Here is a 56,583-nt window from a genome sequence, read left to right as displayed (position 1 = left end):
GGCGATCTCGTTGCGGATGCAAACGAACAGCGACAAGAAGCGGCTCAAGCTGGAACACAAGGGATTCGTGACGTTCGGATCTTCGGACTGGCCGATGAGTTGTACAAGGACTTCACCAACGCCGTCGAGAAGTACACCGACGCACGGATCACCCTTCGACGAAACGAAGCGGCAATTGACAACTTCTACAACCTCGGTGTCGCAGTTTCGGTGTTCGTGTTGATTTACCTCGCACTCACGTTTGCGAACCTCTCAATCGGCGCGCTCGGAGTGTTCCTCTTCGCGATGTTCCAGCTTGGCCCGAAAGTGAGCAGCCTCAACCAGCGGTTCTACAAGATTGAAAACGATCTACCGCACCTGGTACGGACGCAGCAGTTTATTCGGGAGCTCAAGGAACGTGAGGAACCCAACGATGCAACACGAGATGTTCCAGCAACGGTCGACCATGTCGAATTCGATGATGTGCATTTCTCATATGATGATGAGGAGCAAATTTTACGCGGAATCAACTTCGAAGTCGAAAAAGGTGAGTTCGTCGCATTTGTCGGTCAATCTGGTGCTGGAAAATCAACGATCGTGTCGTTGCTTACTCGGTTCTACGACCTTGACAAGGGCAAAATCAGGGCAAACGGAATCCCAACCGACGAGATAGATATCGATGAATGGCGTGAACGTATTGCGGTCGTTCGACAAAGCCCATTCATTTTCAACGATACGCTTCGATACAACCTGACCATCGGGAATCGAAATGTAGCACTTACAGAACTAGATCACGTCTGTGAGATTGCAAAAGTTGACGAGTTTTTTGACGAGTTGCCGAATGGCTACGACACTGTATTAGGGGACGACGGAATGAAACTATCTGGCGGGCAGAAACAGCGAGTTGCGCTGGCGCGAGCCTTGCTTAAGGATTCTGATCTTCTAGTACTAGATGAGGCAACCAGTGATCTAGATTCCAATCTAGAACAAGAAGTTCAGTCAGCAATCGAGGATATGGATCGTGACTATGCAATCCTTGGGATTGCTCACCGATTATCAACGGTAGAGAACGCCGATCGGATATACACTATGGGAGATGGAGAGATAATAGAAGTTGGATCGCATCAGGAACTTGTAGAGGAGTCAGGAAAGTACGCAGAGTTATATGCCGTTCAATCCGAATGATATTTCGGATGTTATCATCTCCTGAGGTCCATTTATACTAGTACCCTTAATCGGAACATCTTTTTTGTTGAAGAACGATTTTGTTGTGTGAAACTCCGAAATAAAAGCGTACTGGTGACTGGTGGAGGTGGATTCATTGGCTCTCATCTAGTAGAACATCTTCTAAAATTAGGCAACGACGTACATATTGTCGATGACTTTTCAAATTCAAATGCTAACTGGGTTCCAAGTGATGCGAAATTAACCATGGGCGATCTGACAAATTGTGAGATTATTGAACAGGTTGTGGGTCCCGAGATAGACATTGTTATTCACCTTGCTGCTCGAAAAGATCCAAATGACGACGATCCAGATGGTCAATTCGTAGAAAATACAACGATGACACGCTTGTTGCTAAAGGAATGCCAAATCGAAAATGTGAATGAATTTGTATTTGCATCATCGTCGACGATCTATGGTGAGGCACCACGTCCAACACCCGAAAATTATGCACCACTTGAACCAATAAGTGTATATGGGGCCAGCAAACTCGGAGAAGAGGGTTTAGTATCCTCATATGCTCATAGTCATGGGATAAATTCATACATTTTCAGATTTGCAAATATCGTAGGGCCACGGCTTCGCGGAGCTGTAATCCCAGACTTTATTGAAAAAGTTCGGAGTGATCCAAAAAGTTTGACAATCCTTGGAGATGGTCGACAAGAAAAATCATATATGCATATTACCGACTGTGTAGAGGCCATGTGCCATGTTATAAACAGTCAAACAAGTGTTCCAGTCAGTACTTTCAATTTAGGAACTAAAACAACAACTTCTGTGGACCAAATTGCGAATATTGTGTGTAATACCTTAGATGAGTCCCCTGACTATCAATACACAGGGGGAGATCGAGGCTGGAAAGGTGATGTTCCAAAAATGCGACTATCTACCGAAAAATTGACTAGTACAGGATGGGAGCCAAAATATGAGAGTGATATGGCAGTTCGTTTAGCGGTTAAGGAACTGGCAACCGAACTTTCGAAAGGTAATTATAGTGATTCACTCAAATGAGTAAAGATGACTTGTTGAACAAACTTAGGGTTTTAACAGACATTCCAATTGTGGGAGGGGGGATAAAAAGCGCATGGGAGAGATCAAAGTATTACTGGACTATATCGTGTTGGAAAAAGAATGAGAAATTCGCACCAGGTGACATTCCGACAGAACCCTTCCGAGTAATTCAGATATCCCCCTCTTGTATCAACTATCGAGTGTCACCTGAACCTTTTAATCGAAGCGACTGTGGTCGTGTCATAGGAGGAAATTGGGATCAAAACAAGAAACACCTGACTAAAAATGATCCACTCTATGAGGCATTGAAGGTTCGGTACAAACAAGGAGTTCCTTGGGAAGATATTGGTTTTTATACCTCTCAAAAAAAGCGGATACATAATGGAAAAAGCGCCTGGGGTTGCACTACACTCCATGGTCTCGAAAAACGATACAAAAATTTGGATGAAGTGTATATGTCTATGAAAAATAATGGGTATGTGAGGGAAAATAAGATTGGGGAAGAGAAGACAATTGCTGCATTAGACGATGTTTTTGTCCACATATCTAGACGTGGTGAATTATTGTTTGCAGGGTATGGTAACCACCGTATTCGCTTAGCGAAATTACTAAATCTCAATGAAATCTCAATCAGAATTATAGTACGACATAGTAGCTGGCAATCAATACGAAATAAAATTTATAAAGAGAGAATTCACCCAAAGAAATTTAGTCTTGAAAGATCACACCCTGATCTAAAATACATTGTGTAAAAATTATAAATTTAGTGAGTGTTAGGAAATTACTCACTCATGGAACAGAGAGTTGGTCAAGTGCGGTACCGGTGTAATTCGCTGATTGTGTGACTTCTTTCCTTTCATTAACGTGGATGCTTGTAGTTCCTTGACAGAAACTTCGTCAAAATGATTTTCTATTCTAAACAACATTATCCGTGTGAAAGAGTAAAATCGAACGGGTACTATATATTTACAAAGGACCTTCATTTTTGGCCTCTGCTAACACCATTGCGATTGAAAACCAAAGAAGCCCCATAGCGGACCGTTCATGGAATAGTCCCGTGATCCCCCATACTAATATAATCATAATCCACATCAGGTTTCGCTCGGTTAAATTATATACGCACATTCGAATCGATTGAACTATTATGATCATATAGAGTAAGAGCCCAAGTATGCCAGTTTCAACAACAAGTGCCATATATGTGTTATGCGTCGTCTCTTCAGAAACATCTGTCAAAAAGAAGCTTTGAGTTCCAATCCCATGTCCAGTCAATGGACGTTCAATTATAGCACTAACGATGCGCTCCCAGACACCCATTCTTCCCCCAAATGAACCTGGATCAAATCTTATAACACGTTCAACAGCGACAGCTGGTGCAACGAATATAAATGAAACTAAAACGGGCAGAGAGACATAACCTATTTTTTTAGCAGTATCCTTCAAACCAGCTTTCCTCTCCACTATAACTGTAAGGACTATGTATAAGCAGACAATTGAGAAAGCAGCAAATCCTTGTCTTGAGGCAACCAAAACTAGTGCAAATGGAGATAAAGCCAAATGAGATATTGAGGTATATTTTACTACACTTGACGGTGGGTTATTATATAAATACCAAGCACAAATCATGCCAATTGAAATCGTAACTCCCGTTGTTTCTGGAGTCACAGATGGGAAATGCCAACTTATTGGTGTGCTAGGGTCGTTAACCATCCACCATGACTGGTCAAATCCTATAAATGTGTGCAAAAAGTATCCAATAAGAACGGTCCAAACCATTACAAGTGAGGATATAGTTACGGAAAAAACACCGTATAGTATTTTCCCTTCATTGTCATACACGTCATAAATAACAAGGAAAACTAGAAATAGGTATGAGAATACGATTATCTGAAATATGCTAGACTCTATAGAAACAGACCAAAGTATTGTCGATATATAATATGTTAATAATATCAGAAATACTATATGGATCTTAGACATATAAATATAGCTTCTCTCAACATACATCCCGATTACCCAGAATAAAACTAACAATAGAGCAAACAAATTATTGATGTCGATTTCGAAGAAGAGGGTGATATTACTAAACAATATATCAGATATTATAAACATATAGGAAAAAAGCAATATTGTCCCATTTATGAAATTATGATTTTTATTTTCCTTTTGCATCTATCTCACACACTATACTTCATTAGTTGACTTCCGTTTTGTGGTTTCCTATAAACAAGGGCCGGAAGAGTTTGAATCATATCTCCATCGGCAATTAGTATATAAATAAAATATTGAAATTCCAGGCTGTGACCAAGAATACTATATATTAGGCGACTGATCTTCTATAGAAAGATGGTTGAAAGCGCTAATCAGGGAATGGTGTATCTAGCTGTAGGTGAAGAATTCATTAAAGAAGCAAAAGTATCTGCTTCTCAGACAAAAGCAGTTATGCCAGAAACTTCAATTACGTTAATAAGTAATTCAGATTCAGCATATGATGAATTTGATAATCATATCCAGATAGATAACCCAAGATATGATGGAGGAGATAGAGTATTTCATGCAAATAAAACGCCTTACGATAAAACAATCTTCCTCGATACAGACATATACCTAACCGAACCAATATATGATGTCTTCGATTTACTCAACAATTTTGATGTGGCTGCTTGTATAGACCAAAGGAAATTTGCTAGTGACCGCATAGACATCTCGAAAATGGGGAGTGTTCCAGAAAGCTTTCCAGAATATAACGGAGGAATGATTGCTTTTCAACAAAATAACAGAGTAAATGATTTTTTAGAAAGATGGAGACAAGCATATCAGGAGGTCACTAAACAAGGTCAAATACATAATCAAGCAGCTTTGCGAATAGCACTATATCAAAGTGACGTACGAATTGCAACGATGAGAAATGAGTATAATTGTGTCTTCCGTCGTCCAGGTTGCGTGAATGGTCCAGTAAAGGTATTTCATGGAAGACTAATTGATCTTAGTAGTTATGGAGCAGAGAAACGTGTCCAAGTTAAACAAGCCGTCTCAGAATTGAACCGTCAGGATGACCTTCGTATTTACTATAGGGTCGGCGACAGGGTACAACTAAAGGAGCCAAGTATTATTGAACGTTTCCGATATTCCATCAAAGACAGAGGTGTGAAAAAGACCATAAAACGTGGAATGAATGGTTTGTTTAAAAGTGTCTAATCATCCATCATTCATGGATGTAAAGACATGTCATGCAATTGATCCTCAATATTCATGACTGTTGTCTCGATCTCACCTATGTTTTCCACATTAATTGTCTTCACACCTTGATCAACCAGTTCTGATTCAATTTCAGAACACTGATCACGCATTTTATTAATTTCTTTGATTGGGTTTCCAAAATCACTACGAACATTCCCACGTTGAACTTGTCGGTACAAGCATAGTTCAGCAGGTGCATCCACATGTATCACTATACCTGGAGAGGGGATTAGGTCAATAAAATTGCTTATTTCGAATTCATTTGAAGGTTGCCTGCAGAGTACTCCAAGACAGCGCTGACTAAACCCTTCATCAATGCAAACTATTTCATCTTTATACTTTGTAGACCTGCCATATTCAAATGAAGCTATTAATTTTATTAGATAATCTAGAATGGTATCTCGGTCAGTTTTAACTGATTCTCCAACATAATGGAGTAAACTAGCTGTCAAGGGCCTATTTTTCAGATGCTTTGTGAAATACTTATGTTTCAATGAGGTATCCCAATACCTTTTCAATATTTTTTGGAGAGGATACTCGAGAATGTTAATGTTATTCGGGATCAATTTACTATACCTTAATATATTGGGGCCGTACATCTTGTTTCTTGAACTGACTCTATTATATATTGACGACTTCCCAGCTCCAGGAGGACCCAGTAATTCAATATGACATTGGTCAAATATAGGTGTATCTTCCTCATTCATCTGTAGGGCCACCACTAATACTGTTGTAACTACGTCCTCTTTAATATTTTTTCATCTAGTAACTCGGAAACAATCTCAGTTGAATAATTATCAACAATATGTTCTCTTGCTTTTGTTCCATATTGACTTCTTACCTCATCATCTCGCATATATCCTATCGCGTTTTCCCAATCACTAATGTCCTCACAAAGTATTCCAGTCTCTCTGGGGATCAATTGGGGGTTTTCTCCTACATGAGAACCTATAACTGGTACTCCACATGCCATATATTCTCTCACCTTCTCGCAAGACCTTCCTCGATTATATTCTGTGTCCTTTAACGGAACCAATCCAACGTCGAAGGAGTTTATTATAACTGGTACCTCCTCCCAAGGAACAAAATCGATTATCTCAATATTAAGATTGAGGTCTTCGAGTTTGGATGAGATCTTGTCTGGTATGTCTCCACCACCTAATAATCGAAGCGTCACATTCTGATTGAACTCAATCCTATTAAATATTGATACCATATATTCTAAATCTATCGAATGAGAGTTTGCATTCCCAACCCATCCAAGGACGTATTCATTCTTTGCACCACCTTCCCCATTATCTATCGGGGAGAAAAATTCTGTATCTATACTTGGAGGAACTAAATGTACTTTTTCATCAGAGGTTTTTCCTTCATATACATCTAATATCCTTGAACTTGTAGCAAGAACTTTATTTGAATGCTCTGAGAGAACGTTTGTACAATAAGGCTTTTCTATGTATTCTGCATCATATGTGCTAAATACAGTCCTTTCACAGGACATGAATAGATATTCAAGAAGTGGAAGGTCGACAGGAGTAAGACATTTATGTACTATTATAATATCATATTTCCTTATCCGTTTGTAGTACAATATAGATTTTAAAATTGAATTTACACTTTTCGCATATTTATTATTTCTAAGAATACTTGTTGAATCACCTCTCAACGGAAACACATCAATATCGTATGTGTCCCTAAGCTCACCGAGTGTTTGAGATAAATTTTTGACCGAAGGCGATTCTGGTTTTAAGTTATGGACAATTCCTATTTTAGTACACATAATTACGTCTATTACACCTTATTAAATTTGGATGGTGATTGAGTCGGTAAGTCACTGAAAATATATGTCCTCTCAGGCATCTATATCTATCGGTTAGACTTTTATTTGACTCTGTGCATATTGTTTATAGGGTTTCGTAGATCCGAAGAACAGAAGAGTTCTTATGGGATTAAGCCACGACAATTACTCATGAAACTTCTACGGAAAGCTATTGACACGTATCGAAATGAGGGTTTGGTTGAGTTGATATACAAATCTATCCGATTTTCCAAGAATGAATTAAGATATGCGGCGCAGAAAATAACCAATTTGGTTTATTCAATAACAGACAAATACAGATTCACGGGGCCTGAAAACATTTATAGTAACGAATATTACGAAAAAAGACGGAAAAACCCTCGTCGATCGGATGCCCACCAAGTTGCAAAGGCACTGAATGATAGATATGAACCTAACAGTGTAATTGATTTAGGATGTGCGATTGGCCATTACCTTGAGTATTTTCATAACCGGGATAAAATTATTCAAGGTGTTGAGGGGAATGATGCTGCATTAGAATATGCAGTTGTACCAAAAGAAAATATAGAAATTCATGATTTACGAGACATATATGCCCCAAATGGAAAGTATGATTTAGTTATTTGTTTTGAGGTCGCCGAACATCTTTCAGAACCTCATGTGAATAAATTACTGCAATCGATATCAAAGTCAGGAGATATCGTGGCATTCACTGCAGCACCACCAGGTCAAGGTGGAAAACACCATGTCAATGAGAAGGACAGAAGATATTGGAAATGTAAATTTAACAATTATGGATATACCTATGAGGAAGACGATGTTCAAAACATCCGTTCAAAAGTATCTGTTGAAAAAGTCACCGAAATACCTGAAAACTTATTTATATTCAAGAAAGATGGCTCTTGAGGCCTGTTACACCTTATCAAGTAATTAGTCCATTATTTATAGTACTTGGATTGGTATTCTCTAGACATATGGGTTGCGCTTAAAAAATTAGTTGCCACAGCACGTGGTTCCTCGCTATCAATAGTTTTAATCGATTTGAGCGCCGATGCAAGTCCTGAAACACTCCCTAACTCGAACTCAGCACCGACATTACCGTACTGCATTATTTCATTGTGTGGTTGAATATCTGACAGGGTAACTAGAAGCCCAGATGCGAGCGCTTCCATGACCGAATTCGGTAGACCCTCTGACTTAGACGCCGACACAAAGTAGTCACTGGCCTGTAGATAGTCATCGACATCATCAACCCATCCTTCAAAGAAAACTCGAGAGTCATCCTGAACGAGACGTTCACACTCGTCTCGAAGTGGACCATCACCAAGCATCACCAGATATCCATCATCACTTAGTTCGCTTTCAAAAAATCCACGAATGACGGTTTGTGGGTCTTTCCGCTCGATGAGCGAGCCAACCGAAATAACGATTGGACCTGACTCTGGCAACCCCAATTCCTCACGACGAGCCTGCTGTTCCGAGTCACTGGCGGGAGTATACGCAGTCGTGTCCACCCCGTTCTGGATTGGCACGGCGTCAATCCCGTGTGGAGCGACCTTTTTCGCAATCGTCTCTGAGCAGGCTACTGGATACGGAATGCGTTTCAACGCGTTCAGGTGGACGAACGCCATTACAGTCCCTTTCTTCCCGCCGTACTTCGCTGGATAGTCATCGTACGCGTAGTTTCGAATGGTTGTGACGTGAGGATAGCCGGAGAGAAACACCGCTGCGAGCGTATCTGCTCGAATACCTTGCGTGTGGATCACGTCTGGTTCATACGCACGCACAGCCTTCCGAAGCTGATACGGACCGACAATCCCTCCCTTCACTCGAGACAGTCCGAGCGTTTCGTACTCGACACCGAGCTCGAGAAAGCGATTTAACTCCGAATCGGCTGGTTCGGGTGAGAGCGTCAGGATCTTCGCGTTGAACTCGTCGTCCAGATTGTCCAGCAAGTAGTACAACTGATTCGTCGGACCGCTTTGGCGAAGCGTCGAGACGATGTAGAGGAGGTCGATGGCCATACGGACATTCCATGGTGTTATGGCTAATAGGTGGTGAAAGGCGACTGTGCGAGCCGATTGGAAAACAGCTAATTGGGGCGACAGAATGCATAGCCCACGGACTTGAATGAGCTATAATCCACTCGAGCGCAGAGTTGCCGAACTTCTCAATCGGTTTCCGGCACTCAAGCGGACGACGAAGGCAGCCTATCAGCGAACGAATTATCTGCTCTTCGGCGACCGAAAATTCACGCACACACTCCATCCGGCTGTCGAGATCGAAACGCCTGCCGAATGCATGGACACACAATCACTCGAGGGAGCAGAGTTGTTCGGCTATTTCGATACCTCGCCGTGGAACCAATCGATGGACGCGATGGTGTATCACCGACCACTGGATGACTCGCAGGCAGCAATTCAGTGCTATCAGGAGCAGACGACAGACACAATCGCAACCACAACGGCGTGGAACTACCAGCAGGGAGCTCGAACACAGTGGCACCCAACGAATGACGATCACATTCTCTACAATGACTGTCGTGAAGCGACCCTAGTCACGGCTGTCGTCGATACATCTGGGTCCGAAGTCAAACACTTCGAGTATCCACTACAGGCAATGTCTCCCACCGGAGACGCGTTCATCTCGTTGAACTATCACCGACTCGATTACAACCGTCCTGATTACGGCTACGGCCTCGACACGCCCTCGAAAATTCACGACCCATCCGAAGACGGACTCTGGCGCGTCGAGACGGACACTGGCTCGAGCGAGCTATGCATTCAGTTAGCCGAACTCATTGACAACGACGTTGCACAACAGAATCACTACCTGAATCACGTCTTGTACAATCCAAGTGGTGACCGATTCGTCTTCTTACACCGCTGGAACGGACCCGAAGGACGGGTTTCCAGACTCTACGTGGCCGATCAGGAAGGCGAGTACCAACTCATCATGGACGACGGCCTCGTCTCTCACTACTGCTGGATAGACGAAACCAGACTATTCGTCTGGGGACGAACGGAAGCGTTCGGCGACGGCTACCACATCGTCGACGTAGAAACAGGAGACACAGAGTACGTTGACGCACTGGATGGATACAGTGACGGACATCCCTCGCTCTCGCCGAATGGGCAGTGGATCGTCACGGACACCTATCCAGACCGTGGTCGGCGGCGACATCTCCTCCTCTACAATCTCGAGCAAGAGACGGTCGTCGAAATCGGGCAATTTCTCGCCCCATTCGAGTACGAGGGCCAACACCGGTGTGACCTCCACCCGAGATGGAGTCCTGATGGGACTGCAATCTCGATTGATTCGGCCCACGAAGGCGTTCGTCGAAGTTATATTCTCGACGTATCTGCGCTCGGTTCGGACTCCTCGCGAAGCAATGCCTGATAAATCGCCGTTCGAACTCGATTTGGAACCAGACGGATTGGAACTCGAGTAGCCAGGTTACGTATAAACTCGACAGGCGAAATCGCACCCATTCGAAGAAACTCTCGTTGTAGCCATACCTCGAGACGCGCATACTCGAGTCCACCACGTCGGCCGTACAGATCAGACCCGGCGCGGCACTTGACGAGGACAGCCGGAATATTCTCGATCGTATACCCCTGCGAGAGCATTCGCACCCACAGTTCGTAGTCCTGCATTGATCGCAGTGAGCGATAGTTCCCGGCCTCGAGAACAGATGAGCGTCGAAACATCACGCTCGGATGGTTCGCGGGAGAGCGAAACGTAGCCATAGATTCGACATCCGACGCAGTAGCGGGGACGGACCGAACACTGTGGATATCATCTGGATTACCGTGAAACTCACCGACGTGAGCCCCAACGACATCGATACCGGGATTCGCAGCGAGATACTCGAGTTGGGTCTCAAACCGATCAGACACGGAGATATCATCCGAGTCCATCCGCGCAACAAGCTCGTGCGAGCAGTGTTCGACACCGACACGAAGCGCGGTTCCGAGGCCGTGATTTTCTTGCAGCCGAACGACGGTTAGTTGCTCTCGATTCGACTCTTTGAACTCGTCAATCACAGTGTCCAACGAGTCAGTAAGCGGGCCGTCGGCAACGAGAACAACCTCTGCTGGCTCGACCGTTTGATCGAACACACTCTCGAGTGCGAGCCGGAAGTGCTCCGGATCGTCATTTTGGTAGACGCTGATAAGTACGGAAAAGGAATCCTCAGTCATCGTTCCTCGAGAAGACTACTAGTGTCGGTCACGACTTGGAGATGGAAATTCGAACGGCTACGCCTGGCTGAACGCTGGGACTGCACGTGTCGTCGACTCCGCATTACCGCATGTGACTTGTGGAAGACGGATATGTCGTTCGGTCCAACTCACAACGCCAGAACTCACGAGTTCCGAACAAGTGGATCGTACCACTCCTCATTCGCCCGATACCAGTCGATAAACTTCGAGACGCCCGTTCGAATATCCACGGTTGACTCATAGCCCAACAGGTCGTTCGCTTTCGAGACATCCGCGTGGGTGTGTTCGGCGTCACCGTCGTATCGATCACCGAACTCGAGGTCCAACCCCGGATCAATTGTATCCCGAACCACTTCAGCGAGCGTCTTGATATCGATGTTGTCGGTCGACCCAACGTTCAGAATCTCACCGTCGGCACTGTCATCGGTCAACAGCTGCGCGTTGACGCGTTGAATATCATCGACGTAGGTGAAGTCTCGAGTCTGGGTGCCATCGCCGTAGATCACGGGTGACTCGCCGTGCAGACACCGCGAGACGAAATTCGTCATGGCCATGTTGGGGCGCATTCGCGGGCCGTAGACGGTAAAGTACCGCAACCCAACAGTCGGCAACCCATAGACCTCGTTGTACACACGGGCGTACTGCTCGGCGGCTAACTTCGATACCCCGTAGGGAGAGACCGGCGTGGTGGGATGGGCCTCATCATACGGAAGATACTCCGGCTTCCCGTACACGGAGGACGACGACGCCAACACCACACGGTCCAGATCATGCGTACGCGCGGCTTCCAGCAGCGTCATCGTGCCGTCGACGTTGAACTGATTGACCTTCTGTGGCTGTTCGACACTCGTGCGAACGCCGGCCTGGGCGGCCTGGTGGTAGACGATATCCACTCGAGAGACGACCTCGGAAACGAGCTCTGAGTCGGTGATCGTCCCCTCGACGAGTTCGTAACTGCCGTCGCTACTGGCGGCAGCCTCCCGTCCAGCCTCGACGTTGTGCTCTTTGATGCCGAGATCGTAGTACGGCTCGAAGTTATCGAGCACGACGACATCGTGTCCGGTCGCCGCAAAGTGTTCCGCGAGGTGGCCGCCGATAAAGCCGGCACCCCCGGTGACGAGAACGCGCATTGGCGATATATCTGCTACCCACCGTCAAAAAGAGCATGGCTTAGAACGAACAACGTCAAGACGCGATCCTCGAGTGCAGTAAGAATACCCCGTGAGTGAACGACGCAATCTGTGTAACTCGTTGCAGTTGGTACTGTGACGCACCCAAACCGTGATTCTCGGAGAGCGTCAACGATGTCACCACGGATGTCACACCAGATCCGCCTCGAGGACGATGGTTACGAACGCAGCAAAGCAAACACGCGTGCTGACGAGTCGTTCAGTGACACCGTGGACCGACTCATCGCTGGGCGGTCGCTTCGTGATCTCCGCGATGTCTTCGGTGACAATCATTCCGTCGTTGATTGTCCTGGAGCGAGCTCTTGACGTGGAAAACTCATATCCTTGTGTTCATATAGGACAACGCATCCCAGATGTTGACTACGGTGATTCGACCGTCGTAGTACGTGTTGTGAGCACAGATTCGATAGACTCCTCTGCGTGGTTGTCATCGATGAGAATACCAACTCGGTCGAATGTCCGGGATCCTAGCAACATGACTGAAATCGCAGGAAGTGATGCGTCTGTCTTTCGTAATTCATCAGGATTCTTCTGTTCCCGTTCGGCGATGTTGGCGTGTGTCCTATCGAAAATCTCTCCAGCACGTGGCCCATCGTGAATACGAACTCCTGGTTGGAGTTCTCGAGTCATTTCAATCCATTCTGCAGTTTGGGCTTTGTCAACCCAGTCGATACTCATGTATGCCCGCTGTTCGGTAAGCTCGGTAATCACTCGGCGTGTCAAAAATAGCGTTGCGTCTTCCTGTTTCACGTACTCTATAAATGTCTGGTATTTTTCTGTTTGAGTCCCGCCGAGTGTTCGGAGGAAACTCGTGTCCAAGACCAACGCAGATGGAAACGGCGTTAAATCTCCGTCACTCATTCGTCGGTATACGGGGCTTCTTCGAGTGCTCTGTCAGGAAGCGAAACCTCAAATTCATCAGCCGGAATCGACGGGTCAAGGTCCTTCAGTAGGTAGACAATCTTTTCAATCGCTTGCGTAATTGCAATTCCTTCGACAGCAGGAACGCCAAGTGCGTCTGCTGCACCACGGCGACTCGTGTTCCCACGTAGGTATTCGATGGTTTGTGCGATAGCGGAGCTGAGTTTCGACTTCCCATGGCGATCAACAAAGAGTTGGATGTCTTCGTTCAATTCGATCGCGCCATACACGGCAATCATGGCTGGTCCAATGGGCTCTACCCCGTTCCACATGCCAGATACGGACTTTGCTTCCCAGAGGTGAGCTCGCTCTCTTTTTTCATCCAGTTGCTCCGCCGCACCTAGCTGCTGCAGACTCTTCGCATAGTTGTGGGCAGCGCTACTAGAGAGGGGGACGCGTTCTACGCTCTCGCCGACTGTGGTGGGAGAGTGTAAGAGCATATCTGTATAGAAGACGGCTAGTTCTGGCCGATGAAGTAATTCGTGGATTGTGAAGAACTCTTGTCTCTCCCGTTCGGCTTCAACCGAGGTGTTGGGGGAAGCATAGGCCATTTCAGTCCACAGTACGTGGACTATGTCCTAAAGTCTACCGGTGATTGAGCAGGTGAATATCTCGGTGCAAAGTGGTTCGAAAAACGCTGTCTCTCGTTATCACGGGAGATTCCGTCTTCCGCACGACTCCGCATTCTTGTTCCAATGACGTTGTCAGACGATGTTTGACAGTTCGCAAGATGTAATCTCACGAACGCGCTTTGCAGACATCTGAGTACTGTCCGTAGGGAGCACATTCTCCTCGTTGTTAACAGAGATTCACATCAGATCCGCCTCGAGGACGATGTCTCCGAACGCATCAAAGCGAACACGCGCCGTTGACGCTTCTGAAGAGAGACGATACTGTCTATATTATCGAGAGGTAGGCAAACTATTTGAGACCTGACCACGTATGTGCTCTAATGACCTCACAACCTGGATCGTGGAAGGAAAAAACGAGTGGACGTGAGCGCGTCCGCATGGTAGTTGAGACACTTGACGAACCAACGACGATCAATACTATCGCAGAACAAGCGGAGGTTGCGTGGGAGACTGCCAATAGCGAGGTCAAACGGCTGAAGACGGAAAACAAAGTCCGCGAACGGGACGATGGACGCTATGAACCGAATCCGGTCCAACAGTTCCTCGACCAGATTCTCCAACTCATCGAAGACCACTCGAAGTCGGAGCTTGAATCACAGCTCCAAGAGTATCAAGAGCAAGTAGAGGATCTCTCGGCGGAATACGGCGCACCCTCTGCGAAAGAGTTGCGAGAGCAGTTGACCAACGATGATGTCTCTGCCGAAGAGATACGAGAGATACGGAACGTCAGCGAGACATGGGCGGCACTCGAGTTAGAGATTCGACACCTGAAAAACGCCTTACAGCTCTATGATGATCTCTTTCAGCTGTCTCAATCAAATTGAGAAACGCCACTCACTGTCTGATTGCTATTCACTACCAATCCAATAGGTAATCTCTCTGCCACTATTTCTCGTAAATTGGATGCGTCCGGGGATGCGAACACTTCACCGGGTCCACCTTGTCCGTGAATTACAGAATGATGATCGGTTTGATACCGTTGAGTTTCGGCTGGCCGAGCCACGGGAATCGGGGAGTTATCGTGTAGTCGGATCGACGAAGACACAATGGATTCTCGATGATCCAACCTACCCGTCGGCCGATGCACGTCTTGAAATCGGATTCACAGATCAGGACAGCGAGTATTGGTACTGGTTCAACTGGATCGAGCCGGAGCGGTCGTTCATGCTTGGCTGGCATCGAGATGGCGACCACCCAGACCTCGGACCAACGCACGTACAAATCAATCACAAGGATTCTGTCGTTGCTCGAAAATCAGCGGAAACGATTGATAGCCATCCGGGAGAAATCTTCCACAGGAGACTGGATCAACTCCCACGTGTACTGAAACGGATTAGGTGGGATGATGACCAAGCTATCGGTTTTAACGAGAAGTAGGCGCTAAGTCCCCTCCGCAAGGAGCGAATGGCGTCTGTCCTGAGCAAATAAGTGAGGAGTTCACTTGAGATACTCCTCCACCTCTAACGAGGACTCTCGAGTTGAGCGGAGAGGTTCGTATCGAGCACAAGTCGGCGGTTTGCGCAGCCCTGCAAGACTTCTGTCCGCTTCCACGGGCAACAACACGATTGCGGTACAAATATCGCCTCGAGATCGGGCACCATGAGGGTGCAGCGAGGTGGTCGCTACGCTGTAGAAGCCAACAATACAAAGAGCGTGACGTGAATCAGACGGCGTTACTCGATCCCAAACCATCAAATTTCACTCATCATTTCACCCAATCCAAGTCAAAACCGCGTTCAGCCAGGACAAAACACCTATACCTCTCCGCCAGACTTACCACAACTATGAACACTTCGGGTGAGCCATGGAACTGATCGATGAGGATGGAAACCTCTTCGGCGCGGTCAATGTCGTCGACGCGCTGGTCGTCTTGCTCGTTCTCGCGGTCGTCGTGGCTGGGGTCGCCGCTGTTGGCGTTCTTGGGACGGCAGACGACGATGAGGACGAAGAGGAGACCGAAGATGCGGACTCGATCGAGACGTACTATACGACCCTCGAGATCGGAACCGAATCCATCTCAACCGCGGAAGCCATCGCGGCGGGCGACGAGATGACGGCGGGTGATGAACGCCTCAAGATTACCGACACGTACGCGGTGCCCATCTCGAGTGACACTGCAGACGTAACAGTGCAGGCCGAACTCGAGGCGACGGAACACGAGAACGGGACGCTCTCGTTTGCCGAGACGGAACTCGCGACCGGCCAGAACGTCTCCATCGAAACTGATGCGTACGATGTGACTGGCTCCGTCGATGCGCTCGAGAACGACACTACGGACTTCCAGACGGCCGAAACGGAGGTCGTCTTCGAACAAACAGTCAATCAGGAGACAGCAGCGCAGGTCCGGGCTGGCAACGAGTCCCAGTTGGGCAATGAGACACTCGCAAGTCTCGAGGACGTTTCTGTCTACCCGATCGCGAACAACGAATACCGCGTCGTCGCCGGAGCAACGCTGATAACCCTCGACACCGACGACGAAAACGACGAGATCCGATACGGACCATCACCCGTCGAATCGGAGTCGACACTCACGTTCGCGACCGAGGAGTACACCCTCGAGCCGACGATCCTCGAGACCGGAACAGCGGCCCACCCAGGTGAGGCGACGACGACCACCGTCGAGATCGACCTCGAGGGCCTCACGGATCGCGAGGCCGCCCAGTTCGAACCGGGACTGGCCGAAACGATGGGCGGTGACACGTGGGCGACGATCACTGGCGTCGACCGCGAACCCGCCTCGATCGTCGTCGAGACCGATGACGGAGATCTCCACGAGCGTGAGCATCCAACCGAGAACGACCTCACCCTGACTGTCGACCTCGAGACGCGCGAAACGGCATTGGGAACGCAGTTCCAGGGCTCGGAGTTCCGTAACGGCGATAGCGTCTACCTCGACTTCGGGATCACGACCGTCGAGGAACGCGCCTGGATCGTCGACTGACAGCCTATGACAGATTCGAACACCGACACCCCGACAGACCGCGACTCCGTCGAACAGCGACTCCGAGCGGGCGCTGACCAGTCCAAAATCACGGCTGCGGGCCGAACCCTCACCCGATACGTTCGCCACTCGTGGTGCTATCGCTGGCTCACGAAAGAGCCCGATCCGGACGTCATCGTTATTGACCTCCGGGAAACGTACACCGTTGGTCCATTCATCCGGATCCTCGATGCGATCATCGCGCAGTTCGCCCGCGCCGCACATACCTCGCGTGCGGTCGATAGTGGCCGCGACGTGGCTGACCGATTCCGGGAACGTCCGCTCGGCGTGCTCGGGGCTGGGACCCTTGTGGCGGTCTCTGTGTCGATTCTCTTCTCGCTTGCACTCGGACGCACAGGGACGGTCTGGCTCAGTGCACACATCGTGCTCGCGGCAGTTGCAGTCGGTGGCCTGCGCTCGGAGCGAACGCTCGAGGAGTTGACTGAGACGCGGACATGGGAACTACTTAGCGAGGCATTCGAACCACCGGAGCCACCCGAATCGACGAACACAACAGCGGCCGAGTCACACACAGATGAGTCTCAGGCAACAGTCGACAATGATGATCGATGAGTGACCCCTGTACTCGCCGCCGGTGGCGGCTCCGTAGGGGAGGGCTAGCGCCTGTAATCAACTAAAAATTATTCCGGAACTGATTCCGAGACGAAATCGTCCGGAGTGCTGAGACAGATGCGGTCTGACCGGACCTCGACGGTGGTATTCTCGCATCTGAAGCGGATAGTAACCTCGCCATGGTGGCTGACGAGGGAGTTGAGTGCGTCCGGCTCGATGGAATCGTACAGCGGGCCAATCTCTTCAGGGGGCTGGTCCGTGTAGGTCGCCAGCGCACCGACTACGGCGGCACTTGCGGACTCACCGCTTTGAATGTGGTACTCCATAGGAGTGGGCGGATCGTGTTGATCCGTGCCTTACAGTAAGGGCGAGAGTACAAATAAGACTGACTGATTAGTTAGTCATTCACTGAATCGAATATATTGGGGCGCATACCGGAACTAAGTATGCGTAATTTACGTCAGCTACTACTGATGACAATGCGCGAGCAGTTAAAGCCAATACTAGTAGACAAACGACTATCAGCGCCGATTCCACAGAGACACCCAGAGATCCGCGAGCACGCCCCAAATTTGGCGAATCACAATCTTCAGATCGAACCAGAACGACTGGCGACGAATGTACTCGAGGTCGTAGCGCAGTTTCTCCGTCGGGTTCGTACTTTTCGCGCCGTTGACCTGTGCGAGTCCGGTTAGTCCGGGTTTGACGAACCAGCGCTTGCGCCAGGCTGGAGCATCCGCCTCGAGTAAGACTTCCTCTTCGGTCCAGGCGGCTCGCGGGCCGACGACGCTCATCTTGCCGACCAGAATCGACCACAACTGTGGCAACTCATCCATATGCGTCCGCCGCAACAGCCGCCCAACACGTGTAATGCGGTCGTTTTCATCGTCTGCTGCGGGTGTTGCAGATTCTCCCTCAGGGACCATCGTTCGGAACTTGTAGACAGGAAACGTCTCGCCAAAACCGGCAGTTCGGTCCTGCGTGTACAGGATCGGCCCGGGGCTATCGAGTGTAATTGCAATGGCGATCACCACCATGAGCGGGGCAAACACGAGCAAGCCGACCGCTGCAAAAACGACATCGAACAACCGCTTGCCGATGTGATCGAGTGGGTCCCAGGGCTCGACATCGACCTCGACGAATTCGTCGACATCGCCTTCGGAGACGAGCACGCTGTCGGCGTACTCGCGATGGACGCGCACGTCAACCCCGTGTTCGTGACAGGCATCGAGCGCGCCAAAGAACTCCGCGCGGTCGGCGTGACGAAACGCCAGAACGACGGTGTCGACATCGTGCTCGAGCAAGACGTTCTCGAGGCGCGAGAGGCCGCCCAGACGCGCGAGGCCGTCGACGTTGCCGTAGCCATTCGCAGCAAGACGGTCGGCATCTGCCGGCGCGATGCCGCCATCAGGTGCCGGACGAACCGACTCGAGGTCGTTGCGAGCGCGGACGACGGACGGGCAGAGATAGCCGTGGACAGGGGCTGACAGCTGTGGGGCGATCTGATCGATCTGATCGAGGTCGTCACCGACGACGAGCGTCCGTTCGTCGCCGTTCCCGGGCCGGTTTCGGATCCAGACGAACCACGCAGGCACGACGATGAACAGGATCCCAAACGTCATCACAAGCGTCGCACGCGGGAGTCGATAGGAGTAATTAAAATATCCAAGTGTCGCGAGCGCCAGCCCGGCGACGAGTACGCGCTTCTGGGCGAAAAACACAGTATCAAGCACGCGCCGTGGATGTGGCCGATACAGCGGTGTGAGACTCCCGACAACGGCACCGACGCTCAACAGGAGCGCCCAGTACAGCCCACGGCCGGAAAGAAGGGTTATCTCGAGGCGATCAAAGACCGGCACATGCGTCGTAAACAGCCGCTGTGCGAGCGGGTGGTTTGCCACGACGACGGCACCCGCGGTCAGCACAATCACGCCGACGACGCTTACCAGCCGGTACTTCCATCCGTTCAACATTCGTTCCGTCGCACACCAGCGGCTCATATAACATATTTTATATTTTATCCTGACCGTTTCCCCTCTGAAGATATGATGTCTGAATGAGGTTACTCTCGGTATTCGTGCTATTTCAGTATCACTACTCAGTCAGTTTGACGAGGACGACGATGGCACCCGCAACGAAACTTACTCGAGTTCGACTGTCTCACCGGTTTCGACGGCGGATTCAGAGACCTCGACAGTCTCGTCGCCAACGGTGTACTCGCCGGAGTACGGTACCGTAACCGCAAGGTTGCCGTCGTCATCAACGGTCACCGATCGCTCGTACTCGATTGTCTCTCCTGATACCGTCTGTTCGGTGGCGACAGTGATCGTCTCGCCAGACTCACCAGTCGTGGTAATGTTTGCTCCGGGGACGACGGCAAACGCTAAGGCCTCATCGTCGATGGAGATTGTCTGATAGTGCTCGAGCGGGTCGTCAGCGCCCCCGATTCCATGCTCTTGGTGGAGTTGGACATAGGCGTTCGTTCCGGGGGCCTCGCCGCGGTCGGTGACGACGACGTACCCAACCCGCCCGTCGAACTCGTCGTCGTACCAGGCGTCGGGGTCGTCGTCAGCGATAAAATCGTCGTAGGTGTTTGCCGCGTAGCTGTAACTCTGGGAGTCCCCGCTGACGAAGTAGTTGTACATGCGGTTGTCGCCCCACTGACTGAGGACGAACTCGCCGTTGTCCGCCCGATCAACCGCGTCTGCATGGTCGTCAATCGCCATCGCGGCGTCGAACTCACCGTCGCTGTAGGTCGTCTGCGCACTCAGCGACGGGACGAAAAACAGGTTCAATCCACAGATCAACAACACGACCCAGACCAGTGCAATGAGCTTTGTGCGGTCTGCTGGTAGGCGAATACTGTGTTCGCGCTCGCCGCCGTCGGCAACGGGGCTGCGAGCACGCTGCTCTCGCTTCGAATCCGAATCACGCGTTCGGAACAGTTGTGGCGTGCGAGCCAGATCGACCCAGGACAGCAGATAGACCAGTCCGAGGCCACCAAGAACTGACAGCACGATCGACAACTGCGCGGCAAACCGTACTTGAAACGCCGCCAACGCGAGCCAGAAGATGCCGTACGTCCCAAGCAACAACCATCCCGGCTCGTAGCGCTTGGTTGCGACCCAGCACGCCCAGCACAGCACACCAATTGCGATATAGAAGCCAATCCCGATCTGAGCCATCGGCTCGAGGATGATCGCGTTCTCGGCTGCAAAGAGGGACCCAATCTCCGTGGCACCGTGATGTTCTCGGAAAAAGACATCGTCAGCCCGCTCGCGCAGTTGCGCCCACTCGTCCGGACGCAGTGAGTGAAATGCAACGAGGCCGACAACCGCAGTGACGGCCTCGAGTCCAACCAATCCACTCGTTGGCCACTCGAGGAGTGCCCAGAGTTCGCCCAGACCGGCGACGACGACAGCACCGACGACGACGAGGACGGGAACGATGGCAGTAAAGGGCTCGTGCCAGCCCCAGCGAAGGTGCAAGAAGCCGGCGACAGCGGCGGAGACCACTAATCCAACGAGAACCGGAAGATTCGCCAGCAGTGGTGAAATACCGTTTCGCGCGTCGAGAGCGACTTTCAGTCCGACGTAGCCGGCGACGGGGATAAACATCAGCGCCGAGCCACCCCAGGCGTGTGCCGACAGTGCGAGCGCAATCCCGAACGCACCAGCTGCAAGCCACGTCCCTGGGCGCTCGAGGTGTGCCCGGACGGCTGCTCGAGCACTGTCAGTGTGCGCTCGACGGCGTTGCAGGTCGACAGCGATCCAGCACAATCCCAACAGTGTGACGCCGAGCCAGAAGTACTGATACGGCCGGTGCTCGAGGAAACCGACGGACGTATAGACGGCGTGGACGGGGGTCAACGCCAGCAAGAAGACGGATGCGAGGCCGACGCGAACGTCATCAGTGAGGATGATGGCGAGCCAGTAGACGACGATCCCCAATAGAACCGTCATGATGATGGGCACCCACGCGGCGACCATTGCAGCGGCCCACTGATCGCCACCAAGCAGGGATGCGAACAGCCAGTTTGCGGCGTGGGTAAAGGGACGCGTTCCGGCTGCACCGTCTGGCATCGCCGTCACGACACTCCAGTCGGTCAGTCCATCCGACTCAGCAAGTAACTCCTCTGTCCAGTAGCGATAGTAGTACGGATCGTTCGCCGGCGAGACGACGTGATCACCCTGAAAGACGGACCGAAAATTCAGCAGGCGCATCGCGACCACCACGGCAAGAGCGCCGATGAGCCCTGCCAGTGCCCGCCCGTCGAAGTCAATCGACATGCGCTCAGCAAGCGTCGGGCCGGGTGCTGATTCCTCAGTGGAAAGTGACTCACCCTCGAGTGTGGCCCGAACGCCGTCACGGCTCGCGACACGATACTCGTCGCCAGCGCGCACGACGATATCGCGCGAGACGAGTTCGCCGAACGTCCCCGAATCTAGCGGAAGGTCATCGAACGTCCACGTCTCGTGGTCGCCGTCGACGGCGAGCACCGTCTCGAGGATAGCCTCGCCGTCGTCGGTATCCGCACAGAAGTCGGCCGCCGCGTCGGCGACCGTGGCGGGGTCCGGTTCCTCAGCCATTAGCGCGTACGTCGCGCCGTGATTTGATAAAGCCTGCGAGCACGGCGTCGCGTGGCGCAGCAGCAGGATCTCACAAACGCGAGAGCAACGACCCACAGCGAGCCAGGGCCGACACTCTACTCGAGCGTTCTGACTCTCTCGTTTCACTCAGTCCGTCTCGGCTTCGGGCGTCGTCCGTGTACTCGCAGTCGCCTCTGGAGTTGCTTCCTCGAGTCGCTGTGTCGCGCGCCCTCGGTCCTCGGGATAGCCGACGTCGATACGCCAGCCTTCCATCCGGAGGGCATCGATCGTCCGCCCGGAGTGGATCAACAGATCGATCGCATCGGAGAGTTCGTACTCGCCGCGGTCGCTCGGCTGGACGAGGTGACAGGCGTGGAAGATCGCCGGCGTGAACGTGTAGAAGCCAGTCATCACGAGATTCGACGGCGGGTCGTCGGGTTTCTCGACGACTTCGATGATCTCGCCGTACTCGTTCGTATCGAGGACACCGTAGCGACTTGCCTCCTCGTATGGGACTTCCTCGACGAGGAAGGCAGCGTCGGCGCGCTCTTCGCCCTGGCGATTGACCACGTCGGCGAGATTCGAGCGGAAGACGTTGTCGCCAAGCATCAGCATGAAGTCGTCCTCGATGTGGGATTCGACCTGCAAGATGGCGTGGGCGAGTCCGCGCTGTTCGGCCTGGTGGGCGTAGGTGATGGGAACGCCTCGGTAGTCGTCGCCGTAGCGCTCCATGAGCTGTTCTTTCAGGTAGCCAACGACGACGAGCAACTCCGACGCACCGACCGCGAGGAGGTTGTCGAAGACGTCTTCGATGATCGGCCGGCCATCGACTTCGACCAGCGCCTTCGGTTTATCTTCCGTCAGCGGTCGCAGGCGGGTCCCCTTTCCTGCAGCTAAGACGACAGCTTGCATGTCCAACGCCCACGCCAATCCTCGGTAAAAAGGTAGTGGCGGTCCATGCCTGCACTCCCGAGTGAAACAGCGTGCCGTTGGCCGATTTCACCTCAGTCACAGAGTAGAACACTCCGGCCCCTGCGCGGCGAGCGACGACTCAGAGTATTCTCCGAGCCTAGCCTAGAGCGTCACAAGTGGACACTGTACGCCCTAGTACTAGGAGAGGTGACTGCAATCACTCACACCCAGCCCCTCTAGTCGAGAGTACCAAACACTAGGACGAGTCCCGAACAGTCACTCGAGCGAGCACAATAAAACGATAGCGAGAGTGCGCAGATCCAGAGCGACTCACACCAAGGACTAGCTGCGTCTTTGACTTCTCGAGGAGATTGATTCTCTCCGTCGAACAAATGTTCACTCGGAGTGATCAAACGCTACGCGGTCTGTCTGTATCCGTCGATGAACATCAGGACGGCAAAGACCGCGATTGCGATGAAGAGGATGACGCCGCCGTTGTACGCAGAACCGAAGAGAACCCAGACGACAAAGGCCGTGAGGGCCGAAAGCAGACACATCGCAAACAGACGGCTGTCTGGCGGACTGTCCATACATGCTCAGAGACGTGGCTAGAATATATCTTTTTACGAACACTCACAAACAGCAAAACTGCGCCGTAGTGAGCGAGCGGGTAGACCTCACTCGGACTCTGTCCCCGAAGCTGTGAGCAACTTCAACAGTCGAAGCTCCTCTTCTTCAGAGATGGTATCGGCCCGCAAACAGGCGTGTAAGACCTTATGCGTCAGTTCGGGCTCAGAGAGCAAGCCAGACTCAGTGGCTACATGCGAGTCAGTCGATTCTGATTGTGACTCGAGTGCCAGACACCGCTCCTCGAGTCGCTCGAGGTGATCTTCCAGGGCCTCGAGTTGCTCCGTGAGTTCGGTGAGTGCCTCGAGTGAGTGCGGTGGGTGCTGGTGGTGTTCGTCAGCTGATGTGTACTGTTCACGGTCTGTCACAGATTGTGGTTCCTCGTCGCTGTCGTCCGCTTGCATCGGTTGTGCAGTTTCAGTTGACGGTTCTGGGTGCTCGTGTGTATGTGCCTCCGTACGCGTCTCATCAGAGTTTGTCTCGTCCTGGCTACCGGCGGCTGGTGTCTCCTCGAGGTCGTCGTCATCGAACAGCCCGTCGACAAACGCGCGGCGATCCGACCAGTCGAACCCCTCGATGGAGTTCACGCGCTGGCTAATCGTCGCACTCGTTACCCCGAGTTTATCGGCCAGCGTTGCTTGCGTCGCCGTCGGTTGGCGGGCGATTTCGCGCAGCGTCTCGCGTTGTTTCGCAGTCAACGCAGCGGGCTGTATCGCAGTGTCTGTTGTCGGCGCTGGCTCGTCGTCGACCGATTCACCGGCTTTGCTCGAGGCGTCTGTCTCGCCAGGTTTCGATTCATCCACATCGACGGATGCGGGTTCGACTGTGGCGTCAGTATCGGCTCCGCCTACCGACTCGTCGCCAGCAGTTGTCTCGTTCGAATCCGCAGCCGCGTGCTCGTCTGCGTCTGTACTCGTCTCCCGCGGCTCACTCGAGGGCTGTTCGTCGTCAGGTTCGTCTATCGGTGCTCCCGGTTCCATGTTGTCAACCCCATCTGTCACGGCAGTATCGTCTGCCACAGCGTGTGCTCCCGGATCACCGTACTCCTCGAGGACCTGCTCGACGATGGAAAGGGTGGCACCGTTGACGGCCTCTGCGATGCCCTCCATTGAGGCCTCCGGGCGCGCCTCTGCCGTGTCGAGGATTTTCTTGTGTAAGACAGCGCGTGGGACGGTCCCCCCGTGGTCCCTGACGGCACTAGACGGCGTCGACGTACTCGATTTCGACTCCATAACCACTGGTTCACACCAGCAGATTCCGGCTGGCCCGTTATATGTTTCTCAAGTATACTGTACAGACGCTCGGTGTGTCCTGTTACAGCATTGATTTTACACGACCACGTTTGATTCGAACCTGTCAAACGGTTCAATGTACTCGAGCGAGGGGAACCGATACGAACTCCGACACATAGATTAGCCAGCGCGGAAAAGACGCAGGAAACCAGGCCGCAGACGGCGATCTGTGGAAGCATATCAAAACGATGGACCGAAGCCTCGGCGTCACCGAATTTGTCCGCACGCACCTCCCGGAGTGGCTCGTCTCGGTCGCCGAACTCACGGCGCTACTGGGTGATGAACTCCTCATCGTTGGCGTCCTGTTCGCACTCGCTGGGGTCGATGCCTATCGGTCCGCCCGCCGTGGAGCACCACAACTCATCACCGACCGGACGGCGTTCGTCCTGGCGATCGTCCTCGGCGGCCTCGCATTTACGCTCATCCTGAAAACGACGTTTGGCCTCCCCCGACCGCCATCCTCGTTGCAGGCCGTCCCGCGCGAGGGCGATGGCTTCCCGAGCGGGCACACCATGGCCGCAACACTGCTCTGGACCGCCCTTGCACTCTGGGGGCTGCGCGGCCGACTCACGCGCCGACTCCGCCTCAGCCTTGCCGCGGCGATTATCACCGTTGTCGCCGCCTCGAGACTCGCACTCGGCGTTCACTACCTCGTCGATGTCGTGGCCTCAGTTATCTTCGCCACCGCGTTCTTGCTTGTCGGCGCACGACTCGCCGATGACGACCCGACAAAAGCGTTCGCCGGTGCCGCCATACTGGGCGCGCTCGCACTCGTCGCCGACGGTGGCTCAACTGATGGCATCCTCGCGTTCGCCGGCTGTTTTGGCGGCGCAGTCACCTGGTGGATCATCTCGAGGCCGGCCGTAAAGAAGCGCTGGGCAACGGTTGTCCAGTAAGCAGCCGTCTCAGTTCGTGGTGGTGTCGTCAGCACCGTCCGTTTCGTCAGCACTGTCAGCACCGTCAGTGTCGTCACCGTCACCTGCCGCAGCACCCTGACTGGCTGCTCGATGTTCGGCCAGCGCTTCCTCGACAGTCAACTCACCCGCAGCGACCCGCCGTGCAAGCATCTCGTCGATCGCGCGATTGTGTTCGCTCTGCTCGCGCGAGCGATCCTTGATCACCTGTAGCTCTCCGGCCGTCGGCTCGATGTCGCGACGGTCGACGAGTTCACCCTCGAGGCGGGCGATATTCACTGCGGCGAGAACGTCTTCCATGCCGCGGGCACCCGTCCCGAGGTAGGGCGTCGTCCCCGTTTCGTCGACGAGTTCGACCTGGACGTCCTCGAGATCGTTGACGAGTGTAGCCCCCTGAAGCCGGGAGCCGTCGCCGATCCGGACGAGTGGGTTGGTGGCTTCGCTGACCTCACGCTGAATCGCGTCGACGGCGTCGGCCAGTGGCACCTGGAACGCGGCGACGACCATCTCGCCGGCCAGAACAGCAATACCGGGTTTTCGTCCGGGATCAACGCCAATAATCGTCCGTCCGCCGTCGCCACGAACCGCCGTCAGTGCCTGATCGACGGCGCGGCGTGGCTCGTCTGGTTCTGCGACAATTGTCGTGACGTCTGCAAACTCCCCCGCATGGTCTGTGTCAGTAACGACGACTGCGGTTTGCTCGGGCAACGGCTCGTCCGGCTCGAGCGTCGTGAACTGCGAGCCCCGGTCTCGAAGCTCGTTGACGACGCCGTGGTACACCTCGAAGTCCGACGTTGCGACGACGATCACAGGAGGTACTTTGTGATGGCCCGGAATAAACGTATTCAGCACAGCTATCGATAATTGGACGCACGCTCGATCGATATTCAAGGAGAGTGGCCAGTTACGGAATGAGAGAAATTAGTGACTTTTTCACCAGTCTTCGCCCATCTTCTGTAAGTTCACCGTTGGCTTTTCCGTTCATGATTGATGCTGGTGGAATCGTGTATAGTGCCCATGGCATCAGGTACGACGTGTCGTTGAACGAAATGCCGTGGAGGTGCTCGTTTTTGAGTTCAGGAGTCGTTTGCTGATATTTTCCAGCGCTTGTCCCGACACACATCACAGTACAATCAGTGGCACTGAACGGGTGTGTCTCATGAGATAAAACGATAATTGGTCTCTGTGGATGGGCATCTGTTGGATCTCGTGCCCAACAAACATCACCTGCTGACAGTTTACTCATGCAACTCTTCCAAACCCGATTCAAGCTCTACGAGTTCTGCATCGAGTTCCGCGTCAGTGCGGTCCTCTCCAATTTGTTTTTCGGGACCTTCGGGTGTGGCGTCCACATCACGGTGATGGCCAAATAATCGGTGTACTTGGTCAAGATTAGAGACGTACCGTCGAATGTCTTCTCGTTCGCTCAGAGCATGATAGTACCCGTCGTCGGTTTTTCCGATGTAACCGTTGTCGTAGAGGCGTTTGAGTGTGGTTGTCGCAGTCCCCCGGGGAATATCGAGGGTTTCCTTTAGCTCCTGTGGGGAATATCCCCACTCGGGATTTTGGTATAGATACGCTACAATGTCCGACTTTGTCGTTCCCGGCCGAAGAGTAAGTTCGGAGTCGTGGTCTTTGAGGAGCACCGGCATAATGTACCCGAATGTAGTCGAATGTACCATAAAGATGTTTCGGTCAATTTTCACGTAGAGTGAGCGAGTTCCCACAGGTGGACTCCTGAATGAAATAGTACTAGTTGAGTGTGATAGGTAGAACACAGTGCTCTGGGCTCGCCATCACCATCAGTGAAAAACGTCCCGAGGTTAGGTATCACTGTTACGCTGTTTACGTCGCCTGTCGAATGCATCATCGAGTTCTTCGTGTGTGCGACCAGCGGCCGAAGCGAACCCGTCGTCGTCAGCGAGCACACCGAATCCGTCAGTATCGGGTTCCGTCAACCGGAGAATAGTGTCTGTAACGCTCTCATCACCCCGTTTGTGAGACTGGAGTCGTTCGTACGCCTCCTCAGTGATTCTCAGAGTTTTCATTGCCATATACAAAGACGGGTATACAACTACAAGATAATACAGCTACATATTACTGGTTCTCGAGTGGACACGCTTTCTCCACTCCACACTCACTCGAGCGCGTCAGCAGGGTCAACGACCTCACCACTCGCGGGATAGACACCGATCTGGTCACAGAGATCACCCATCGGACAGGCGTCGGGGTCTTCGAGACAGGCCGGCCTACGCGCCGTGCAAAACTCGCGGCCGAACTGGATGGATGCCGTATGCCCAAAGCCACACTTCTCGGCAGGGACCTCGCGCTCGAGGGCGGCCCGAACTGTTTCGTGATCGGCGTCGGGCGACGCGATGCCGAGGCGACGGTAGATACGATGAACGTGCGTATCAACCGGAAAGGTTGTCGTTTTTGAGTATGACTAAATTTGGCCGTCGTAGAGCGTTTTTCTACGCAACTGGCCGAAGATATTTGTTGAATTGAACGAATATCTGGGTATGAACCTCCAAAGAATTGGCCGAGCTGAAGAGGAATATACTACTGAAAGATACTGTGATGGCTGTCCAACATCTTTAGAAGATGGAGATTACGTTGCTACTTATTTTTGTGATACGAAATGGGGGGGATATGTTGAAGGGAAGCTACCAACTATGGCTCAGCAGGAATCGTATTGTTTGACTTGCTATAATGATAGAATTCCACTTCCTCGAAAAGGAACTAAAGAAGGATTCTCATTTGAAGTATTACACCACGACAAAGAAAATGGAGTTTATAGATTTGAGGAAAAAGGTGTAATGCGATTCAGTAAGGAGGATGAGGGCATAGAATGGCACCCCCCAGATGTGATAGAAACGATATTTCCCTTTACAGTAAATGAACTAGAGTACGAAACAACTCCGATGAGTGCTTACTTGGCGGCTCTCAAACACGGAATCGATCTCCGAGGATACGTGAAAGATGGTGAATTACAAATTCCTGACTCAGCAGTTCCTACGGCCCGTGAAATCGCTAAACAAAATTCAGAATATTCGTCTAGATATTCCTTTGATTCAGATATGCTATAAATATACTGTATCAATATCATCGTCGACATCGAAAAATTCGGTACATGTGATTACATGATGCTTTTTGGCTTTTTCTGGGTCTACCCGAGAATCACCATAAAGTTCCTCTTTTAAAGACTCATAGAGATTAGCACTATGTTTCTGTATTGAATCAGCCAACTCTTCTAGATTGATTATACGGTCATTGATGTCTCCGTAGAAGTATTCAAGTGGAGAATGTGGGTCACCACCTGCATCATAATATGTCACGCCATCATATAAGTCGTCATTATGCACTTGGGCCAGTGGAACACCAATTGAGAATTCGTATCTATCCATCGAATGTGAGTATTGAGCTATCCAATTTATTCGAATTGATAACGTGTGTTGAATGCAATGCCGTAATCCAGTTGCTGTCGAAATTTCATCTTCATATTTTTGTAGATAGTGCTTGTGTTCGTCAGAAACTTCGAGCTTTTTCAGGCTGGCGTCAACCGTTTCTTGGAATGTCCATACTGAGCTAAGAAGATTATGTAACTCCCTTTCAACTCGTGGAGCCTGCTTCTCATAGATTTCGTCTCGATTCTTCTTGGGAGTATGGAGAAACTGTTTCAACTCCATACATTCCTGAAGGAAGGAATTCACATTTCCTATGATGAAATCACGTGATTGTTTGATTGAACGAAGGGCCTCTGATTTTGATTTCGACTGCAATAATTCTGCTGTAGTCACCTCTGCTTTCTCGTATAATTCATTAAGAGCACTTGACACTTGGTCGCCATTTAGTGGCCCTCCCTGCGTCATACCGATAGATAGTGGTTTGAACACCTCATCATCTACGTCAAAGAATAATGTTGCCCGTGTAGTATTAATCACAGAAATTCGTCCAGTGTATTCTAGAGGACGTGTTTCTTCGGTGAACGCGCTGAGTATAATATCTCTATTGTTGCCGTCTTCAAGAGATTCCTCTAATGATTCTATAGCTTCCCAGTAAATCTCAGGAGCATCTTCTGCAAGTTTCCATTTTTCTCCCCTCGTCTCCTCAAATAAATCAGTGAACGTCTCGCTTGGCATCCTGGAGCTAGTAACTACTATGTAATAATAATTGGATGGGTGATAGAATCAGAACAATACCTATTATTGTACTGTCATAGTTCCAGATTGTGACCAGATGTCCTGCGTTTAGTTTGGAAAGACGCCGTCGCGACCGCCAGCGAAGAGCAACACGCAGTCGGCGGTTTTCGGGCCGACGCCCCGAACCGAAAGCAGTGTGTCGCGGACCACAGCTGGATCCTCGTCTTTGACGAATGCGTCGAAGGCCGCCCCGGAACCGAACTCCTCAAGCACCCAGTCGGCCGCCTCACGGATCATCTCGGACTTTTGGTTGTAGAGGCCGGCTGGCTGAATCGTCTCTGCGAGTGTTGAGTGCTCGGCGGTGGCGAGTGCGTCGGCGAGGTCTGACTCGCGGCCGTCAGATACGTCCGGACGATACCGGTCGACCAGCGCGTCGTAGGCGGGCTGGCTCGCTTTGTCACTCGTGTTCTGACTCAAAATTGTGCGAACAAGGCAGGAAAACGCGTCCCGTCCGCCGTAGGTTTTCTGCCAGTAGCGTTCACCAAGACGGTCGATGACGCGCTCAGCGCGGGTTTCGGCCGTTTCCGGATCGAACTCGGCGGGAACGCCACCACCGGAGGCACCGCCGCTGATGTTGACCGATGGCTCGCGGTCCTCGTCCATGCCCGCAGTATGCACTCGAGGCGTATCGATATTCCGCTCGGCTGTCTGGCGTCCTACCGCCGTCGCCGCATCGGATCTTTGAGTTTGCACGCGAATTTCTCGTCACACTTCGAACACACAGACGATCGGTCGAAGTCATCGCGCAGCGTGCCCGGCTTTGCTCGCGTCTGGAGCACTTTTCGATTGAAATCAACAGGAATCTTCTCCGAGCAATGCGGACAGATTACACGCTGTGTCATACTGGCTGTACCTATGCAGGTTGGTTTATCTTTATGGCCGAATAGGTACTCGCCTCTGTCTCTGAGCGGGCCGGAGATATTTCAACACCGGCGTCGTCAAGCGTTCTATGGAAGCTGTCCACGTCGTTGGCGTCTGTGGAAGCCTGCGCGATGAAAGTACGACCAGATTGGCACTCGAGCACGCCCTCGAGGCTGCATCGGCTGCCGGTGCGAGCACCACCTTACTTGATCTCCGGGAGTACGACCTGCCCGCGTTCGATGCAGACCGCGACCGCGAGACGGCCGGTGATGCAGCACAACTCGCGAACGAACTGCAAGCGGCAGATGCAATCCTCCTCGGCTCGCCGATGTATCACGGCTCGTACGCCTCGCCGCTGAAGACTGCGATCGATTACTGTGGGTTCGACGAGTTCGAAGACACGACTGTCGGGTTGCTTGCCGTCTCGGGTGGTGCGTTCCCCGTCACCGCACTCGAGCACCTCAGATCCGTCTGCCGGTCGCTGAAAGCGTGGGTGTTGCCTCATCAGGCAGCGATACCGAACGCACACTCGGCACTCGAGGACGGCGAGTTCGTCGACGAGAAGTTAGCAGATCGAGTCGCGACGCTCGGCCAGCGAGCGGTCCAGTACGCGACAATCGAGCCAGATCCGGGTTCGCTCGAGAGCGACCAGAACGTTGGCGCCGAAGGGAAGTAAGTCAGCAGTGCGAAAGCAGGCGCTGGAATCGGCGCTGATGGGCAATGAACGCGAACAGGCCGAAGACGACGCCACCGAGTTGGACCGCTTCGATCCGGATCACGACCGTCGTTATCTCGAGTGCGATCGGCGGAGACGTGAGCGTCCAGTCGATGAACCAGGCCGATCCAAGCAGCGCCGATGCGCCGACTGCGAGCAACACGGCGGGAACGATCGGCGTGAACGAGGTGTCACGAATCGAGCGGTGGCCAAATACTCGCCGTTCGTACTCGAACTGGGCAGTCAAGACGATCGCAAGCGCGAGCGTGGCAAGCACAACGCCTTCCTGCCCGCCGATTTGCTCTGCGAGCAACAGCCAGACGATCCAGCCGCCGGTCAGAATCGTCGCCGCACCGAGGCGTCGCGGCTCGAGGAGTTCGCCAAGTTCGTTAACCGTGGCACCGAAAACGCCCGCCCTGAGCAGTGCACCACAGAACAGGATTCCAAGCCCGGCAAGCGCCGTCGACGTTGTCCGCGAGCCAACGACAAGGCCGAACCAGATGGCAACGGCAAGCGTCTCGAGCGCCGCAGCAGAGAGTGCGGCGGTCAGCCCAACGACTCGCTGTCGCGTCGTCCGGCCGAGGACGCCAGGCTGACGAATGACACTCATACATCGCCGTTCACAGTAGGCCACTTTCGTTATGCAAGACATTACCACTGATTTGAGCCGCTGATACAGACCTTATAGGAGGGTAACAGGATGTTTACGCGGACAGTGTTTCCGGTTGATACATTCGATTAGTCTCAAGCAGTGACTAGTCGGTGCTCGAGAGAGTTCAGCGACGAACTGAATCTAGTCTCGAACAGTTTCGGCTGGGACACGCTACGGAGTTGGGAGGCCACAGCGTGCAAAACCGCTCGCATGTTCTTCCGATAAGCCAACCTGTGTCGTGATTGTGCTCCAATGGCCTGCAGCAATACGGAACTACAGACAGCCGGTGCGCGAGTAAGGACAGCTTACCACTCGAGCGCTCACACGAATCGATTGAAACGGTGAATACAGTTATGTACAGCCATGTAGACGGATGCGATTATGCCCGAGAGCGAACAACAGGACAAAACCCTGTCGGAGATTGTGGTCAAAGAAGCAGTCGGTAAAGGACTCGACAGCCCGATGCGAGAGTCAATTCTCGAGGCTGTCGAAGAGTCCGACACAAGCGCCCAGCAGCGTCGTCTTCCATTGGTGGGTGCCGTGTTTGGACTCGGTGCCGCGCTTGGTTTCCTCGTCGGTCAGCAATCGAGCGATCTCGAGGGATCACCGCTCGAGAGTCTTGACGAGCCGGAAATTATCGACGACGTTACCGAACAGGTCGAAGAAGCGACTGGCGCAGAATCTGAGGTGCTCGACGAAGAGACTGCGGAAGACGACGCTGCTGGCGAGACTGATATCGATGTTGACGCCGAAAGCGACGGGTCGAGTCGGCTACCAAAGCTGTTGCTCGCAGTTGGACTCGTCGCTGGCGCGATTGCGCTTCGCAAACGGCTGGGAGCAAGTGGCGAGGACGAAGAGTGGGAGCCGATCGAAGAGTTCGAGCCGGCGACGACCGCTGATTTGGATGAAGACGGCGACGACGGCGAAGACGAGATGGAACTCGAGGATGACGCTGAAGAGGCAGAAGCGAGCACGGACGAGAGCGACGACGAGTAACTGCGTTTCGCGGCGATCGTCTTCGATTTCTCACTGATCGCCCCTACATCGAATTCGCCACGCCTGACAGCGGTGACGAAGGAGCTAAGGTGGCGACGCCGACAGTGTGACCCAATGGAGACGAGCCACCGCGTCGTCGTCGATGATGCTCGGTCGCTGTCGGCCCTCGAGGACGATTCCATCGACCTCGTCGTCACCTCACCGCCGTATCCCATGATCGAGATGTGGGACGACCTGTTTGCGACCCTCGATCCGGAAATCGGCGATGCACTCGAGGCCGCAGACGGGCAAGCGGCGTTCGAGGCGATGCACGCCCAACTCGAGGCAGTCTGGGACGAACTCGAGCGTGTGGTCGTCGACGGCGGGATCGTCTGTCTCAACATCGGTGATGCGACGCGCTCGCTCGATGATAGTTTCCGCGTCTATCCGAACCACGCTCGCATCCTCGAGGCGTTCGAGACGCGGGGATTCGACCCGCTGCCGGATGTGCTCTGGCGCAAGCCGACAAACAGCGCGGCCAAGTTCATGGGTAGTGGCATGATCCCGCCGAATGCCTACGTCACCTTAGAACACGAGTACATCCTGATCTTCCGAAACGGGGGCGACAGCCGTGGGTTCGAGCCCGGCGCGGATCGGCGCTACGAAGCCGCCTACTTCTGGGAGGAACGCAACCGCTGGTTCTCCGATGTCTGGACCGAAGTCCAGGGCGAACTGCAAGAACTCGATTTCGACCTCGACGGCGAGGCTGGAGCCGACCTGCGCGAGCGATCTGCGGCGTACCCACTCGAGATCCCCTATCGGCTGTGTTGTATGTACTCAGCCTACGGCGACACCGTCCTCGATCCGTTCTGGGGGACCGGAACCACGACACTTGCCGCGATGTGTGCCGGTCGCAATTCGGTTGGCTACGAACTCGAGTCGGCGTTTCTCGAGGCCTTCGATGCGGGCGTGGCCGAGGTACCGGCGCTGTCGCGGTCGGTCGGTCGGGCACGGCTAGCTCGCCACGAGGAGTTCGTCTCACAGCGTCGGGATGATGGCTCCACGCTCGAGTACGAGGCCGAACACTACGAGACGCCAGTCATGACGAAGATGGAACGACGAATCCAGTTTCGCGAAGCCACAGCCGTCGACTCGCTCGAGGAAGACCGTGACGGCGAACGTGGCTATCGCGTGAGTCACAGGCCATTGTCACTCGAGTGATGGGCACGTTTTTGCCCGTTGCACACCCTGACAGCGTATGGGCGAGACTGATTTCGATGCGATTCTCGATCGATTCGAGTCACGACGATCGACTGTCTATGCGAACCGCGGGCTGGTTGCGACGAGTCAGCCGCTTGCCGCACAGGCGGGTGTCTCGATACTGGAAGACGGCGGGAATGCGTTCGACGCAGCAGTGGCGACAGCTGCCGCACTGAACGTCGTCGAGCCGACCTCGACTGGACTCGGCGGCGACGTGTTCGCGCTCTACCGGACTGCAGACGGCGAGGTTGGTGCGATGCGTTCCTGCGGTCCCGCACCCGCTGACGCCTCAATCGAGCGCGTGACGAACGCACTTGAGAACACCGACGCTGAGACACTCTCACAGTACTACCCGGACTCTCGAGGGTACGCTGTCGACGGCGAGACGAACACCGATGACCTCGAGATGCCCTTCCTCGGACCCCACGCAGTAACGGTCCCGGGAACGGCTCGAGGCTGGGAAGCAACTGTCGATCGATTCGGCCGGAAGTCCCTGGGTGATGTCCTCGAGCCGGCGATTCACTACGCGACGGACGGCTATCCCGTCTCGCCGGTTATCGCGTACTACTGGCAGGGGGCCGAGGACCTATTTACAGACGATCACGCGCGTGAGGCGTATCTGTTCGACGGCGAGAGTCCAGAGCCCGGCCAGACAGTCACGCTGCCCCGACTCGGTGAGTCACTGCAACTGATAGCCGAGGAGGGCGCAGACGCCGTCTACGAGGGCGAAATCGCGGACGCAATCGTCGAGGAAGTACAGTCCGCAGGCGGCTTCCTGAGCCACAACGATCTGGCTGACTTCGAACCCGAGTTCGTCGACCCGGTGAGCACGACCTACAACGGCGCTGAAATCTACGAACTCCCACCGAACAATCAGGGACTGATCGCACTCGAGGCACTGAACATCGCCGAAGCAATCGGCGCGGGCGACCACGACTACGAGTCTCCCGAGCGCGTCCACGCCTTCGCTGAGGCCATGAAACTCGCGTTCGTCGATGGCCATCACTACATTACAGATCCCGAATTCGAGGAGATTCCCCCACTGGCCTCGAAGTCCTACGCCCGCGAGCGAGCGTCGGCGATCAGCGAAACGCCAATCCAAGACCCTGCAGTCGGCGTGCCGAACGCGAATGCTGAGGACGCAGATACCGTCCTCTTGACTGTCGGCGACGACGAAGGCAACCTCGTCTCCTATATCAACTCCCGATTCGCCGGCTTCGGCAGCGGCCTCGTCGCCGGAGACACCGGGATTGCACTCCAGAACCGCGGCGCATCCTTCTCACTTGAGGCCGACCATCCGAACAGTCTCGAGCCAGCAAAGCGCCCGTTCCATACGCTCGTTCCCGCGATTGCGAAACTCGATACCGACGACTGGGCTGCGTTTGGCGTCATGGGCGGGTATATGCAGCCACAGGGCCACGTGCAGGTTCTGTCGAATCTGATCGACTACGACATGACGCCACAAGCCGCGCTGGATGCACCTCGCTGGCGCTACCGCGAAGATGGAACACTCGGCGTTGAAGAGCGACTCCCGGCACAGACCGCGCTTGTACGGAGGGGACACAATGTGAGCGTCCTGCCGCCAGTGCTGTTCGGCGGTGCGCAACTCGTCCGTAAACGTGGCGAGACACTTTCGGGGGCAACTGAACCTCGGAAAGACGGTGACGTGATCGGCTACTAACTCGAGCGAACCCGCCGACCGGACCTGGCTCGAGCAATTGTCCCCCAAACAGTATCGACACGATGCTTTTGTTCGTGCCGCTCGCAGAGTAACTATGGTTCACAGTCTCATCTCAACCGGATCGACTCCGGTCAGCGTGGTGGTGGTCGGCCCGCCATCGTGGCGTGAGACTGTGATGGCAGGACTCGAGGCAGGTGATGGCTCCGAAAACGATGCTGGCACCCCGCAATCAGATGATACTGACACAGGCCAACCCATTACAATCTTCGCAGCCGTCGACTCGCCGGCGACACTCAAGACAGCGACGCTCGAGTCAAGCGACTGTCTACTGACCTGCGATCGAGACGTCATTGCGGCCGTACGATCCAACGACGCTATCGACGACACGTATCCGCTCGTCTATGTTCTCGAGTCGGACGACTCGGGCGAGTCAGACACGGTCGACACGCTGCTCGAGGATGCCACCGATGTGCTCACCCAGGAGACAGTCGAAATGCCCGCCGTCCTCGCCCATCGGTTGCGTCGGGCACTCGCACATACTCGAGCGACGACAAGTGCAGACACAATCGACTCTGGCGACTCGGACCAGAGCGGCGACAACACCGACCACGTCCACGCTTGCGAAACGCTCCGCGAACTTCACGACGCGACCCAGACGCTGCTCAGTGCGGACTCGACCGACCGCGCAGCCGAGTTACTCATTGCGTTCGCTGCCGAGATCCTCGGCCTCGAGGCAGTTCTCTATCGCTACGATGACCGGGCAAACGAACTGTCCCCCCAGACATCGGCTGCTGGTCTCGACGCACTGGTCGATTCACTTCCCCAGATCCACCCTGAAACTGATCTCGCGTGGACAGCCTTCATCGAGGGACAGGTCCAGTCCGTTACTCGAGACGAACACGGGCCAGAGCCGTTTCACCCTGCGCTCTGGGACAACGCCCAAAGCGGCCTTTACTTGCCGCTTGGATCCTACGGCGTCCTGGTTTCACTCTCGAGAGATCCAGCGCGCTACGACGAGGGCACGATCGACCTTGCGACGCTATTTGCAGACACCGCCGAAAGCGCACTCGAGCAACACAGTCGCGCACACAGCCTCCGCGAGCGTGAACGCGAACTCACCACTCAGAACGAACGCCTCGAGCGACGACACGCAATCGACCAACTCAGGTCCGATATCGAGACGATACTCTTGGGAACCGACTCACGCAGCGAGATCGAGCAGGCGATCTGTGACCGCTGTGTCGACATCGAGGCGTGTTCGATGGCCTGGCTCAGCGAACCGACACCCGGCGGAACACAGTTACAGTCTCGAGCGATTGCCGGGCGTGAACGCGCGTATCTCGACACGGTTGCGATTCCGCCGAGCGACGACGCTGCCGGCGAGCCAGCCGGTCGTGTTGCACGGACCGAGTCACCCGTCTACATCGAAAACGTGGCTGCGAACGTCCACGACGGCGAGTGGCGCGGCACAGCACTTTCCAGTAACTATCAGTCCGTCATCGCTGTGCCGCTCATCGCTTCGGACTACCTCTATGGCGTCCTGGCGCTCTATGGCGACCGCCCAGCGGCATTCGACGAGCCGCTTCGATCCCTGCTTTCGGACCTTGCCACGACAATCGCACAGACGATCGACTCCGTCACCCGCGCTACGGCCGACCAAGACACACCGCTTACCGAACTCGAACTCGAGATCCAGTCGGGATCCGTCCTTTCCCGAATCGCGTCTCAACTCGCTACGCCAGTCGAACTCGCGGGTACAACAACCGACGAAACAACTCCTGCGGTCGTCTTCATCGCTGTCGACTGCCCACTCGAGGAGACGACTATCGACCGTATCCGCGCTGTCAACGGTGTCGCCACCGCCGCCGTCATCTCCGACGTGTCACAACGGCCAATCTTACAAGTCACACTCGAGAGCCCGTCTCTCGGAGGCGTCGTCGACACGTACGGCGGTTCCGTCCGCGAACTCGTCGCAACTCCCGAGACGACGACGGCGACAGTTGTCGTCCCCGACACCGTCGACGTCCGTACCCTGCTCACCGAACTCGAGCGCCGCAACATTTCACACACACTGCTCGCCCGACGCGAGCGCTCGAGTGACGATCTCACATCACCAGCGAGCCCCAGTTACGACGCCCTGCTCGAGGCGTTGACCGATCGTCAGCGCGAAGTCGTCCAGACGGCCTATCACGGCGGTTTCTTCGACTGGCCGCGTGAGACGACCGGCGAAGCCATCGCTGAGTCCCTCGATATCTCATCGCCCGCCTTTCACAAGCACGTTCGATCCGCCGAATGGAAGCTTTTTAGCCGGTTGTTCGACGATCGAACGCGAGATGGTTAACTGATTAACCATCGCTGCCCACGCCACATTATACAGTTAACGGCTAGACTCTTTAGTTGGACTGGCAAAGATGTGGCTGTCCCACGCGCGGGATTGGGGATATTCACATGACCGAGATGACTTCACGTTCTGTCTCGACGACACACAAGGAGCCGTATACAGTACAGTACGACCGACTCGATGAGACGCCACTATCTGTTGCCGTTGCACAAGCAGTTGCGACGTACCGCGATGTCAATGTCACGTCACTCAAGCCACTTCACCACGCGATCAACGCAGATGCACTCGAACGGTTGTTCGAACCCCGTGTAGACGGCCCCCGAACCGGCGGCACGGTTAGCTTCGAATACAACGACTGTCTGGTTACCGTCACCGCCGACGGCGAGATTCGGATTCAAACCGCCTGACCCGCGCCCAGTTCTGCTGGACGCATGTCGTGACCTCGAGCAGTGACAACGACTCACAGCCACACCACCGCTGTCTTTTTTATACGTCTGGGCTTGAGGGCGATATCGATTGTTCGGCTGTCGGTTATGGTCGACATGACAACTCGAGGTGAGGGCCGGTATCAGCATAAAAAACCCTTTGATTTCCGAATAATGCTAAGACTAGATAGGTACTACTCCAGGGAGGTCTCTAACTGTCCACCTCACACCATTACCAGACTCTCGCTGCGCTCAGAGAAGGAGTGGGCCGTCTGTTGGTATTAGCAAGTGAATACAGATTCGTGGGTACCTAGGGCATCATCAAGGTGGAACGTAATCACTTCAAAGTCCTGGCTCTCAATACCTGCAAAGTAGTAATCATATCTAACTGGGTCACCACCGCAGCCGTCTCCATTGTCGGTCACTTCCCCGATGCCAATTGTGACTTCGAGAGTGTTCCCAGCTACGGTCTGATCCTGGATGATCACTTCATACTCATCGTGCGGTGCAAATATCTTGCCATACACTTCTCGGACAGGTTCGTCTTCCGCATCCATCGAGAAGTGAAATAGAATGAATTGATCGTTTTACTATCTACTGTTTAGTAGTAAACTTCAAAGAAGAAAGATTGAGTATTAGGGGCGCGAAGGTAGATTTTGACTGGGAAGAGATTGCGAGGGGTGGACTATGACCTCTGCTGATCAAGGTTAGAGAGATACAATCACTCGAGACTATTTTTAATAACAAGCCGCAGCCAAACACGTCGATGCCATTGAACTGATCAGTACCGTCTGCCTTTGGCAAGAACATAGACAAAAGTCGAAACGCCTATCAGATAACCATCCAGAACAGTTGATATGAATCGGCGGAAGGTGCTACTCGGAAGTGGTGTTGTTCTCTCAACAATCCTGGCTGGATGCTCAAATGAAAGTGAGGAGATGGAGGGTGGGACGAGAGACGACGGTGATGCAGACGACGACGGTGATGCAGACGACGACATAGAAACAGATGCAGACACGTCCGATGACACTGACGAGAACGGGAGTTCAGACGATGATGATGCGGAAGAGGAAGCTGATGAGGACGATTCATCAGACGAGACAGCGGACCTAGAGATCGTTGATCATGAGTTGGTCGTTGAAGAGGGTGACTTTACCACGGACGTCTTCGTTGACACGACAGTTGAGAACACCGGCGATGCACCGAGCGGTGACATCGAACTCCAAGCGGATTGGTACGATGATGATGGCAACTATCTCGATAACGACACAGGGCGACTGACGACACTCGATGCAGGCGAAACATGGTCAGCGCGTGTCTATTACCTTGGCACAAGTCCGGAGAATATTGATGACTACGAACTGGAGGGAGAGTTCGACGAAGACACATATGAACCACCAGAGGGAGTCTCATTGGTCGACAGCAGTATGGAAGTGACAGAAGACGACTTTGGTGACAAGGATTTAATCGTAGAAGGGGAGGTCGAAAACGAAAGTGGTGAAGATCAAAGTTACGTTGAGGTCGTCACGACGATTTATAATGATGACGGGATTGTGTTGGGTGATGAGTGGACGAACGTGACTGATCTTCGAGATGGTGAAACATGGGCATTCGATATTGATTACTACTCACCGGATGTCCGGAACCGCCTCAACGAAGCTGCCGATCACGATATCCGTATTAAAACGTCAGCCTGGTAATTTCTTGGCGAAGTCTTTGTCGTCAACGAATGTCGATTTAGCTGAATAATAGGGTGCTAAGCCCCCGTCCTCAAGGAGCGAAAGGAGCAACGTGGAGTGAGTGAGTAGGGAGGAGAAACAGTGCCCGCACGACTTTCAAACGATTCTGGTCAACAATCTTAACATGGTACAACTCCTGACAGCGAACAAGTCGCATGGAGAATAGTCCAAGATACCGACTCTTTCCGACAACCGATCAACGGGAGAGTCTGGATTGACTCGTGACATCGTGCGACAACTCTACAACCACGCACTTCACGAATTCACCAAGATCCCAGAAGACGAAGGAACGCTTCGACAGCGCGTCTGGCAAGTTCGAGACGATCTTCCCCGTCTTAAACAGCAGTGGACTGACCTCAAAGAGGTCTACTCCACTGTGTTGCAGAAAGCTGTCGAACGCATCCGAACCAACATCAGTTCGCTCTCTCGCAAGGAATACGAGCCGAACAACTGGGAGAAACAGCGCCGCCGCGTTGCAGAGGTTCATGCTCGTATGTTGAATAAGAAGCGTGACTACAAACACAAACTCACGCATTTCTACGCGACAGAGTACGATGCCGTGTTTGTCGAGAACCTCAATGTGAAATCGATGTTGGAAGGTGATGGCAACGCTCGGAACAAGGCTGAAGTCGGTTGGAGTGACTTTCGTCGGATTCTCGAACATCACTGTGACAAGTACGGCATGCACTACGTCGCGGGAACCTCGACAGGCTATCAGACGTAGTCTGACAACGTCGTTGAAGCAGGAAGCCCCTGCCTCGAGGAGCCAGCTTTTGCTGGCGAGTAGGCAGGGGTAGTTCACAAGCCTCTCGAATGGGAACGAATTTTACAAAAAAGGGCCTGTCCCTCAGTACATCTGCATCACCCGTTTAACACCGGTATAGGGTGCTTGGGCTTACAGATAGGTACCAAAAGTGTGGAATGATGATGTTGACTCCCGGTTGTGAGCGAGTATTGGAAACTAACGAAAAAGGGTGCTACGAAACACACGCTCATGCTTCAATAGTAAGGATATTCGCATGGTTCAAAAACTACCCTTGGAGGCTCAAAGCTTCGGTGATCGATTGGTAGGTGACGTCCATAGAAACGCCGCTGGCCTCGCGATGGCCAGCTGCCATGCTTGGACACCTCCGTTGACCGGTTCTATTGCAGTATGTGGTTGATCGGTGTCACGACTAGAGGTTGGAGAAACCGCGTTAATTCCCTGCTGGACAGGGGTATTTACGCGTTCATATGAAGAATTTGATGAGTGCCCCGGGGAGGGCTCCGAACCACGGAAAGACGAACGCGTTCGTCTTTCCTGCCTTCACCTCGCTTCGCTCGCGGCTTCGCCGCTCGCGTTTCCGAGACGCTCACTGTGTTCGCGTCTCGCTTCGCTCGGTGAAGACCACCGGGTTCGGAGCGAACCGGCCATGCTTCTCAGCGTTATCACTCGTCTTCAACTCGTGATGTTTGAGAAGCATGCCCGGGGAGGGCTCCGAACCCTCGATCTCCGCATGTCCCAGGTTCGAGGCTCGGCATGAGTCCTCGAGGGACACGGAGGCTTCCAAGGCGAAACCGCACCGAATCTCTGAACCCTATGAGTGCGGCGCTATGTCCAGCTAAGCCACCCGGGCTCAGTTTTTCGTAGTGCCGTCTATCTCTTTAACCTTCTCATTCGAATTCGGCGTGTAACGCGGACCCACGGATTTATCACAGGGCCATACGAACAACCGCGACAGACATGAGCGTTCCCGGTATCGTCCACTCTGCCCTCGATGGCGAGGATGTCGCCGCCCGTGTTTCACTCGGTGGCGAAGACGAACTCTTCATCACCGCGTCGAGCACCCTCGTCTATCGATCCGACGGCCTCTTACGAGACGAATCAGTCGACGAATATCCCCACGACGCCGACCGGCTCACCCTTTCGGAAGGCCGACGAAAAACCAAATTCACTCTCGAGTACTCACTCGAGGGCGAATCCGAGTTTACCGTTCCATCGGGGAAGACAGACACCGTCTTGCACCCGGTGCTTGCCGGCATATTGAACGGAAACGGTATTACGAACCCCGGCGAGACTGTCGTCAAGACCTACCGCTTTAGCGAGCTTACGATTATCATTACGAGCGAGCGGCTGGTCAAACACATCGGCAGCGCCGTCTGGGATGGCGACTACGAGGAGTACCACTACGAGGACGTCACGAATCTCTCGTTCGAAGACGGGAGCGTCGCAACACAGGTCGTCCTCGCCGTCGACGGTCGCCCACAGCGAATCAAAGCCCCGAACGACGAAGCCAACGACCTCCGCGAGCGACTCCAGCGAGCCCTCTTCGAGTATCACGATGTCGGGAGCCTTGAGGAACTCAACGAGGAAATCGGTGACGACGACGCAGAAACGCCAGACGAAGACACTGGGAGCACGATGGAGTTCGGCAGCGGTGTTGATCCACTCGAGGCGAATCCGCCAGAACTGGACGACCGCGAGCCGATCGGCGACGGACGCTCGGAGCCAGAACCAGAACCCGACCCAGTCCGCGAACCGACGGAGACGACTGCCGTCGACAGTGCTGCTGCGGAAGCGCCGTCGTCAGACGCTGCCGTCCCGGAGTCGCTCGAGGCGCAGCGGACGGACCACGACGAGTCGACGACAGAGCCACCTGCCAGCGACGATACCGCAGACTCCCACGCGCAGCACGCAGTATCCGAGACTGCTGAGACCGAACCCGCCGAAACCGGCAGTTTCTTCGACGAATCTGAGCAATCTGGTTCCACCTGGGAGACAACCGACACGGCCACAGAATCGGCTGAAACACCAGCGACGACGACAGAGTCGTCTCCTCGAGACGACGCCTCGAGTCACCAGTCGGCAGGCCGTGAGGAATCGGCTGCTGCGTCTTCTGCAACCGCTGGAGCCGACGCTGAAGATCACGACGCACAGGCGTCACCGGCTGTTGACGACGCAGTCCTCGAGCGTCTCGACGACCTGGAAGCGACCGTCGAGCAACAGACGGAACTGATTGAACACCAACAAGAGACAATCGAGCAGTTGATCGAAGAGCTTCGACACGGTCGCTAACGCGCTCGCATCGACTTTTTCTTACTCTCTGCCCGTAACCTTCCGAATGCACGACGAGCCAAACGGCCCCAGTTCGCCCGCCTCGAGGTTGATGAAGTGGCCGGTCGAAAGCCCAGAGCCACAGCGCTGGCACGTGAAATCGCCTTCTTTCGTGATCACGTCCTGCTCGAAACTGACGTACTGGCGGCTTTTTGGCCGGATGATGCCATCTTCGCGCTCGATAATGCCGCGCAGTTCGGCCTGATCGAGAATCGTTCGCGTGACTGTCGGATCGGTCGTCACCGTCTCGATTCGGTCAACTGCATCCGCGAGTGACAGCGACTCGTGCTCGAGGCGCTCAAGGAGAGCAAGACCGAGTGCAACGCGGTCGTCGTCGGCCGCAGTGGCGCTGTCTCTCTCGCTGGCCTCCGCAGCGCCAGGGTCGACTCGGTCACCGCCGTTGCGCTCGGGATCGCTACCCATCGGTGCGTGTCTGTTGTGGCGTGGCGAATAAACGTTGCGCCGCGACGCAGCGAGTGCGCACGCGAGGCACAAAAGATTCAACAGTTGAGACGAAACTGCGCTCGATGTCCGTACTGGGGTCGCAAGCGTCAACGCGTGCAACCGCTGGACTCGTCGTCGCCGCTGCGATCGTCACCGCCGGGCTCGTTGTCTCCCCCAGCGCCGTCATTGGCGCGCTCGAGTCGCTGACGGGTGATCCACTGACATTTGGTCTCGTCGTGGCCGGACTGTATGCGGTGCGGCCGCTGCTTGCCTGGCCAACGACGCCGCTTGCAGTCGTAGTTGGCTACGGCTTCGGTGTGACACTTGGCATTCCGATCGCCATGCTGGCGCTCCTCACCAGCGTCTTACCAGTGTTCCTCGCTGCGAGAAAAATTTCGGTGTCTGGGAACGGCCCCACACAGCCACCACAGGTCTCTGCGGCTGAAACGCAGGCACCCGACCAGCCCACTGAAAGTGCCTCGAGCACCGGGGTCGTCGACCGTACGCTCGAGCGCGCTGGTGGCGTTGCCTCTCGCTACTTTGAGACAGCCGGGCCGGTTCGTGGGATGACGGCGGCGCGACTCGCGCCGATCCCATCCGATGTCTCGACGTGTGCAGCAGCAGTTAGCGGAGTCACACTCCAGCAGTTCGTTATCGGCACGATCCTTGGCGAACTCCCCTGGACGATTGCTGCCGTCTTCGTCGGTGCCTCTGCGGCGACCGTCACAACGAGCGGGCTGGGCGAACTCGGTATTGCCCTGTCGATTGCCTGTGGACTTGCCGCGGTCTTCTTGCTCGCCGGGCCGACCTATCGGCTGCTCCAGACGCGAAGTCAAGCCGCCTCACGGTCACCCACAGAAGGATAGGTATCGTCACTCGTCTTCGCCGTCGCCGTCGTCATCCGTCTCTGTCGCCCTGGAGACAGGAGTGCGCCCAGCCCGAGAGCGCGACAGTGACTCACGGATTACCTGCTGACGACGACGGGTTGAACTCTCGCGTTCAAGAAACGTTGGTCGTTGGACGCGTTCCGTGCTGTCGGCCGGCAGCGTATCGGCACGAAACCCACGCAGCGAGTCGGGTAAGCCAGTTTCTTCGTCATCCTGTGTCGTGGACTCGACCGTCGACTCCGGCTCCGCCCACAGATCGAGTTCCGACTGCTCTTCGACCAACTCCTGCCAGATCCGGGCTGCGTCTTCGCCCTCGAGTTGCTGGACGCGCTGGCGACCTTTCTGATAGGCCAGTTCGGCAAAACTCCGATCGTAGGTCGTCTCCGTTGCATCAGCGAGTCGCTCGAGTTCGCCGGGATGGTCTGCGCCGAGACACTCTGCCACCCCGAGTGCGAACGCTCGCCAGAGGATTTCATCGCGACTCTCGAGGTGCTCCCAGTCGGTCCCGAACGTCCGTTCGTACATGATTAGGTCTGGACCGTCTCGCTTGGATTGACGTGCAACCCGCGCTCGGAGAACTCGACCGGACGAATATTACAGTCGATTTTCGTCCCGCGCATCTTGATGATCTGGACGCCCCGGGTCATCCCACCCGACTCGAGGTAGTTGTGCATGAAGATCACGCCGTGGGCAAGATAGTGGCCATCCGAATACGAGGTCGGATCAGTCATCTCCGAAATCAGCAAGATTGTCGCATCCGCCCGCTTGAGCCGCGTGAGAAACGTAATCAGCTGTTCGACCTCGGTCGAGAAGAAGTACTCGAGGAGCATCGTCGAGTCAATGACGACGCGGTCGATGTTGTTCGACTCGATAAACGAGACGAGTTTGTTCGAGAGGTTCTCGACGCTATCGGGCGAATCGCCAGTGCCTCTCGAGGAGGCGAGGAATCGTTTGGTTTCACTTTCGAAGACGTCCATGAACTTCAGCTTCCCCGAGTTCACCGCCTGATCGAAGCCGAACTCGAAGTTCGTCATATCTCGGACGATTTCGCTTTCGGATTCGTGCATACTGACGTACAGCGCGGTCTCACCCTCGAAAATCCCTTTCGTGAGAAACTGCGAGCAAAATGTCGTCTTGCCGCTGCCGGGCGGCCCGCTGACGATATAGAGGCGGTCTCGTAAGAGCCCGCCATCGACCAGTTCGTCGAAGCCCGGAACGCCCGTAGACAGTCGCATCGTTCAATGCAGGGGTACTGGCGGATAAATAGGTTCTGGCAGATTCACCGAGACCAGCTACCAGAACGTATCTGCACAGTCATAGATCACGCCGTGTTGCGGACAGACGTACTTGCAGTGGCGCTTGAACATCGGCTGCTCACAGCGTGGACACGGCCGGCCGCCGTCACCTTCGTTAGCCATTACCTCGAGTTACAGTTCTGTGTAATTCACTCTAACTCTTCCGAAGTTGCCAGGTATTCGCCACTCTGCAGATACTTATTAGAGATAAGTTCGAACAATGCTCGGAAGTTCCGTTCGTTCATCCCAGTGCAAATGCTCACTACATGGTAGTTTCGAGCCAACTACGATATACGGATTGGAGTATTTGTTCATGAATGACTTAGCCTTTGATTCATCGTTCTCCCATACCATTCCCTTCACTTCAATCACAACATCGCCAACAACAAAATCTGGGGTGTATGTGCGATCTGATAATTCAAATAATTGTTCTTCATACGTATACTCAAACCCAGCATCGTGCAGTATTTGATCAATCGAAGCCTCCCAGCCGTTTCGGACAATGTTTCGTGTTTTGATAACTTGGCGTGGCTTTGTCTTTCCTGGTACTGTTCCACGGTGTGCCTCGCTGAGTTTCTGAAGTTGCTCTTCAGACCACTCATAGCCGTAGAGGGGGTGACTCTCACCAGTTCGCCCATGCATTGAATGCTTCGTCGGGTCCTTTTCGTAGGTTTCTTTCAGTGACTTTGAGAGTTTTTCACGGCTTTCTTGGTCGAGTTCAAATGAGGTGCCATAGCGTGGGTGTTCATTGCCAGTAACGCCATACCAAGGGTTCTGTTCTCCCTTCAGTGATTCACTGATTTTCTGTCGAGTCTCTTCCGATACTTCATGTCCCTTCAATGATTCACTGATTTTTTGTTTTGCCTCTTCTGGCATTGACCTTCCCGATGCTGCTTCGCCAATTTTCCGTTTTGCATCATCCGACATTTCATGTCCCGTCATTGGATGGTTTTTACCGGAAATAAGACTACGACCAAGTGCTTCTTGTTCTTCAGAGCTTTGTTCACAGTATCGTATAAGATGAATTCCTATACCGTACTCGTTCTTGAAGTCATCTCTTCCACAGGCTGGACACTCTTCTACCGGAGGCATAAACTATATCGCCCCGTCTTCAGTTAAAAAGAAAAGGTAGATCCGAATTAATTCATCAGCGACAAGTCAGCATTCCGACCATCCACAGCTATTGCATGTTTTGCAGCCTTCAGAGAAGTACAGCGAGAGCGATCCGCACTCGGGACATTCGGGTGACTCGCCAGCATCGATCAGATCCTGCGTGGCGTCGTCACCGCTTTTGGCGGCTGCGCCACCGTCGGTCTGTGGGCCGTCGAAGTCGGCTTCCGTACTTGCGTCGGCCGCATCCTCGAGCGTCTGCTGGGTCGGGTACGGCTTGTCGATCTCGTTGTCGAGATAGCGACGCATCGCGGTGCCGATGGCGTCTGGGATGGACTGAATCTGTTCGCCTTTGTCCCAGGCGACCTTCGGACTGCGCGTCCCACAGAGTTCGTCGACGATCTCCTCGGGGTCGACACCGGAGCGCAGCGAGGTCGAGATGACCTTCGCGAGCGCCTCGGTGAAGGAGTTCGTAAAGCCACCCGAGTGGCCGATGTTCGCGAACAGCTCAAACGGCTGGCCGGTCTCTGGGTCCTCGTTGATCGTCACGTAGACCTTACCGTAGCCGGTGTCGATGCGCTGGCTGACGCCCTGCAGGGCATCAGGCCGTTCGCGCTTTTCGGTGAAATCAACGTGAACCATCTCGTCTTCTGCTGCCGAGACCAGCGAGGAGACGTCCTCATCAAGCACGTCCTGGACGTCCTCGCTCTCGAGGAAGGCCTCGAGACCGCCGAAGATCTCGTCGATCTGTTCGACGAGGGTCTCCGCGGCTTCGGTTTCGTCTGCGAAGTCAGCGTTGTCCGCACGCGTCGTCAGCACCTGCTTCGAGCGGGTGCCGTCGCGGTAGTAGGTGACGCCCTTGCCACCGTTCTCGTAGACCCACTCGAAGACTTCCTTTGCGTCCTCGAGCGTGGAGTCATTTGGCGCGTTGACCGTCTTCGAGATGGCGGAGTCGACGCCTTTCTGTGCGGCACACTGGACAGCGGCGTGCTGTTTGGCCGAGAGATCGCTCGTGATGACGAACAGTTCACCGATGGCGTCTGGCACCGTCGAGAGCCCTTCGACGCCGTCGAACTGGTTGGTGGCCATCTGCTCTTGCGCTTCTTCTTTGACGGCGGCGACGTCGATGTCGTTCGCCTCGAGCGTGCGCAGGAAGTAGTCGTCGAACTCGACGAGCATTTCGTCGCCCTGCACGTCGTCGGTGACGTTCTTGTAGTAGGCAACGTTGTAGATCGGCTCACAGCCACCCGTCGTGTTCCCAACCATACTCGTCGTGCCGGTCGGCGCAATCGTGGTGACGTTGTGGTTCCGAATTGGGAAACCATCCTCCCAGTCGTCGGCGTCCTCGCCGGTCTGGTGTTCGAACCACTCGCGGTACTCGGTCGGGTTCGCGTACTTGGACTCGTCCCAGTCGGCAAAGGAGCCGCGCTCAGTCGCGAGTTCGTGGCTTGTGGCCTTCGCGCCGTGGTTGATGTGGGTCATGAGCTGGCGGGCGACTTCGTTGCCTTCGTCGCTGCCGTATTTGATGCCCAGCTGGATGTACAGCTGTGCAAGGCCCATAATGCCCAGTCCGATCTTGCGCATGTCGCGGACCGTCTGCTCGATATCCTCGACCGGGAAATCGGACATCGTCACGACGTTCTCGAGGAATCGAGTCCCGTACTCGATGCGCTCGTCGAACTCCGCGTAATCGATTGCCTCCTCGAGGAAGGCGTCGACGGCGTCTTCGAAGGTGTCGTACTCGTCTGCGTGTGCCTCGGACCAGACACGCCAGTCAGGAGCGCCCTGATCGGCGAGCGTCGAGAGATTGATGTGGCCGAGGTTGCAGGCTTCGTTCTCCTCGAGTGGCTGTTCGCCACATGGGTTCGTCGCCAGAATGCGGTGATTTGGCTCTGCCTCGGTGTCAAAGGAGTGTTCCTTGTTGACGCGCTCGAGGTAGATGACGCCGGGTTCGCCGTTTTCGTGGGCACCGGAGACGATGCGCTCGAAGATGAGTTCGGCGGGAATCGACAGCGGCTCGCCGACCTCGACGTGCTCGCCGAGGTCGTAGCGGCTGTACATCTCTTTGGTTTCTTCGGTGGCGATATGGGGCTCCTCGGTGCGTGGGTTCGTGAACGTGAACTCCTCGCCGTTCTGGACGGCTTCCATGAACGCGTCCGTGACGCCGACAGAGATATTGAAATTAGAGAGATGGCCTTCGACGGCGTTGCGGAGATGCTTTGGAACGCGTCCGTCCTCGTCAATGAGGCTGCGTGCCTCCTCGAGTGCTTCCGAGAACGTGGTATATGTGTAGTCATCCGGGTCGTTCAGACGCAGTGTGTGGGCGAGCGAGACATCCTTGTTCTTCGCGTGGATGAACTCGATGACGTCAGGGTGAGAGACGCGCATAATGCCCATCTGGGCACCGCGTCGGGTACCACCCTGAGCGATGGTCTCACAGAGTTGGTCGTAGGTCCGCATGAAGGTGATTGGCCCGGAGGCGATGCCCCCGGTCGAACCGACTGCGTCGCCATAGGGGCGCAGTTGCCAGAAGCCGTAGCCGACGCCGCCGCCGGACTGGAAGACCTCAGCCGCCTTCTTGGCCGTCTCGTGAATATCCGAGAGGTCGTCGTCCGGAGACATGACGAAACACGCCGAGAGCTGCTGGAGTTCGTCGCCAGCGTTCATCAGCGTCGGCGAGTTCGGCATAAAGGACAGCTCCGACATGCCCTCGGTGAACGTCTCGGCGACGTCTTCGACGTGCGTACGAACTGACTCCGGCAGCTCCGGCACGACAGTCTCGTAGGCGAACTTGTTGACGTTGTGCTCAGTGAGGACGGTTTCGACATCGTCGTCTGCCGTCGTGCCCGCTCCGAAGACCTCCGCGGCGAGTTCGTCGCGGCGCGGATGGTCCGGCTTGAGCTGGTCCGGCGTGACCGTGACCTCGAGGTCCTGTTTCTCGGCCTCGTAGACGGCTTCGGCGAGTGCGATGTTCTTGCCGACGCGGTCGAACAGATCCTCCTGTTCCTCGATCAGGTCGCCGGTGGCGTCCTTGCGCAGATAGCGCGCCGGGAGAATGTTGTGATAGGCGTTATCGGTCATGCGCTCCTCGAGCGTCTCGCCTTCGGTGCGCTTGATCGGAAGGGTGAGTTCCTCCGCGGAGAGGTCGTGTTTGCTCATGCGCGGCTCACCTCGCAATACTCAGGGCGTCGTCCGACGGTTTGGCGTCGATGTGGAGTCCTGGCTCTCATCATTCGTAACGAAGGTTCGGTATTCAGGCATCACCCATAAAACGTAGTGTTGTAGTCCTCCTTTTCTTGGAATACTACAATCAGGGTTGTATAGATGGGTCTAGACAGTTGGTCCGGGCGACGGCCTCGAGACGGCCGTCTTGGCGTCTAACAATCACTACGAGCGCACCCATCTTAACGATTATCAGAGCAGACTGAAAGTGACGCAAAACACAGGAGAATCACCGTCTCCGCGGGTGATTTTCTCTTTCAGATGCGTGCGGTACCGATGTTTCGACGCACCCACAAGCCGTCTTGCGGTCGCGCTGGTAGTGCGTTTCGCAGTCTGTCACATCGAGATCCAAGCGAAGATCGAATGGTAACTATCTGTGGTTGTCAGGATATCCAGAAAGATTACGTCCTTCCAGTACGGGGACTGAAATATGGTCGAACCATTTACGGGATCGACGGTGCTGCTCGCCCTCGCTGCCCTCGCCGCCTTTGCGGTCGCTGTCATCGCTATCCGCATCGCAATCAAACTCGCCGTCCGCGTCGGACTCGTCGCGGCGGTCGTCCTCGCCGCACTGTATGCAACCGGGATGCTCGAGATTATCCCCGGCGTCTAGACTACCACCCAAACACGATCAGACGGCACCCAAAGGTAGAGAGTCTTCTCGAGGAGTGTGACAAACACAACACAAACAGCAGCCACTCACTCGAGCGCCCGCTCAGAGACTCGCAAGGAAATTCTCGATAATGTCGTGACCGGCTGCCGTGAGCACGCTCTCTGGGTGGAACTGAACCGCTTCGATGGGGTGTTCGAGGTGGCGCACGCCCATGACGAGCGTTTCGCCATCGTTCTGCGGCGCCGCCGCAGCGCCAGCGGAACCGTGTTCCGCGCTGTGGTCGGCCGTCGCCGTCACCTCGAAGCAGTCGGGCACCTCGAGTGCGACCAGTGAGTGATAGCGCCCGGCGCGAAAGCCCTGCTCGAGGCCAGCGAACACACCTGATTCGTCGTGATCGACGGCTGAGGCCTTGCCGTGGATTGGATCGGGTGCCCGCCCAATCGAGCCACCATACTCGTAAATCGCTGCCTCGAGGCCGAGACAGACGCCCAACGTCGGTACCTCGGGGCTGACGTCCCGGAGCACGTCCATCGTGACGCCGACATCGCGGTCGTTTTTCGGGTGCCCAGGGCCGGGGCTAATGATGATCGCATCTGGGTCTTCAGCGCGAACGTCCTCGAGCGAGGCGGTGTTTTTCACCACTGCAGTCTCGGTGCCAGGGAGTTGGCTGACGTACTCGACGAGGTTGTACGTGAAGGAGTCGTAGTTGTCGACGAACAGGACGCGTGTGGTCTCCTGCTCGGTGTCGGCTGGCGACTCGCTACGTGGTGTGCTCATTGGCTCACCTCCGGCGTTTCGCGGCCATCGTCTGCAGTCTCCTCGGGAGGAACGTCAATCTCCTCGAGCGCCGCAAGAACGCCGCCCATCTTCTTCTCAGTTTCTTCGTACTCAGATTCGGGGTCGCTGTCTGCGACCAGTCCGGCACCGGCTTGGACGGTGATTCGATCCAGATCGGTCTCGTCCCCGGTGACATCTGCAGGCGGTGTCACGCCTGATTCGACAGTCGCCGTGCGAATCACAATCGCGAAATCGGCGTCACCAGTCCAGGAGTAGTAGCCTACGCCGCCGCCGTAGAGCCCCCGTGGCTGGGCCTCAAGGTCGTCGATAATCTCCATCGCCCGGATTTTCGGGGCCCCAGAGAGCGTTCCGGCGGGGAACGACGCGCGCGTGGCGTCGAACGGGTCTGCGTCCGCAGCCAGTGTGCCAGTTACTGTTGACTCGATGTGCTGGACGTGGCTGTACTTGAGGACGTTCATGAATTCGTCAACCCGCACCGAACCGGCTTCAGCAACCCGGCGAACGTCGTTGCGCGCCAGATCCACGAGCATCGTATGCTCGGCCCGTTCTTTGTCGTCGGCGAGCATTTCGCCCGCCAATCGGCGGTCCTCGACCGGACTCGAGCCGCGGTCGCAGGTACCTGCAATTGGATTCGACATGATCTCGCGTCCGCGTACCGAAATGAGTGTCTCCGGGCTCGCGCCGACGACAGTCAGGTCGTCGTGCTCGAGCAAATACATGTACGGCGAGGGGTTGACCTCGCGCATCGCCTCATAGAAACCGATTGGATCGATGTCGCCGTACAGTTCCCGTTTTCGCGAGATGACGCCCTGATAGATGTCGCCATCGAGGACGTGCTCCTTTGCCGTTCGAACGCTTTCTTCGTAGTCGGCTTTCGGGCCTGCGGTCTCTGTTACCTTGCTGAAGCCGCCGGTTTCGGGAGCCTCGGAATTGTGCAGCGTTGCAGCGACGGTGGCGGCCTCGGCCTGCAGGGCGTCGTAGACTTCCCCAGGATCGTCACCATCCTCGAGAATCGGCGTACAAACCAGCGAGACAGTGTTATCGCGCTCGTCGAACGCGAGCGTCTTCGTCGTCAAGATGAACTGTGCATCCGGGAACCGAGATTCAGGTCGCTCGAGGCCGACATCCTCGAGCCAGAGATCATAGACCGCATCGTAGGCCAGAAAGCCGACGAGTCCACCCTCGAGATGCTGGCGGTCGTGGTCAGGAAAGTTCGCGAGGCGAACGTCGGGCATGGCCGCCCGGAGTGCGTCGACGGTATCGCTGTCATCGGCCGTCTCGACCGACGTCAGCGGCGTATCCTCGACCAGCGTTTCGACGCTTGCATCGCCCGATTCGACCGTGACGACGGCGTCGGGATCGTAGCCGACGTAGGAAAATCGTGCGTGGCGATCCGGCTCCGCCGAACTCGGGCGGAACGCGCCATCTGGGTCGCTCGAGGCCGTCTTTTCGGCGCTCTCAAGCAAGAAGGCATACGACGAGCGCTCGCGATCACTGTCGCCGGTGCGGCCGGTCAGCGCCGTGTAGGCCGCAAGTGGCGTCGTCTCGACGTCGAGCGTCGCCACGGTTCGGACAACAGCCGGTGTGTCGCCATCGCATGCGTGTTCACAGAACGCGTCTCGCTCGAGGTCGAACTCGACGGGCGGTACGTCAGCTGCGTCGGGAGTCGTGTCAGAATTACTCATAGCGTCACCGTGTCGGGTCCGTCAGCGTGTGCGGTTTTCGCTCGAGTCACGAACGCTCGAACCGCGTCGGCGTCTTTGATTCCGCCCTCGGCTTCGACCCCGCTTGCCACGTCGACCGCGAACGGCTCGACTGTTCGAACGGCCGCAGCGACGTTCTCGGGTGTGAGTCCACCGGCCAGAATGAGCGGCGACTCGAGCGACGCTGCGGCGTCGCGCGTTTGTTCCCAGTCGTGGGTCTCACCGGTTCCGCCACCGCCTGACTCGTCGACTGTATCAACGAGCAACGCGTCGACGAGGTGGTCGTAGCGTTCGGCGGCCCCAACCTCGTTGGAATCGATTGCGACCAGGAGATTCGCATCGATAGCTGATTCGATGGACTCGAGGACAGCCGGTTCCGTGTCGCCGTGAAGTTGAACCGCATCCGGCCCAACGCGCTCGACCAGATCAACCACGCGGTCGGCATCGCTCGCCATCGTCACGAGAACACTCGTCACGAACGGCGGTACGCTCGAGACGAGTGACGTCGCTTGCTCGGGAGACACCTCTCGTGGCGTCTCGACTGGGACGTCACAGATGACGCCGACTGCGTCTGTTCCGGCGTCAACGGCCGTCTTCAGGTCCGATTCAGTCGTGAGCCCGCAAATTTTCACACGCGTCCCAGCCATCGATTCAGACCCCCGGCTCTGGCTCGGGCACGGCACAGAGATCTGCGAGTTTGCCGGCCGCGTCGTCTGATTCAATCGCCTCGAGTGCGGCGTGGGTACCGTCCTCGAGCGAGTCAGCCTCGCCCGCGACATAGATCGCTGCGCCCGCGTTCGCGAGGATCACATCTCGTTTCGCGCCAGTCACGTCACCCTCAACAATTCCGCGCATGTCGGCCGCGTTCTCGGCGGGCGAGCCACCCGAGATGTCTGCGATTGCATGTTGCTCGAGGCCGAGGTCTGCCGGCTCGAGGGTGTACTCCTCAACGCCGTCATCCGCAACTTCTGCGACCTGTGTCTCGCCGTGAATTGCGATTTCGTCGGTGCCCGCGCCGTGGACGACCAGCGCGCGCTCGACATCCATCCGTGCGAGTGCGTCTGCAAGGACGGGGACGAGGTCAGGGTCGTAGACGCCGACGACCTGCGCGTCTGCGCCCGCGGGGTTCGTGAGTGGCCCAAGAACGTTGAAGATCGTCCGCATGCCGAGTTCCTTTCGCGGCCCGATGACTGCCTTCATCGCCGGGTGGAACACCGGTGCGAGCATGAAGCCGATGCCGTCATTTTCGATCGCCTCCTCGACGGCTGGGGGCTCAGCTTCGACGTTGACGCCAACTTCCTCGAGGACGTCTGCACTCCCGGAGGACGACGAAACGGAGTAGTTGCCGTGCTTGGCGATGGAGACTCCAGCGCCGGCTGCGACGATTGCGCTCGTCGTCGAGACGTTGATCGTATCGTAGTCGTCGCCGCCGGTTCCGCAGGTGTCAACCAGCGGCTCGCGGTCGGGCGAAATCGTCCGTGCGGCCTCGCGCATTCCTTCTGCGAAGCCAGCGATTTCGGCTTCCGTCTCGCCTTTCGCGCGTAGTGCCGTGAGTAACGCGCCGATCTGCGCCTCCGTCGCCTCCTCGAAAACGGCTGTCGACGCCGCTCGAGCCTCGTTCTGTGTGAGATCCTCGCCCTCTGTGACGCGTTCGACGTACTCCTGCATAGTGAACACCAATGTACGTAGTTGTCTTACAATGTTCAAATGAGTACATCGACTTAAGCGTGTCGGAGCCCCGTGTCCCTCTCTGCCGTACAGCGTCCGATTCGAAACCTTCAATTACACCCGTGGGCAACAATTGAGTGCAGACAACGTGACGGCGGACGTCACAATGCACGCAACACAAGGCGGGTTGGTGGTCTAGTCTGGTTATGACACCTCCTTGACATGGAGGAGGCCGGCAGTTCAAATCTGCCCCAACCCATTTCTGACGGAACAATAATTGACGAGCAGAGCGTGGCAATAACGCCACGCGACGCGAGTCTTCCGTTCCGTCAGAAATTGTTACGGGTAGTTTGAACCAGGCAAGTCGCGCGCAGCGCAAGCGAGCACGTCTTGACGAGGTTCAAATCTGCCCCAACCCCATTTTACTACCCAAACATCGCTACCCAAACATCGCTACCCAAACATCGCTCGAGAGCACCGGCAAAATCACACAACAACCCACCTCTCGAGCGCAGTTTCGAACTCCACGTCCACTGGCCCCAGACCCTCGAGGCGGCCACACTCGAAACACGAGCACGGGAGAGATTTATGACACCAGTCGGTGGCCGTACGCCTGCTATGGCGACATACGTGACGTTGTGGCAGTTCACACAGCAAGGCGCAGCGGCGATTCAAGACAGCCCCGAGCGCATCGACCGCCTCGAGACGCAATTCGACGAGTTGGGTGGCGAGTTGCGCGAGTTCTACATGCTGTTTGGCCAGTACGATACGCTTACGATCAGCGAGTTTCCCGACG

At 54.7% G+C, this 56,583-nt stretch carries 54 protein-coding genes, 2 tRNA genes and 3 pseudogenes (2 of these 59 running past the window's edge); 26 read left to right on the top strand and 33 right to left on the bottom strand.

The features are described from left to right. The 3 genes from G6M89_RS08750 to G6M89_RS08740 all read left to right on the top strand — a co-directional run. On the top strand, positions 1-1,164 hold the 3' portion of the coding sequence (locus G6M89_RS08750) for an ABC transporter ATP-binding protein (protein WP_165161425.1). The gene continues 639 nt to the left of window position 1, outside the view; the window shows 1,164 of its 1,803 coding nt (coding positions 640-1,803); the start codon falls outside the window, past its left edge; it ends in the stop codon at positions 1,162-1,164. A gap of 87 nt (positions 1,165-1,251) precedes the next feature. After that, entirely contained in the window at positions 1,252-2,214 is a 963-nt protein-coding gene (locus G6M89_RS08745; RefSeq protein WP_165161424.1) for an NAD-dependent epimerase/dehydratase family protein, read from the top strand. Then, positions 2,211-2,966: a hypothetical protein gene (locus G6M89_RS08740; protein WP_165161423.1), complete on the top strand. Its 756-nt coding sequence runs from the start codon at positions 2,211-2,213 to the stop codon at positions 2,964-2,966. The genes G6M89_RS08745 and G6M89_RS08740 overlap by 4 nt, the downstream gene beginning before the upstream one ends. Before the next feature lie 214 nt (positions 2,967-3,180). Here the strand turns inward: G6M89_RS08740 and G6M89_RS08735 are convergent, their stop codons facing one another. Then, positions 3,181-4,386: an O-antigen ligase gene (locus tag G6M89_RS08735; RefSeq protein WP_165161422.1), complete on the bottom strand. Its 1,206-nt coding sequence runs from the start codon at positions 4,384-4,386 to the stop codon at positions 3,181-3,183. Between the two features lie 174 nt (positions 4,387-4,560). Between G6M89_RS08735 and G6M89_RS08730 the strand changes: the two genes are divergently transcribed. Continuing rightward, the gene (locus G6M89_RS08730) at positions 4,561-5,412 is read left to right on the top strand and encodes a hypothetical protein (protein ID WP_165161421.1); all 852 of its coding nucleotides are present in this window, start codon (positions 4,561-4,563) and stop codon (positions 5,410-5,412) included. An 11-nt stretch (positions 5,413-5,423) separates the two neighbouring features. Here the strand turns inward: G6M89_RS08730 and G6M89_RS08725 are convergent, their stop codons facing one another. Beyond that, positions 5,424-6,161, bottom strand: coding sequence for a hypothetical protein (locus G6M89_RS08725; protein ID WP_165161420.1), 738 nt, complete (start codon positions 6,159-6,161; stop codon positions 5,424-5,426). A 29-nt stretch (positions 6,162-6,190) separates the two neighbouring features. Beyond that, a complete protein-coding gene (locus tag G6M89_RS08720; protein WP_165161419.1) occupies positions 6,191-7,234 on the bottom strand; it encodes a glycosyltransferase in 1,044 nt (347 codons plus the stop codon). A gap of 189 nt (positions 7,235-7,423) precedes the next feature. On the opposite strand from G6M89_RS08720, the gene G6M89_RS08715 reads away from it, so the two are divergent. After that, positions 7,424-8,158, top strand: a complete 735-nt coding sequence (locus G6M89_RS08715; RefSeq protein ID WP_165161418.1) for a bifunctional 2-polyprenyl-6-hydroxyphenol methylase/3-demethylubiquinol 3-O-methyltransferase UbiG — start codon at positions 7,424-7,426, stop codon at positions 8,156-8,158. A 32-nt stretch (positions 8,159-8,190) separates the two neighbouring features. Here G6M89_RS08715 and G6M89_RS08710 read toward each other — a convergent pair whose 3' ends face one another. Beyond that, positions 8,191-9,276: a glycosyltransferase gene (locus tag G6M89_RS08710; RefSeq protein ID WP_165161417.1), complete on the bottom strand. Its 1,086-nt coding sequence runs from the start codon at positions 9,274-9,276 to the stop codon at positions 8,191-8,193. 106 nt (positions 9,277-9,382) lie between these two features. On the opposite strand from G6M89_RS08710, the gene G6M89_RS08705 reads away from it, so the two are divergent. Further along, positions 9,383-10,651 (top strand): hypothetical protein, encoded by a 1,269-nt coding sequence (locus tag G6M89_RS08705; protein ID WP_165161416.1) that lies wholly within the window; start codon positions 9,383-9,385, stop codon positions 10,649-10,651. Here the strand turns inward: G6M89_RS08705 and G6M89_RS08700 are convergent. Together G6M89_RS08700 and G6M89_RS08695 are read right to left on the bottom strand one after the other, a co-directional pair. After that, positions 10,597-11,454: a glycosyltransferase gene (locus G6M89_RS08700; protein WP_165161415.1), complete on the bottom strand. Its 858-nt coding sequence runs from the start codon at positions 11,452-11,454 to the stop codon at positions 10,597-10,599. The genes G6M89_RS08705 and G6M89_RS08700 overlap by 55 nt on opposite strands. Before the next feature lie 164 nt (positions 11,455-11,618). Then, a complete protein-coding gene (locus G6M89_RS08695; RefSeq protein WP_165161414.1) occupies positions 11,619-12,605 on the bottom strand; it encodes an NAD-dependent epimerase/dehydratase family protein in 987 nt (328 codons plus the stop codon). Between the two features lie 186 nt (positions 12,606-12,791). On the opposite strand from G6M89_RS08695, the gene G6M89_RS08690 reads away from it, so the two are divergent. Further along, positions 12,792-12,971, top strand: coding sequence for an antitoxin VapB family protein (locus G6M89_RS08690; RefSeq protein WP_165162073.1), 180 nt, complete (start codon positions 12,792-12,794; stop codon positions 12,969-12,971). A 54-nt stretch (positions 12,972-13,025) separates the two neighbouring features. Here G6M89_RS08690 and G6M89_RS22115 read toward each other — a convergent pair whose 3' ends face one another. Continuing rightward, positions 13,026-13,343 (bottom strand): hypothetical protein, encoded by a 318-nt coding sequence (locus tag G6M89_RS22115; RefSeq protein ID WP_206335506.1) that lies wholly within the window; start codon positions 13,341-13,343, stop codon positions 13,026-13,028. Between the two features lie 179 nt (positions 13,344-13,522). Next, positions 13,523-14,137, bottom strand: coding sequence for a hypothetical protein (locus G6M89_RS08680; RefSeq protein ID WP_206335505.1), 615 nt, complete (start codon positions 14,135-14,137; stop codon positions 13,523-13,525). A gap of 401 nt (positions 14,138-14,538) precedes the next feature. Here G6M89_RS08680 and G6M89_RS08675 point away from each other — a divergent pair, with 401 nt between their 5' ends. From G6M89_RS08675 to G6M89_RS08660, 4 genes are all read left to right on the top strand, one after another. Further along, positions 14,539-15,042: an ArsR family transcriptional regulator gene (locus G6M89_RS08675; RefSeq protein ID WP_206335504.1), complete on the top strand. Its 504-nt coding sequence runs from the start codon at positions 14,539-14,541 to the stop codon at positions 15,040-15,042. 91 nt (positions 15,043-15,133) lie between these two features. Beyond that, the gene (locus tag G6M89_RS08670; protein WP_206335503.1) at positions 15,134-15,595 is read left to right on the top strand and encodes a hypothetical protein; all 462 of its coding nucleotides are present in this window, start codon (positions 15,134-15,136) and stop codon (positions 15,593-15,595) included. Between the two features lie 427 nt (positions 15,596-16,022). Then, complete coding sequence (locus G6M89_RS08665) at positions 16,023-17,159, top strand: DUF4330 family protein (protein WP_165161412.1); 1,137 nt, start codon at positions 16,023-16,025, stop codon at positions 17,157-17,159. A 6-nt stretch (positions 17,160-17,165) separates the two neighbouring features. After that, the gene (locus tag G6M89_RS08660) at positions 17,166-17,771 is read left to right on the top strand and encodes a hypothetical protein (protein ID WP_206335502.1); all 606 of its coding nucleotides are present in this window, start codon (positions 17,166-17,168) and stop codon (positions 17,769-17,771) included. 68 nt (positions 17,772-17,839) lie between these two features. On the opposite strand, the gene G6M89_RS08655 is transcribed toward G6M89_RS08660, so the two are convergent. The 6 genes from G6M89_RS08655 to G6M89_RS08630 form a co-directional block, all read right to left on the bottom strand. Continuing rightward, the gene (locus G6M89_RS08655; RefSeq protein ID WP_165161411.1) at positions 17,840-18,097 is read right to left on the bottom strand and encodes a HalOD1 output domain-containing protein; all 258 of its coding nucleotides are present in this window, start codon (positions 18,095-18,097) and stop codon (positions 17,840-17,842) included. Between the two features lie 195 nt (positions 18,098-18,292). Next, complete coding sequence (locus G6M89_RS08650) at positions 18,293-19,744, bottom strand: sugar transferase (RefSeq protein WP_165161410.1); 1,452 nt, start codon at positions 19,742-19,744, stop codon at positions 18,293-18,295. Positions 19,745-19,912: 168 nt separating this feature from the next. After that, complete coding sequence (locus G6M89_RS08645; protein ID WP_165161409.1) at positions 19,913-22,360, bottom strand: MFS transporter; 2,448 nt, start codon at positions 22,358-22,360, stop codon at positions 19,913-19,915. 147 nt (positions 22,361-22,507) lie between these two features. Beyond that, positions 22,508-23,272 carry a UTP--glucose-1-phosphate uridylyltransferase AglF gene (aglF, locus tag G6M89_RS08640; RefSeq protein ID WP_165161408.1) on the bottom strand — a complete coding sequence of 255 codons (765 nt, stop codon included), beginning with the start codon at positions 23,270-23,272 and terminating at the stop codon, positions 22,508-22,510. Positions 23,273-23,688: 416 nt separating this feature from the next. After that, on the bottom strand, positions 23,689-23,862 hold the full coding sequence (locus tag G6M89_RS08635) for a hypothetical protein (protein WP_165161407.1): 174 nt from the start codon (positions 23,860-23,862) through the stop codon (positions 23,689-23,691). Between the two features lie 87 nt (positions 23,863-23,949). Then, entirely contained in the window at positions 23,950-25,131 is a 1,182-nt protein-coding gene (locus G6M89_RS08630; protein WP_241175280.1) for a winged helix-turn-helix transcriptional regulator, read from the bottom strand. Positions 25,132-25,379: 248 nt separating this feature from the next. On the opposite strand from G6M89_RS08630, the gene G6M89_RS08625 reads away from it, so the two are divergent. Next, a complete protein-coding gene (locus G6M89_RS08625; RefSeq protein WP_165161406.1) occupies positions 25,380-26,087 on the top strand; it encodes a phosphatase PAP2 family protein in 708 nt (235 codons plus the stop codon). Between the two features lie 9 nt (positions 26,088-26,096). Here G6M89_RS08625 and G6M89_RS08620 read toward each other — a convergent pair whose 3' ends face one another. From G6M89_RS08620 to nth (G6M89_RS08605), 4 genes and pseudogenes are all read right to left on the bottom strand, one after another. Beyond that, on the bottom strand, positions 26,097-26,915 hold the full coding sequence (locus G6M89_RS08620; protein ID WP_165161405.1) for a hypothetical protein: 819 nt from the start codon (positions 26,913-26,915) through the stop codon (positions 26,097-26,099). A gap of 428 nt (positions 26,916-27,343) precedes the next feature. Then, a complete protein-coding gene (locus tag G6M89_RS08615; RefSeq protein ID WP_165161404.1) occupies positions 27,344-27,757 on the bottom strand; it encodes a winged helix-turn-helix domain-containing protein in 414 nt (137 codons plus the stop codon). Between the two features lie 171 nt (positions 27,758-27,928). Continuing rightward, on the bottom strand, positions 27,929-28,159 hold the full coding sequence (locus G6M89_RS08610) for an antitoxin VapB family protein (RefSeq protein WP_165161403.1): 231 nt from the start codon (positions 28,157-28,159) through the stop codon (positions 27,929-27,931). Between the two features lie 83 nt (positions 28,160-28,242). After that, positions 28,243-28,527: pseudogene (nth, locus tag G6M89_RS08605) on the bottom strand (endonuclease III domain-containing protein); the annotation flags it as partial. Positions 28,528-28,624: 97 nt separating this feature from the next. On the opposite strand from nth (G6M89_RS08605), the gene G6M89_RS08600 reads away from it, so the two are divergent. Beyond that, positions 28,625-29,191: a hypothetical protein gene (locus tag G6M89_RS08600; protein ID WP_165161402.1), complete on the top strand. Its 567-nt coding sequence runs from the start codon at positions 28,625-28,627 to the stop codon at positions 29,189-29,191. On the opposite strand, the gene G6M89_RS08595 is transcribed toward G6M89_RS08600, so the two are convergent. Together G6M89_RS08595 and nth (G6M89_RS08590) are read right to left on the bottom strand one after the other, a co-directional pair. Next, positions 29,186-30,244 carry a hypothetical protein gene (locus tag G6M89_RS08595; RefSeq protein ID WP_165161401.1) on the bottom strand — a complete coding sequence of 353 codons (1,059 nt, stop codon included), beginning with the start codon at positions 30,242-30,244 and terminating at the stop codon, positions 29,186-29,188. The two genes, G6M89_RS08600 and G6M89_RS08595, sit on opposite strands and share 6 nt — an antisense overlap. A gap of 114 nt (positions 30,245-30,358) precedes the next feature. Beyond that, positions 30,359-30,907, bottom strand: a pseudogene (gene nth / locus G6M89_RS08590) (endonuclease III domain-containing protein); the annotation flags it as partial. Between the two features lie 346 nt (positions 30,908-31,253). Here nth (G6M89_RS08590) and G6M89_RS08580 point away from each other — a divergent pair. After that, positions 31,254-31,841 carry an NADPH-dependent FMN reductase gene (locus G6M89_RS08580; RefSeq protein ID WP_165161399.1) on the top strand — a complete coding sequence of 196 codons (588 nt, stop codon included), beginning with the start codon at positions 31,254-31,256 and terminating at the stop codon, positions 31,839-31,841. Between the two features lies 1 nt (position 31,842). Here G6M89_RS08580 and G6M89_RS08575 read toward each other — a convergent pair whose 3' ends face one another. Continuing rightward, on the bottom strand, positions 31,843-32,490 hold the full coding sequence (locus G6M89_RS08575; protein ID WP_165161398.1) for a hypothetical protein: 648 nt from the start codon (positions 32,488-32,490) through the stop codon (positions 31,843-31,845). Positions 32,491-32,913: 423 nt separating this feature from the next. On the opposite strand from G6M89_RS08575, the gene G6M89_RS08570 reads away from it, so the two are divergent. From G6M89_RS08570 to G6M89_RS08550, 5 genes are all read left to right on the top strand, one after another. Then, positions 32,914-33,528 carry a hypothetical protein gene (locus G6M89_RS08570; RefSeq protein ID WP_165161397.1) on the top strand — a complete coding sequence of 205 codons (615 nt, stop codon included), beginning with the start codon at positions 32,914-32,916 and terminating at the stop codon, positions 33,526-33,528. A 114-nt stretch (positions 33,529-33,642) separates the two neighbouring features. Then, complete coding sequence (locus G6M89_RS08565; protein WP_165161396.1) at positions 33,643-34,728, top strand: site-specific DNA-methyltransferase; 1,086 nt, start codon at positions 33,643-33,645, stop codon at positions 34,726-34,728. Positions 34,729-34,765: 37 nt separating this feature from the next. After that, positions 34,766-36,448, top strand: coding sequence for a gamma-glutamyltransferase family protein (locus G6M89_RS08560; protein WP_165161395.1), 1,683 nt, complete (start codon positions 34,766-34,768; stop codon positions 36,446-36,448). A gap of 175 nt (positions 36,449-36,623) precedes the next feature. Next, complete coding sequence (locus G6M89_RS08555; RefSeq protein ID WP_165161394.1) at positions 36,624-38,789, top strand: GAF domain-containing protein; 2,166 nt, start codon at positions 36,624-36,626, stop codon at positions 38,787-38,789. A 107-nt stretch (positions 38,790-38,896) separates the two neighbouring features. Next, positions 38,897-39,196: a HalOD1 output domain-containing protein gene (locus tag G6M89_RS08550; RefSeq protein WP_165161393.1), complete on the top strand. Its 300-nt coding sequence runs from the start codon at positions 38,897-38,899 to the stop codon at positions 39,194-39,196. A 299-nt stretch (positions 39,197-39,495) separates the two neighbouring features. Here the strand turns inward: G6M89_RS08550 and G6M89_RS08545 are convergent, their stop codons facing one another. After that, positions 39,496-39,771, bottom strand: coding sequence for a hypothetical protein (locus G6M89_RS08545; RefSeq protein ID WP_165161392.1), 276 nt, complete (start codon positions 39,769-39,771; stop codon positions 39,496-39,498). Positions 39,772-40,071: 300 nt separating this feature from the next. Between G6M89_RS08545 and G6M89_RS08540 the strand changes: the two genes are divergently transcribed. Then, positions 40,072-40,914: an FxLYD domain-containing protein gene (locus G6M89_RS08540; RefSeq protein ID WP_165161391.1), complete on the top strand. Its 843-nt coding sequence runs from the start codon at positions 40,072-40,074 to the stop codon at positions 40,912-40,914. Between the two features lie 194 nt (positions 40,915-41,108). After that, a pseudogene (locus tag G6M89_RS08535) lies at positions 41,109-41,659 on the top strand (transposase); the annotation flags it as partial. Positions 41,660-42,415: 756 nt separating this feature from the next. On the opposite strand, the gene G6M89_RS08530 reads toward G6M89_RS08535, so the two are convergent. Continuing rightward, positions 42,416-42,569 (bottom strand) — tRNA-Met (locus G6M89_RS08530). Positions 42,570-42,676: 107 nt separating this feature from the next. Here G6M89_RS08530 and G6M89_RS08525 point away from each other — a divergent pair. Next, positions 42,677-44,008, top strand: a complete 1,332-nt coding sequence (locus G6M89_RS08525; protein ID WP_165161390.1) for a hypothetical protein — start codon at positions 42,677-42,679, stop codon at positions 44,006-44,008. A gap of 21 nt (positions 44,009-44,029) precedes the next feature. Here the strand turns inward: G6M89_RS08525 and G6M89_RS08520 are convergent, their stop codons facing one another. Beyond that, entirely contained in the window at positions 44,030-44,470 is a 441-nt protein-coding gene (locus tag G6M89_RS08520) for a DUF5830 family protein (RefSeq protein ID WP_165161389.1), read from the bottom strand. 104 nt (positions 44,471-44,574) lie between these two features. Here G6M89_RS08520 and G6M89_RS08515 point away from each other — a divergent pair, with 104 nt between their 5' ends. Continuing rightward, the gene (locus tag G6M89_RS08515) at positions 44,575-45,357 is read left to right on the top strand and encodes a TVP38/TMEM64 family protein (RefSeq protein ID WP_165161388.1); all 783 of its coding nucleotides are present in this window, start codon (positions 44,575-44,577) and stop codon (positions 45,355-45,357) included. A 6-nt stretch (positions 45,358-45,363) separates the two neighbouring features. Here the strand turns inward: G6M89_RS08515 and G6M89_RS08510 are convergent, their stop codons facing one another. The 5 genes from G6M89_RS08510 to G6M89_RS08495 form a co-directional block, all read right to left on the bottom strand. After that, complete coding sequence (locus G6M89_RS08510) at positions 45,364-45,903, bottom strand: hypothetical protein (protein ID WP_206335501.1); 540 nt, start codon at positions 45,901-45,903, stop codon at positions 45,364-45,366. A 2-nt stretch (positions 45,904-45,905) separates the two neighbouring features. Continuing rightward, on the bottom strand, positions 45,906-46,613 hold the full coding sequence (locus tag G6M89_RS08505; protein WP_165161387.1) for an ATPase domain-containing protein: 708 nt from the start codon (positions 46,611-46,613) through the stop codon (positions 45,906-45,908). A gap of 57 nt (positions 46,614-46,670) precedes the next feature. Further along, a complete protein-coding gene (locus G6M89_RS22550; protein WP_255488171.1) occupies positions 46,671-46,796 on the bottom strand; it encodes an HVO_2523 family zinc finger protein in 126 nt (41 codons plus the stop codon). A gap of 78 nt (positions 46,797-46,874) precedes the next feature. After that, positions 46,875-47,765: an NUMOD3 domain-containing DNA-binding protein gene (locus G6M89_RS08500; RefSeq protein WP_165161386.1), complete on the bottom strand. Its 891-nt coding sequence runs from the start codon at positions 47,763-47,765 to the stop codon at positions 46,875-46,877. Between the two features lie 66 nt (positions 47,766-47,831). Further along, entirely contained in the window at positions 47,832-50,942 is a 3,111-nt protein-coding gene (locus G6M89_RS08495) for an adenosylcobalamin-dependent ribonucleoside-diphosphate reductase (protein ID WP_165161385.1), read from the bottom strand. A gap of 493 nt (positions 50,943-51,435) precedes the next feature. On the opposite strand from G6M89_RS08495, the gene G6M89_RS08490 reads away from it, so the two are divergent. Next, positions 51,436-51,618 carry a hypothetical protein gene (locus G6M89_RS08490; protein WP_165161384.1) on the top strand — a complete coding sequence of 61 codons (183 nt, stop codon included), beginning with the start codon at positions 51,436-51,438 and terminating at the stop codon, positions 51,616-51,618. Positions 51,619-51,720: 102 nt separating this feature from the next. Here G6M89_RS08490 and trpG read toward each other — a convergent pair whose 3' ends face one another. The 4 genes from trpG to trpD are packed head-to-tail and all read right to left on the bottom strand — an operon-like array spanning position 51,721 to position 55,787. Beyond that, complete coding sequence (gene trpG, locus G6M89_RS08485; RefSeq protein WP_165161383.1) at positions 51,721-52,395, bottom strand: anthranilate synthase component II; 675 nt, start codon at positions 52,393-52,395, stop codon at positions 51,721-51,723. Then, complete coding sequence (trpE, locus tag G6M89_RS08480) at positions 52,392-54,101, bottom strand: anthranilate synthase component I (RefSeq protein WP_165161382.1); 1,710 nt, start codon at positions 54,099-54,101, stop codon at positions 52,392-52,394. The genes trpG and trpE overlap by 4 nt, the downstream gene beginning before the upstream one ends. After that, on the bottom strand, positions 54,098-54,766 hold the full coding sequence (locus G6M89_RS08475; RefSeq protein ID WP_165161381.1) for a phosphoribosylanthranilate isomerase: 669 nt from the start codon (positions 54,764-54,766) through the stop codon (positions 54,098-54,100). Before G6M89_RS08475 ends, trpE begins: the two co-directional genes overlap by 4 nt. Before the next feature lie 4 nt (positions 54,767-54,770). Then, complete coding sequence (gene trpD, locus G6M89_RS08470; protein WP_165161380.1) at positions 54,771-55,787, bottom strand: anthranilate phosphoribosyltransferase; 1,017 nt, start codon at positions 55,785-55,787, stop codon at positions 54,771-54,773. Positions 55,788-55,971: 184 nt separating this feature from the next. Here trpD and G6M89_RS08465 point away from each other — a divergent pair. Both G6M89_RS08465 and G6M89_RS08460 read left to right on the top strand, forming a co-directional pair. After that, positions 55,972-56,046, top strand: a tRNA-Val gene (locus G6M89_RS08465). Between the two features lie 359 nt (positions 56,047-56,405). After that, positions 56,406-56,583 carry the 5' portion of a GYD domain-containing protein gene (locus G6M89_RS08460; protein ID WP_165161379.1) on the top strand. The gene runs 116 nt beyond the window's last position, so the window shows 178 of its 294 coding nt (coding positions 1-178); the start codon lies at positions 56,406-56,408; its stop codon lies off the right edge, out of view.

It is taken from the genome of Natronolimnobius sp. AArcel1 (assembly GCF_011043775.1).
Lineage (GTDB): Archaea > Halobacteriota > Halobacteria > Halobacteriales > Natrialbaceae > Natronolimnobius.
This window is presented reverse-complemented; position numbering and strand designations above follow the sequence as displayed.

Bases quoted from the DNA above. Each gene is read 5' to 3' on its own strand.
- G6M89_RS08500 (WP_165161386.1), bottom strand. From the start codon at position 47,765: ATGCCTCCGGTAGAAGAGTGTCCAGCCTGTGGAAGAGATGACTTCAAG.
- G6M89_RS22115 (WP_206335506.1), bottom strand. From the start codon at position 13,343: ATGAGTATCGACTGGGTTGACAAAGCCCAAACTGCAGAATGGATTGAA.
- G6M89_RS08715 (WP_165161418.1), top strand. From the start codon at position 7,424: ATGAAACTTCTACGGAAAGCTATTGACACGTATCGAAATGAGGGTTTG.
- G6M89_RS08475 (WP_165161381.1), bottom strand. From the start codon at position 54,766: ATGGCTGGGACGCGTGTGAAAATTTGCGGGCTCACGACTGAATCGGAC.
- G6M89_RS08555 (WP_165161394.1), top strand. From the start codon at position 36,624: ATGGCAGGACTCGAGGCAGGTGATGGCTCCGAAAACGATGCTGGCACC.
- G6M89_RS08675 (WP_206335504.1), top strand. From the start codon at position 14,539: ATGACCTCACAACCTGGATCGTGGAAGGAAAAAACGAGTGGACGTGAG.
- G6M89_RS08510 (WP_206335501.1), bottom strand. From the start codon at position 45,903: ATGTACGAACGGACGTTCGGGACCGACTGGGAGCACCTCGAGAGTCGC.
- G6M89_RS08690 (WP_165162073.1), top strand. From the start codon at position 12,792: ATGTCACACCAGATCCGCCTCGAGGACGATGGTTACGAACGCAGCAAA.
- trpG (WP_165161383.1), bottom strand. From the start codon at position 52,395: ATGAGCACACCACGTAGCGAGTCGCCAGCCGACACCGAGCAGGAGACC.
- G6M89_RS08515 (WP_165161388.1), top strand. From the start codon at position 44,575: ATGTCCGTACTGGGGTCGCAAGCGTCAACGCGTGCAACCGCTGGACTC.
- G6M89_RS08670 (WP_206335503.1), top strand. From the start codon at position 15,134: ATGCGAACACTTCACCGGGTCCACCTTGTCCGTGAATTACAGAATGAT.
- G6M89_RS08540 (WP_165161391.1), top strand. From the start codon at position 40,072: ATGAATCGGCGGAAGGTGCTACTCGGAAGTGGTGTTGTTCTCTCAACA.
- G6M89_RS08610 (WP_165161403.1), bottom strand. From the start codon at position 28,159: ATGGCAATGAAAACTCTGAGAATCACTGAGGAGGCGTACGAACGACTC.
- G6M89_RS08635 (WP_165161407.1), bottom strand. From the start codon at position 23,862: ATGGACAGTCCGCCAGACAGCCGTCTGTTTGCGATGTGTCTGCTTTCG.
- G6M89_RS08650 (WP_165161410.1), bottom strand. From the start codon at position 19,744: ATGTTGAACGGATGGAAGTACCGGCTGGTAAGCGTCGTCGGCGTGATT.
- G6M89_RS08725 (WP_165161420.1), bottom strand. From the start codon at position 6,161: ATGAATGAGGAAGATACACCTATATTTGACCAATGTCATATTGAATTA.
- G6M89_RS08655 (WP_165161411.1), bottom strand. From the start codon at position 18,097: ATGGAGTACCACATTCAAAGCGGTGAGTCCGCAAGTGCCGCCGTAGTC.
- G6M89_RS08520 (WP_165161389.1), bottom strand. From the start codon at position 44,470: ATGGGTAGCGATCCCGAGCGCAACGGCGGTGACCGAGTCGACCCTGGC.
- aglF (WP_165161408.1), bottom strand. From the start codon at position 23,272: ATGCAAGCTGTCGTCTTAGCTGCAGGAAAGGGGACCCGCCTGCGACCG.
- G6M89_RS08630 (WP_241175280.1), bottom strand. From the start codon at position 25,131: ATGGAGTCGAAATCGAGTACGTCGACGCCGTCTAGTGCCGTCAGGGAC.
- G6M89_RS08525 (WP_165161390.1), top strand. From the start codon at position 42,677: ATGAGCGTTCCCGGTATCGTCCACTCTGCCCTCGATGGCGAGGATGTC.
- G6M89_RS08565 (WP_165161396.1), top strand. From the start codon at position 33,643: ATGGAGACGAGCCACCGCGTCGTCGTCGATGATGCTCGGTCGCTGTCG.
- G6M89_RS08710 (WP_165161417.1), bottom strand. From the start codon at position 9,276: ATGGCCATCGACCTCCTCTACATCGTCTCGACGCTTCGCCAAAGCGGT.
- G6M89_RS08490 (WP_165161384.1), top strand. From the start codon at position 51,436: ATGGTCGAACCATTTACGGGATCGACGGTGCTGCTCGCCCTCGCTGCC.
- G6M89_RS08665 (WP_165161412.1), top strand. From the start codon at position 16,023: ATGGAACTGATCGATGAGGATGGAAACCTCTTCGGCGCGGTCAATGTC.
- G6M89_RS08570 (WP_165161397.1), top strand. From the start codon at position 32,914: ATGCCCGAGAGCGAACAACAGGACAAAACCCTGTCGGAGATTGTGGTC.
- G6M89_RS08495 (WP_165161385.1), bottom strand. From the start codon at position 50,942: ATGAGCAAACACGACCTCTCCGCGGAGGAACTCACCCTTCCGATCAAG.
- G6M89_RS08660 (WP_206335502.1), top strand. From the start codon at position 17,166: ATGACAGATTCGAACACCGACACCCCGACAGACCGCGACTCCGTCGAA.
- G6M89_RS08695 (WP_165161414.1), bottom strand. From the start codon at position 12,605: ATGCGCGTTCTCGTCACCGGGGGTGCCGGCTTTATCGGCGGCCACCTC.
- trpE (WP_165161382.1), bottom strand. From the start codon at position 54,101: ATGAGTAATTCTGACACGACTCCCGACGCAGCTGACGTACCGCCCGTC.
- G6M89_RS08600 (WP_165161402.1), top strand. From the start codon at position 28,625: ATGAACCTCCAAAGAATTGGCCGAGCTGAAGAGGAATATACTACTGAA.
- G6M89_RS08645 (WP_165161409.1), bottom strand. From the start codon at position 22,360: ATGGCTGAGGAACCGGACCCCGCCACGGTCGCCGACGCGGCGGCCGAC.
- G6M89_RS08575 (WP_165161398.1), bottom strand. From the start codon at position 32,490: ATGAGTGTCATTCGTCAGCCTGGCGTCCTCGGCCGGACGACGCGACAG.
- G6M89_RS08735 (WP_165161422.1), bottom strand. From the start codon at position 4,386: ATGCAAAAGGAAAATAAAAATCATAATTTCATAAATGGGACAATATTG.
- G6M89_RS08580 (WP_165161399.1), top strand. From the start codon at position 31,254: ATGGAAGCTGTCCACGTCGTTGGCGTCTGTGGAAGCCTGCGCGATGAA.
- G6M89_RS08625 (WP_165161406.1), top strand. From the start codon at position 25,380: ATGGACCGAAGCCTCGGCGTCACCGAATTTGTCCGCACGCACCTCCCG.
- G6M89_RS08615 (WP_165161404.1), bottom strand. From the start codon at position 27,757: ATGCCGGTGCTCCTCAAAGACCACGACTCCGAACTTACTCTTCGGCCG.
- G6M89_RS08740 (WP_165161423.1), top strand. From the start codon at position 2,211: ATGAGTAAAGATGACTTGTTGAACAAACTTAGGGTTTTAACAGACATT.
- G6M89_RS08720 (WP_165161419.1), bottom strand. From the start codon at position 7,234: ATGTGTACTAAAATAGGAATTGTCCATAACTTAAAACCAGAATCGCCT.
- trpD (WP_165161380.1), bottom strand. From the start codon at position 55,787: ATGCAGGAGTACGTCGAACGCGTCACAGAGGGCGAGGATCTCACACAG.
- G6M89_RS08700 (WP_165161415.1), bottom strand. From the start codon at position 11,454: ATGACTGAGGATTCCTTTTCCGTACTTATCAGCGTCTACCAAAATGAC.
- G6M89_RS08595 (WP_165161401.1), bottom strand. From the start codon at position 30,244: ATGCCAAGCGAGACGTTCACTGATTTATTTGAGGAGACGAGGGGAGAA.
- G6M89_RS08505 (WP_165161387.1), bottom strand. From the start codon at position 46,613: ATGCGACTGTCTACGGGCGTTCCGGGCTTCGACGAACTGGTCGATGGC.
- G6M89_RS08680 (WP_206335505.1), bottom strand. From the start codon at position 14,137: ATGGCCTATGCTTCCCCCAACACCTCGGTTGAAGCCGAACGGGAGAGA.
- G6M89_RS08550 (WP_165161393.1), top strand. From the start codon at position 38,897: ATGACCGAGATGACTTCACGTTCTGTCTCGACGACACACAAGGAGCCG.
- G6M89_RS08560 (WP_165161395.1), top strand. From the start codon at position 34,766: ATGGGCGAGACTGATTTCGATGCGATTCTCGATCGATTCGAGTCACGA.
- G6M89_RS08730 (WP_165161421.1), top strand. From the start codon at position 4,561: ATGGTTGAAAGCGCTAATCAGGGAATGGTGTATCTAGCTGTAGGTGAA.
- G6M89_RS08545 (WP_165161392.1), bottom strand. From the start codon at position 39,771: ATGGATGCGGAAGACGAACCTGTCCGAGAAGTGTATGGCAAGATATTT.
- G6M89_RS22550 (WP_255488171.1), bottom strand. From the start codon at position 46,796: ATGGCTAACGAAGGTGACGGCGGCCGGCCGTGTCCACGCTGTGAGCAG.
- G6M89_RS08705 (WP_165161416.1), top strand. From the start codon at position 9,383: ATGAGCTATAATCCACTCGAGCGCAGAGTTGCCGAACTTCTCAATCGG.